Consider the following 57,671-nt stretch of genomic DNA (forward strand, 5'->3'; position numbering starts at 1 on the left):
TATATTTCTCGCTTAAACGCTTATCGTCCTAACGAGGACGCCGAAGGCGTTTGTACTTGTGTTTAATAATAGTTTGCCCCAAGCCATCCAGTCAATATTTAAAATTAAGCTATTCCCTATTCAAAATGATACGCAGGACATTTCTATACTCACTTCTCTTATCGTATACTGAACTTAGGATGGAATAAAGGATGCAACGTTCGCAACAAAGGAGGTCTGGCGTAGATGGATAACGCGGTGGAATATAGCACAATGTTGGAACATGCATTTATGAGGTCCCCAGAGGGAATAGCCGCACTGTCTTTATACGATGGTAAGGGCAAGTGGCTGAAGGTCAATCCGGCTTTTTGCAATTTACTTGGCTTAACGGAAGCTGAGTTTCTTGCTGGGGCTATTTTTGCAGAAATGGAAAATAGACAGACGTCTTCGAAAGAGCTTTCCTATAGATTGGTGATGGACGAGCTTCAGAATTCTCCAGCAGGGAGCTGGAAGAAGGAAGAATGCTTTCGCAAAGGGGATCACCTGGTATGGCTTTCCCTGACATTCTCAGGATTTGGAACAGTAGGACAAGCCCCTTCGTGTATTATTGTGTACGCCGAAGATATTACAGAACGAATGATTGCAGATCAACAAATGGCAGTTCAACGAGATCTAGAGGAACAGATCTATCAAAGTGAACGTAATTATAGATTGATGTCCGAGAATTCGCTGGATTTAATCTCGCGTCATGCAGTTGAAGAGCGTAAACAGTTTGAATTCAAGCTTCAGGAGAATGAACAGCGCTATAAATCTTTATTTGAATATAATCCCTCTGCTGTGTACTCAATGAATTTGCAAGGAGATTATTTAACGGCCAATGCGAATCTGGAGAAGCTGACCGGGTATTCGCTGGAAGAACTGATCGGAATGTACTTTGGTCCCGTTGTGCATGAGAAGGATATGGAGAAGACACTGTATCATTTTAACTTAGCCGCTAAGGGATATCCCCAAAGCTATGAACTGACGCTTATTCATAAAGACGGTCATTTTGTAGAGATCAATACCACTAATATTCCGATCATTGTAGACGATCAAGTGGTTGGTGTATATGGTATTTCCCGTGACATTACGGAACGTATAAGATATACAGAACAAATTGAGAAGCTAAGCAATGAGTACACCCTGATATTAAATGCAGTCTCGGAGGGTATTTTTGGGCTCGATATGGAGGAGAAGGTGACTTTCATTAACCCTGCAGGTTTGCATATGCTCGGCTATGAACATGATGAGATCATGGGCCATTCTTATCTGGATCATATGCAGCAGACAGCACTTGATGGGATCCACTACAGGCCCGAGGAGTCCCCGCTTATCAAGGCTATTAGGTCAGGGGGATCTTATCAGAGCAAGGATGCAGTCTTATGGCGTAAAGATGGCACGAGCTTTCTTGCAGAGTACCAGGTAACGCCTCTTTTTGATAAAGGTGAACCTAAGGGTGTTGTAGTCGTGTTCAGAGATATTACGGATGAGAAGGAGATCATTCGTGCCAAGGAATCTGCGGAGAAAGCGGACCAAGCTAAATCAGAGTTTCTAGCCATTATGAGCCATGAAATTCGTACGCCTATGAATGGCATTGTGGGGATGACTGATCTGCTTGCAGAGACGGAACTAGATGAAGAACAACGTGAGTACACCAATATTATTAAGGAGAGTAGTAGCTCTCTTCTATATATTTTGAATGAAATTCTTGATTACAGTAAAATTGAAGCCGGAAAAATGATGATCGTACATGAGCCCGTGTATCTTCAAGAGGTACTGGACAGTGTAACGGATTTGTTTATGGCTAAGGCTTTGGAAAAAAATCTTGAGCTGTCTTACAGCATGGCACAAGGGGTTCCTACGTGCATTATGGGAGATGCAGGCCGATTACGTCAGGTATTGGTTAATCTGGTCAGCAATGCGATTAAATTTACTGACCGAGGCAATGTCTGTATTTATGTGGAGCAGAAATTGTCCGTGGTTTCAAAGAAATCGACTTTGAAGTTTAATGTCAGAGACACGGGGATAGGTATTCCTTTAGAAAAGCAGCATCAGTTGTTTCAATCATTTTACCAGCTGCACTCCTCGTTTAACCGTAAGTATGCCGGGACGGGGTTAGGCCTAGCCATTTGCAAGAAGCTTGTCGAGCTGATGGGCGGAGCCATTGCGGTGGAGAGTAGTGAAGGAAACGGCTCTAATTTCTATTTTACGCTACAGATTAATCCTGAAAGTAAATATGAGGGCGATGAGGTAGATATTACTCTGGCAGAGCAGAAGCCCGCACAAGAAATGGAATCACAATCTAATTCAGAGGGATCTATGGATGTTGGTGGAAATGTGATTTTACTTCCGGAAGGCTCTGCCCTTTCAGCTTCTAAGCCAAACTCTTCAAAGGGAGAAACATCCTGATGAAGCATAGAAACTCCAGTCTCAGTAACAAACTATCAGTAGATCCATACACACAGTGGGAGGCTGGGGTTTCATCCCCGTCTTCTGCATGTGGACCAGCGACCCTGGCAGCTTTAACGGAGTATTGGAATACCCGGCTAGGAATGGGCTTTATTCGTGGCAAAGGTCATTTTCACTCTAAAGCAGCTCATATTAATTACATATACAGTCATCACGGAGGTACCCCTTTAGGCATGAGTGTACGTCGGTTTGTAAAGGGAATCACAGCTTATATCCACTCCTCAATCTCGCCAAAAGGGGGACATAAGCTATCTATCTCTACATTTAACGATTTCGATATGTATAAAGTGGAGATTGATGCAGGTCGGCCAGTAGCTGTTAAATTTGATAAATGGTTTAATTTTCGGTGGAGAGGGAATTTTGCTTACGATTACCACTGGGTATTAGGAATAGGATATGAAGTACCTGATAACGGGGATTGTCCAATCCTCATCGTTCAGGATAATGGTGTGAGGTATAGGGATGGAAGGATTGCTCTCTGTAAAGAACGCCGCATCCCATATTATGCAAATAAAGACATCATCACAATGGTGGGAATGAATATCTTAGAAACGCCAAGTTAGTCGTGATTTAGCTATGTAATTACCCTGGAAAAATGATCTGGTTATTTTGAGTCCAAACGTTTGCACAAATTTGAGGATCATACTATAATCCAGTTAATAACTGGAAAAGGGGATAGGTGCTTTGTCCGTACAAAAGGAAATGAAGGAACCGATTTTTTATGGTGATCCTGCGACTACTAGAGGGATTTCCGTATTTGCTCAGGAGTTTGATCAGTTGTTTAGTTATGACGGGGATGATCTCGGACTTACATATTCATCGGCCTCTTCATCATTTTGCTTGTGGGCTCCTACGGCTCAGGAGGCAGAGCTAGTAATTTATGATTCATGGCAGGGAGCTGCGGAGTCCGAATATGCTATGATCCGCGATATTCGGGGAACGTGGAGAGCTACGGTTGACGGTGATTTAGATGGCAAGTTCTATACCTACCGAGTTCGTCTAGGTGAACAGTGGAATGAAGCAGCTGATCCTTACGCACGGGCTGTTGGCGTGAATGGGGACAGAGGCGCTATTCTAGATTTGCGCAAGACGGACCCTGAGCGGTGGACAGAAGATAAGCCGTCGTTTGAGGATCCTGTAGACGCCATTATTTATGAGCTTCATTTGCGTGACTTATCCATTCATCCAGCAAGCGGAATGGCTCATAAGGGTCAATATCTCGCTTTGGCGGAAGAAGGAACCCGCGGACCAGAGGGCATTCTCACCGGACTCGATCATATCGCAGATCTCGGTGTAACCCACGTGCAGCTATTGCCTATTTATGATTATTCTACAGAGAGTGTAGATGAGACGAAGCTGGATGAGCCGCATTTTAACTGGGGTTATGATCCGAAGAACTACAATGCTCCTGAAGGCTCCTATGCTACGGATCCTTATGTGCCCGGACTACGTATTCAAGAACTAAAAACAATGATTCAAGCGCTTCATGATCGTGGACTCCGCGTCATTATGGATGTAGTTTACAACCATGTGTACGACGGATACCGCGTGAATTTCACTAAACTGGTTCCTGGCTATTATTTGCGTTATAAACAAGATGGAAGCCTGTCGAATGGCTCAGGCTGCGGAAATGACGTGGCTACAGAACGTATGATGATGTCCCGCTTCATTGTGGACTCCGTGGTCTATTGGGCTAAAGAATACCATATCGACGGCTTCCGCTTCGATTTGATGGGCTTGATGGATGTCGATACAATGCGGGAAACTCGGCGGCGTCTGGATGGAATAGATCCGTCCATCATGACGATCGGTGAAGGCTGGATGATGGGGACTGAGCTACCGGTGGAACGGCTCGCTCATCAGAAGAATGCTTCCCTTATGCCGGGAATCGGACATTTTAATGATGATTTCAGGGATGCTATTAAAGGAAATATCTTTTTGTATGATCAGCCGGGCTTCATCAGTGGAATGATGGGTCTGGAGCCTGCGATCAAAGCAGGGGTTGCGGGAGGAATTGACTTCAGCCCAGGAATTAAGCAATTTGCCGTGGAGCCTCAGCAAAACGTTAATTATGTAGAGTGTCATGATAATCATACCTTATGGGATAAGATCGTATTGTCCACCGAGGGTGAGACGGTTACGCAGCGCCGTTCCATGCATAGACTGGCTTCTGCGATAGTGTTCATGAGTCAGGGGATTCCTTTTATCCATGCAGGGCAGGAGTTTATGCGTACGAAGGACGGGGTGGAGAACAGCTATAAATCTTCGGTCGAAATCAATCGTATGGACTGGGAATTGTGCGCCGCGCATCAGGAAGATGTGGCGTATATGAAACAGTTAATCGCACTGCGTAAAGCTCACCCGGCCTTCCGCATGCGAACAGCAGCTGACATTCGGAACCATTTGGTTTTTGAAAAAGCACCCGCAAGTGCAGTAGCTTACACGCTACGTGGTCATGCTGGAGAAGATGCAGCGAAGCATATTTATGTTCTTTTTAATGCGAATGCTGAACACACTACTGTGGTTCTGCCGCAGCTTGGAGCATGGAAGACCATCTTCGGGGCTGATCTTACGCAGGAGCTGACTGGAAATAAGCTAACTGTAAATGGGATTGGGACAGTAGTCCTGACGGCGTAATAAATAGTCTTTTACAAGATCATTATTGAAAAGCATGCAGAGTAACGTACTTTAATCAGGTACATTACACTGTGTGCTTTTTTATTTTTCTATTTCCTTAATTGATTGTTTCATTTTACATAAAAAGGTGACATTACTCATTTTCGATGATGATATTGGATGTTAATATGAAGACATTTACTTTGGTGCTTTAGAGTGGTATAGGCTTGCAGCAGACAAACATAGAAAGTACCTTTCTTTTTTAGCGGTTCAGAAAGTATATATTTGTGGGGTATTTAGAGAGGATGAGAGAGATGGGGAAAGCAACCGGATTTTTGGAATTTGAACGGCAGACGCCTTCGGAGTGTGAGACGCTGGAGCGAATTAAGAATTGGGATGAATTCTCGATCCCTATGGATGAAGAGAAGCTGCGCGAGCAAGGCGCACGTTGTATGGACTGTGGTACGCCATTTTGTCATGTAGGGCGTCTGTTATCTGGTATGGCTTCCGGCTGCCCTCTACACAACTTGATTCCTGAATGGAATGATATGGTTTATCGTGGAAACTGGGAGGTTGCACTGCAACGTCTGCATAAGACCAATAACTTCCCTGAATTTACTGGACGTGTATGTCCGGCACCTTGTGAAGGTTCTTGTACAGTAGGGATGAACGGCCAGCCTGTAACGATAAAGTCGATTGAAAAGTCGATTGTAGATAGAGGTTTTGAAGAAGGTTGGATTGTTCCTGAGCCACCGCTTATTCGCACAGGTAAAAAGGTAGCCGTAGTGGGCTCGGGTCCAGCAGGTCTTGCCTGTGCAGCTCAGCTTAACAAGGCGGGGCATTCGGTGACCGTGTATGAACGGGCAGATCGGATTGGCGGTTTGTTGACGTATGGTATTCCGAACATGAAGCTGGATAAGAAAACGGTTCAGCGCCGGGTAGACCTGCTGAAGGCTGAAGGCATTACATTCGTAACTCGTACAGAGATTGGGAGAGATATCTCGGCGACACAACTCAAGGCGGAGCACGATGCTGTTGTCTTGTGTGGCGGGTCTACGCAGGCACGAGAGCTTCCTATAGAGGGTCGTGAGCTGCGGGGCATTCATCAGGCGATGGAGTTTCTGACACTGAATACTAAGAGCTTACTGGATTCAGAGCTTGCTGATGGTGAATACATGTCTGCGGCAGGTAGGGATGTAGTTGTAATCGGTGGCGGGGATACTGGCACAGACTGTGTAGCTACGTCGATCCGCCACGGTTGCCGTAGTGTGATCCAGCTTGAGATAATGCCACAGGCTCCACTGACCCGTCAGCCTAGTAATCCATGGCCGGAATGGCCAAAGGTTCTTAAGGTGGACTATGGTCAAAAAGAGGCAGCTTCACTGTATAAGGAAGATCCACGTCGTTATCTGGTTTCGACGAAACGTTTTGTTGGTGACGATGGTGGATATGTGCAGGAGCTGCATACCGTGCGAATTGAGTGGAATCGTAATGAACAGGGAAGGATAGTTCCGGTTGAAGTACCAGGCAGTGAAGAAGTTCTAACGGCACAGCTGGTACTACTCGCATTAGGATTCACAGGGCCCGAGGAGACTGTGCTAGGTGAGCTTGGGGTGGCACGTGATGAGCGCGGAAATGCCAAGGCGGAGTTCGGAGCACAAGCGACCAATGTAGAAGGAATATTCACAGCAGGTGATATGCGCCGCGGACAAAGCCTTGTAGTTTGGGCCATTGATGAGGGGCGTCAGACAGCCCGCGAAGTGGACCGATTCTTGATGGGATCATCGAACTTGCCGTAAGAATAGAGGCATATAGGGCAGGGCGTTCCTTTTGGAGGAACGTCCGCTTTTGCGTTGTTTGCCTGTTCAAGGTTAAAATTGAAACCTAAGCACAAGATCTATTTAAGTCGAAAAGGAGAATACATGATGAAGCTAATGTTTATTTCCGATATTCACGGTTCTTTATTCTGGTTAGAACGGGCTTTGGAAAAGGTAGAGGAAGAACAGCCAGACAGTCTTGTAATCGTAGGAGACTTTTTATATCACGGTCCCAGAAATCCACTGCCGAAGGGTTATGACCCGCAGGGAGTTGCTAATAAACTGAATGAATATAACAAAAAGAAGCCTATTACGGCAGTACGTGGTAACTGCGATGCGGAGGTAGATCAGATGCTGCTGCAGTTTCCGATGATGGGGGATTATGTGATGCTCCTGCATGAAGGCAGACGAATCTATGTTACACACGGTCATGGCTTTAGTATTGAGAATTTACCGGCACTATCTGAGAAGGATATCTTTATTCAGGGGCATACCCATCTTCCGGTTGCGGATGTAAAAGAGGGCGTATACGTGCTGAATCCTGGTTCGATATCGCTGCCTAAGGAGAATCATCCGAATTCCTATGGTATTCTTGAGGGTGGAGAATTCATCGTTAAGGATTTTGAGGGCGATGTGGTAAAAAGGATTACACTATAAGCTCAGTCAGATCCCATATGACCCGAATTCCTTCCAACATTATTAGTGTTCCAGGGAATTGAGCACTAGAACATATTATTGTATGATGAGGTAGGAGTTTTAGGGCAGGGCTGGCTCCAAATATAATAGTAAAGGTAGTTAACACATGAATCCTAAAGATTTGAACTATACAATGCCACCGGAATGGGGCAAGCATGAACGTACTTTTATCTCCTGGCCGGTGCAGGAATCTATGTGTTTCCCGGATAACCACGAGTCGGTATGCCAAGGTTATGCTGACATTATTACAGCTATTGCGGAGTTTGAACCGATTACGGTCATCGTTAACCCGGAGGACGTGGAAAAGGTAGAACGTCTGGTCAGCGGACCGAATGTAACGCTGCTGCCTATAAAGCATAGCGATGCTTGGCTGCGTGATAACGGGCCTACCTTTGTTGTTAATAAAGACGGCGTTCTAGCAGGCGTGAACTGGAAGTTTAATGCCTGGGGCGGTAAATATTCACCTTGGGATCTGGATGATGAGGTAGCTCCACAGATTCTCGAACACACACAAGTGACACGCTTTGATGCGCCGCTTGTGATGGAAGGCGGCTCGATCCATACGGATGGAGAAGGCACCTTGATTACTACAGAAGAATGTCTGCTCAATACGAACCGCAACCCGGATTTGAAGCGCGAGAGAATTGAAGAGTACGTGCGCAATTATACAGGTACAGAAACTATTATCTGGCTTAAGCGTGGTCTAAGTGGTGATGAAACCGATGGTCATGTGGATAATATCGCTTGCTTTGCTGCTCCAGGTAAAGTCATTATTCAGGTCTGTGAGGATCCGCAGGACGAGAATTTTGAGATTACACAGGAGAATCTTCGTATTTTGGAGAATGCCATAGATGCCAAAGGGCGTAAGCTGGAGATTATCAAGATTCAGCAGCCTCCACGGGTGGATCATGACGGCAGCCGTCTGACGCTCAGTTATTTGAACTTCTATTTCGTAAATGGTGGAATTATATTGCCTGTGTTTGGCGGTACAGCGGTGGAAACAGATAAGCTTGCTGAGGAAGTACTGGCTGGTTTGTTCCCGGAACGTAAGATTCGTACCGTTAACGGTATGGCGGTCATCACCGAGGGCGGGAATGTTCACTGCACTACGCAACAGATGCCTGCTCAGCAATAATTGAAGGAAACTAAACGTCCAATGGGACATTTATATATATAAGGAGGACAGATTCTTGAGAAATGTAAAAGTAGCTGCGACGCAAATGAGCTGTTCCAGCAATATTGATGAGAATATCAGCAAAGCCGAAACCTTGGTCAGAGAAGCGGCGGCACAGGGAGCACAAATTATTTTGCTGCAGGAGCTGTTCGAGACACCGTATTTCTGCCAGAAAGAGAAAGCTGATTATTACGCATATGCAACAGAGCTTGAGCATAACAAAGCGATTAATCATTTCACAGCTATAGCCAAGGAACTGCAAGTGGTGCTGCCAATCAGTTTTTATGAGAAAAAGAACTACGCACGTTACAATTCACTAGCTATTATCGACGCCGATGGAACGATATTGGGGAAATACCGCAAGAGCCATATTCCAGATGGCCCAGGGTATGAAGAGAAATTCTACTTCAATCCGGGAGATACTGGCTTTAAAGTATGGAACACTCGCTATGCCAAGATTGGTGTAGGGATTTGCTGGGATCAGTGGTACCCGGAAGCGGCTAGAGTGATGAGCCTGATGGGAGCAGAAATTCTGTTCTATCCAACCGCTATCGGATCAGAACCACAGGATGGATCGATCGACTCTAAGGATCATTGGCAGACTTGTATGCTTGGGCATGCAGCGGCTAACCTTATTCCAGTCATTGCCTCCAACCGTATCGGTGAAGAAATTGATGAAGATTCTAGCATTAATTTCTACGGCTCTTCGTTCATTGCGGGACCGCAAGGCAATAAAATTGTTGAAGCAGGCCGAGACGAGCAAACTGTAATAGTGAGTGAATTTGATCTGGATGCTTTGGAAGTCGGACGGATCGAGTGGGGCGTCTTCCGTGATCGCCGGCCGGATCTGTACAAAATGATTGGTTCTTATGATGGGGACATCATTCTTTAATAGAATTTACAGGTGAATGTGCTAAAGGCATTGCTAGAGAGGATAGAATCTCTGGCAATGCCTTTTTTTGGTGTTTCAACTTTCTGTCAAAAGAGCTGTAAAAGTCTGGAAAAGTAGAATATTGCTATTTTATCAGGTATATTAGAAGAGTAAACCGTGATTCAGGGATCTACTATGAAAATTCTGTCGGATACGTGGGGAGGAGGCTCTGGGATATCTTTTGTTATCATAATCTTACGGTGATAGAAGGAGAATACGATGAGCACATTTAAAAGCTGGTTGAACACAACCAAAAACGGACTAACAGATCAAGTGAAGAAATTCAAAAATAAAGATTTCATGAATGCGGTAGTTGCGGGTTGCGCCTTAGTTGCTGCTGCCGACGGTAAGATAGAAGAAGCTGAAAAGAACAAAATGGCCGGCTATATGAATATGAGCAATGAGCTAAAGGTGTTTGACATGAGAGACGTCATTACCCAGTTCAACTTTTATGTAAGTAACTTTGAGTTCTCACCAGAAATCGGTAAGCAGGAAGCACTGAAAGCCATCGGTAAGTTTACTGGCAAACCAGATGTAGGACGTGTAATTGTGGGTGTGTGCTCAGCTATTGGATCAGCTGATGGTGATTTTGATGACAATGAAAAAGCAGTTGTGCGGCATATTTGCGGTGTCTTGGGATTAAACCCTAGTGAATTCAGTTTATAAATGATGTAATACCCTATACATGAGTTCGGATGAAACGTATTTAGTTCTTTAGCGTATCACTCATATAACATCCAAAAGCTAGACTACTAGATGGTGATTCTTTTTAGAGAATGGAGGTACGTAAAGTTGGCTGGAATTAATCTGGTAAAAGGTCAGAAGATTGATCTCACAAAAGGTAATGCAGGCTTATCTAACGTAATTGTAGGTTTAGGCTGGGATCCGGCTGCGCCGGCTCGAGGATTCTTCGGTGTGAAGAAACAGGCCAACGTGGACTGTGATGCCTCAGCATTGATGCTTAATGAGAATGGTAAGTTAGTTAAGAAGGGGAACCTGATTTGCTTCCATAATAAGCAAAGTCCTTGTAACTCTGTTATTCACTCTGGAGACAATCTCACGGGTGATGGAGACGGAGACGATGAACAAATCATGGTCAACCTGAATGCTATTCCTTCTGATGTGCACAAGGTTCTTGTAGTGGTGAATATTTATGATGCCACAAATCGTAAACAGGATTTTGGTCTGATCAAATCAGCGTATATCCGTGTTATGAATGCTGTAGGCAATAATGAACTAATCCGCTTTAACCTATCTGATAATTACAATGGCTACACGGCACTGATTTGTGGGGAGCTGTACCGACAAGGTGGAGAATGGAAATTCTCCGCAATTGGTGAAGGTAGTCACGCGGCACATATCAATCAACTGGCAGAACGCTACGTATAATCCAAATAAAAGAAAAGAGGAATGTTATCATGGCAATTAATCTATCTAAAGGTCAAAAGATCGATTTAACAAAAACAAATCCGGGTCTATCCAAAATCACAGTAGGTCTTGGTTGGGACACTAATAAATATGATGGCGGTAAAGATTTCGATTTGGACGTTTCTGTATTCTTGACTAACGCGAACAGCAAAGTTGAAAAAGAAACGAACTTCATTTACTTCAATAATAAACAGAATGAGAATGGTTCAGTTGTTCATACAGGTGATAACCGTACGGGTGACGGCGATGGTGATGATGAGCAGGTTCAAGTGGATCTTCTGAGTATCCCAGCAGATGTGGAAAAGGTAGCTTTCACTATTACGATTTATGAAGCTGACGCAAGAAGCCAAAACTTCGGACAAGTTTCCCGTTCTTATGTACGTATTGTAAATGATTTAAACAATGAGGAGCTCATTCGTTTCGATTTGGGTGAAGACTTCTCTATTGAAACTGGTGTTGTTGTTGGTGAGCTATACCGTCATGGTGCAGAGTGGAAGTTCAATGCCATCGGTAGCGGCTACAAAGACGGCTTGAGCGGTTTGACTCGCGATTACGGCCTGCAATAAGCCTTGTAGTATAGAGCTTAGAGTTACACAGTGAACTGAATCTACTCAATGAAAGAAGGTTATGTCCGTGACGATCAGTCTCTCCAAAGGACAGCGAATTGATCTTACCAAGACTAATCCAGGTCTGACAAAGGTAGTAGTTGGATTGGGCTGGGACACTAATAAATATAGTGGAGGTCAAGAATTTGACCTCGATGCTTCAGCATTTCTGCTTCATGAAGACGGCAAGGCTAAAGGTACAGATGATTTTGTATTCTATAACAATCCAAATGGTGGTGCGAGTTCTGTAATCTACACTGGAGATAACCGTACAGGTGAAGGTGACGGAGATGACGAGCAAATCATCGTTGATTTCACCAAAATCCCTGCCCATATTCAGCGTATTGGGATAACAGTAACCATTTATGATTACGAATCTCGTGCACAGAACTTTGGACAAGTCTCCAATGCTTTTGTACGAGTTGTGGATGCTTCGTCGGATCGGGAAGTACTTCGTTTCGACCTGGGTGAAGAATTCTCAACAGAGACAGCCGTTGTATTCTGTGAATTCTACCGCAATGGTGCGGATTGGAAGTTCCAGGCTATTGGTAGTGGTTTTGGCGGCGGTCTTAGCGCATTGTGTAGAAATTATGGGCTGGACGCGCAATAGCATCTTCCGGGCGGGGTCATCACCGATCCTGCCCTTTTTTTAATTCTTTATGGATTCCCTCACAAAGGACATGGAAGGGATCTCGAAGGATAAACTCCACTATGTGGGGTTATTTAAAAATATAAGCAAGTTAAGGTTCATACGATACTATATATCTTATATTTCTCGCTTAAACGCTTGTCGTCCTTATAAGGACATCGAAGGCGTTTATGCTTGCTCCATTTATAAAGGTGGTGTAAGAATGGGTATTACAGTTGTTAAAGGACAAAAGGTCGATTTAACTAAAGGCAATCCTGGACTTGATTCTCTTATCGTAGAGATTGGCTGGCAATCGCCATCTTCACTTGAGATTGATACTTCTGCTTTTCTGCTTGGAGCGCAAGGTAAAGTAAGCAAAGATGAGGATTTGATATTTTATAATAATCCGTCTACACCTTATATCAGATATAAGGAAATGCCTACATCAGACAGCCTCAAGCAATTTGACGTGGAACTAAACAAAATTCCTTCTGATGTGATGAAACTCGCGTTTACACTTACCATTTATGATGGCGAGAAGCGAGGTCAAAGTTTTAGGCAGGTAAATCAGGCCTATTTTCGGATTCTGAATCAAGTAACAGGTGCGGAGCTTCTCCGATGTGATCTTGAAAATCATTTCTCCGTGGAAACGGCTATTGTGGTAGGAGAATTATATAGATATAACGGTGAATGGAAATTCAGCGCCATTGCCGCGGGTTTTGCTGGTGGTCTACAGGAACTGTGTAAGAACTTTGGATTAGAAACGAACGATGAACCAGCAGCGGCACCAATACCAGTGCCTAAGCCTGCTGCTCCACCGCAGCCAGAGCTTAAACGTCAATCAGCGCCGGTAGCGGAGCCTAAGATTCAGATTCCACCTCCTCCTGCAGCTGCGCCTTCAGCTGTAACACCCCCTCCGGTCAATCTCAACCTGAAGAAGATCGAACTGAAGAAAAAAGGTGATTCGATCAACCTGAAGAAATCAGCTGGTGGTTTGGGTGAATTGCTAATTAACCTCAACTGGAATCAGAAGCAGGGTGGAGGGCTATTTAATCGTAAAAATGGTGTGGATTTAGATCTTGCTTGTCTATATGAGTTGAAGAATGGCAGCAAGGGAGTAGTTCAGGCGCTGGGCAATGCTTTTGGCTCATTGAACCAACCTCCTTATGTCATGCTTGATGGAGATGACCGGACAGGCTCTGTAACAACCGGTGAGAATCTGCGGATTAACGGCAGCAAAATTGCTGATATTGAACGGATTCTAATTTTTTCTTTTATTTATAAAGGCGTTACCAATTGGTCAGAAGCTGACGGTGTTGTCACGATTACCCAGAGTGGCGGCCCCGATATTATTGTCAATTTGGACGAGCATAACAACCGCAAAGGCATGTGTGCTATCGCGTTATTTCGGAATGTGAATAACGAGACATTCAGTGTTGAACGGCTGGTCCAATATTACAGTGGTCATCGGGAGATTGATGAGGCATATGGCTGGGGACTGCGCTGGGTTGCTGGCAGTAAATAGACGATTTTTTCGGAGGCGCAAGTGTAATGGATTGGTTCGCTGATTTTTTTAGGAATATTAGTGAGAACTACGGTCATTTCTTCTCATGGAGCGATGTGGTAGGTACGCTCTCAGACCCGGTTAGCTGGGGCATTATTGGTAGTTTAGTTCTGCTAGAGGGACTGCTCTCTGCAGATAATGCGCTTGTTCTCGCCGTCATGGTTAAGCATTTACCTAAGGAACAACAGAAGAAGGCGCTCTTTTACGGTATTATAGGCGCTTATGTATTCAGGTTTTTGGCTATCGGTCTAGGGACATTTCTTATTAAATTTATGTTGGTTAAGGTTCTTGGTGCAGCCTATCTCTTTTATATCGCCTATGGCGGGTTATTTAAGGGCGGTGGCGATGAGAAGATCGAGAATAAGGGGTTCTCTTTTTGGAAGACGGTTTTCCTTGTTGAATTAATGGATATTGCTTTCAGCATTGATAGTGTTATTGCTGCATTTGGTGTTAGTAACCAGGTTTGGGTGCTCTTTATGGGCGGAATCATAGGCGTTCTGATGATGCGGGGAGTAGCGCAATTATTCTTGAAGCTTATTGATAAAATTCCGGAACTTGAGCGTGCCGCCTTTGCGCTTATTGCCATTATTGCTGGTAAAATGCTCGCGGGCGCTTTTGGGTACGAAATGCCACATGTATTATTCTTTTCAATCATTATTCTTGTATTCGGTGGTACGATCCTTTACAGCGTACTGCGTAAGAAAAAAGAAGCCCATAGAAATGCTTGATTTCAAAGCTAGTTGAACACTGCTGCTTTCAGGTAATCGTATATGTTTATAGCGTAGGCCTTCACTTATATATGAGAGAACCGGATAGGGTATAGCTGGTTCTGCCACTCTCTATAGGAGAGGCCTGCGCTTGTTTTGCTTGGCTTCGCAAAACTATAAGGGGGAACCATCTTGAGATACTTCGATTACCTGACGAAAGAACAAGAAATAGCCTTATTTTATAATCCGCCGATTTCATTTAACCATAATACTACGAGTAAAGATTTGCTGGCTCATGCTGTTGGAGCTGCCCTTTATATGCCAGCAACTCGTGCTAGTGTTCCCGAAGACATTTTGAAGCTCAAAAGTGCAGGACTTGTAACCGTTATTATTGATCTGGAGGATGCGATCGGAGATAACGAGGTTGACCATGCAGAGGAGTCTCTCATTCAGCATCTTATTTTTCTCGCCGCATATGAGGAGAACGAGCCAAGCGGGAGTGATAGTCTTCCGCTCCTCTTCATCCGAGTTCGTAACCCGGAGCAGCTACGGCAGCTGATTTTTCGGTTAGGGTCTTTGGTTACGATGTTAACAGGGTTTGTTTTCCCTAAGTTTTCGGTCGACAACGGAATCCAATATTTCGAGGTGATAGCCGATTACAATAGAACGCGCAGTTACTCAGACCCAGTGCTTTATGGCATGCCAATTCTGGAAAGTGCGCCTATTATTTACCGGGAGAGCCGGGTAGATAGTCTTTTATCTATTCGTAATTTGCTAGGCAATTACCGCGAATATGTGTTGAACGTTAGAATTGGAGCAACAGACTTCTCAAGTTTATTCGGACTGCGCCGTAGTCCTGATATTAGTATTTATGATCTTACCCCTATTCGAGACTGCATATCGGATATTATTAATATTTTTGGCAGAGTGGAAGAAGGGTATGTAATTTCCGGACCAGTCTGGGAATATTTTGCGAATAAAGGGCATCGGGTGCTCAGACCACAGCTACGGCAGACTCCATTTGAGGACACCTATGGTAAAAACGGCCGCGACATGCGAAATAGTTACATTTCTAGCAGCATGGATGGGCTTATTCGTGAAGTGATTTTAGATAAAGAAAATGGGATCTTGGGCAAGACGATTATACATCCCTCACATCTCAGACCTGTTCAGGCCATGTACACGGTAATGCACGAGGAATATGTTGACGCCTGCAGTATCGTAGAGAGTAACGATGGTAGCCTAGGAGTCTTCAAGAGTCAATATTCTAATAAGATGAACGAGATTAAGCCGCATTTGAACTGGGCAAAACGGATTTTACTACGATCACAAATATACGGGGTGTTACATGAACAACAGCATTTTGTCGGATTATTACCCGAAAACGAATTTACACACGTATAACATAGTCGAGAACCTGCAGGTTATGGTTACCGAAACATCTAATCCCTTTCATTTGCCTGTGGATACTTTATTCTCCATGGCAGCCCGGATTAATAAGAAACGCTCCTTTTTGTTCGTCAGCAAGGTACTTGGTAAACATATCCCTGTTAATCCGTACACCTCTCTGCTAAGTGGTGCTGCATTAGCGCTGCTGTTATATCAGGAGATGAACGGTAATTCTGCGGATAATGATAGGATGGAAGATTTATTAGATAAAGCTGTACACGGACTGATACATCCTGAGTCTGCCAAGGAAGCCTATGAGCATTTATTAGCTGCACGATTAGTTCTTCCTAGGCCTGTTGTCTTTATTGGCTTTGCTGAGACTGCAACTGCACTGGGTCACAGTGTGTACAACATGTTTGCTGATGCAGCATCATATATTCATACTACCCGTGAACATATCATCGATTTGGAGTCCATTGTTAGCTTTGAAGAAGAGCATTCACATGCGGTTGACCATCTATGTTACGCCTTGAATATTAAGCTATTATCAGGGACTGAGCCGATTATTTTGGTGGATGATGAGATTACAACAGGGAATACAGCCATTAATACGATCCGTGATATTCAGTCCAAATTCCCTCGGGAGGAATACGTAGTCGTTTCTATTTTGGATTGGAGGAGCGGTAATAATCTTCATACCTATAGCGAATTAGAACAGGAACTGGGGATTCGGATTAAGTCCTTGTGTTTGCTTCAAGGCAGTATTGAAGTAAAAGGCACGCCTTTGCTAAATGCTGGGAATGACAAAGATTTGTTATCGTCTTCAGTGGAATCCGAAGTAGTGACCACTTATGTAGTGGACGGTTTAGAACGTCTGCAGGCAACATCCGTAGATTCATATGGTGACACCAACTCGTCTCCTTATGTGAAATACAGCGGACGTTTCGGACTGGAGTCGCTGAATAATGATGATCTTGATGTAGGGGTAACCCGGATAGCCGCTCAGCTAAGAGAACTACGAGGGGGGAATTCTAAGACTCTAGTGATGGGTGTAGGTGAATTTATGTACCTTCCTATGCGGATAGCGGCTGAGATGGGGGAAGGCATTTCGTATCAGTCCTCTACTCGCAGTCCAATCCACCCTGAACGTCGACCAGATTACGGAGTGCATAGTGCTGCCGCATATCCTTCAGCTAGCGATCCGGAAATTACAAACTTTATTTATAATGTGGATTCTGATCAGTATGATGAAATATTCGTGCTGATTGAGCGTGATGTACCGCATGAACGAATGAAACCCATGCTTGATATACTGAAGACACTTGCCCGCCATAAAGTGCATCTTATTGTACTGACTCCTGAAGGAAGAAGTGGAGGGCCTCCAGTATGAAGGGAACAAGTAATCATAAAGTCATGGACAAAAAAATAGCAGAACCAGTTCCGCTAGGTAGCTATCCATCGTCAGATATTACGTTTCTGCTCAAGGATCTTAGTGACATTTCGCTGGAGCTGGCGACGGAGGAAAGGGAGGAAGCTATTCAATCGGGTGTCCATTATTCTGAGATGTTGCCCGTTGAATATCAGCCTACCGAGCAGTATGTCGACCTGTTTCATGAGACGCTGCAGCAATCGGCTAAGAAGGTAGCTTTAGCTGTTGCCATTGTTTCTGAGATGATTGTCTCAAGAAGAGGACTAAGTACGGTGCTTGTCTCTTTAGCTAGAGCAGGAACACCCGTTGGTATACTGATTAAGCGTTATATAACTGAGAGATACGAGGTAGACTTGCCGCATTATAGTATTTCTATTATTCGAGGAAAAGGTATAGATGAGAATGCGATACTCTACATTCTGCAGAAGCATGGACTTGATGCTGATTTGCAGTTTGTGGATGGGTGGACAGGAAAAGGGGCTATCCGTGGGGTGCTGATTGATTCTTGCAATACCTTCTATGAGAAGTATGGTATTCGCTTAAATGATGATCTTGCCGTATTGGCTGACCCTGGAAGCTGCGCAGGTATGTTTGGGACTAGAGAAGACTATCTCATTCCTAGCGCCTGCTTAAACTCTACCGTTTCTGGGCTGATGAGCCGAACGGTGTTACACGCTGATCTCATTGGTCCTGAGGAATTTCATGGTTCAAAGTTTTATAAGGAGTGGCTGAATGCGGACGAGTCCAATGTATTTATTGATACGATTTGCCCGTATTTTCCTTCCGTAGTAGAAGAAGCGAAGAATATTGCTGAACAGATGTTGGAGCATCCGCCAGAAATTACTTGGCAGGGTCTTCGTGATATTCAGAGTATTCAGGAGACTTTCGGAATAGATAACATTAATCTGATAAAGCCGGGAGTCGGCGAAACAACCCGCGTATTACTACGTAGAGTACCTTGGAAAATTCTTGTCGATACTATGGATAATCCGAATCTAAAGCATATTCTTCTCTTAGCGAAGGACCGGGGCGTTCCTGTTGAGATCTTTCCTGGGATGACGTACTCCTGCTGCGGAATAATTAAACCGCTGAAGGGGGAGACAGAATGATATATGCTAGTGATCTAGATCGTACTTTGATCTATTCTTTAGGTGCAATAGGTGTGCCGGAGAATACTCCAGGTCTAATTCCGGCGGAAATTATCGAGGGAAAGACGAGATCCTATATTTCGCAGCATGCATTAAATCAGCTGATGGATCTGAACACACGGATTATTTTCATCCCGGTTACTACGCGTACGATACAACAATATAAGCGTATTAATCTGTTTCAAGAAACAGTAATACCGGACTATGCGGTTACAAGCAATGGGGGGAATATCTTAATCGGTGGTGTTGTCGATAAGGAATGGAGAGAATCAATCGGTAGCTTGGTAGCTCGTCACTCTGCTGGGGCTGAAGAGGTTAGATCATATATCAAGGCGGTTGTACGTGAGGATTGGATCATTAGTGAGAATTATTGTGATGATCTATTCTATTCCTTCATGGTTTATCGGGATCAGTTACCTTTAGATGAAATCACTAATCTATCAGATCGGCTCTATAATCTTGGCTGGAGGGTTTCTTTACAAGGCCGCAAGCTGTACGCTGTGCCGGCTGCCGTGAACAAAAGCGACGCTATACTCCATTTGCGGCGCACCGTTCGTTCTGAACCTATGGTAGCCTCCGGGGACTCACTGCTAGATAAGAGTCTGCTTGAGAGTGCCGACTATGCTATTGCTCCTTGCCATGGTGAAATATTTGCAGAGCAACAGAGTGGTCTTGTAAAATCAAGATATCCATTTACGAAAGAATCAGGCGTATTTGCTGGAGATGAGATTTTGCAGTATGTAAATATGATCTATAATAATCTAACTGCATTGGGAGTGGGGCCACTATGAAAAAGGTAAATATTTATTTCAATCGTTGGTTTTCCGTGGCTTACCATTATATGAATCTCCTTCGCAATAACGAGGATGGTATACCGGTTCAAATCTTTGCAACACACCCGGATATCCGCCATATGTCGCTACAAGGTGCTGACTTTGCTGAAACCGAGCCGGCGCTGAAGGGAATAGAATATGTTCAGTTTTGCGTTGATTTCTGTCGGCGTAATGAGATCGATGTCTTTATTCCACGGTTGCATATGCTTGATATTGCTCTCCATGTGGCAATGTTTGATGCGATTGGTACTAAGGTTCTGGTCTGTAGAGATCTTGATCTGCTGGAGTCCATTATGGACAAAGGTAAATTTTACGAGAATGTTAGTGAGCAGGGCATCATGAGTATCCCGGATTATCATGTAGTTAGTACAGCGGAGCAGTTTAAAGACGCTTACACGGACCTTGTTGCCAAGGGACATCGTGTTTGCTTTAAACCTACTGAAACAGAAGGCGGGTTAGGCTTCCGAATTATCGACAATACCCGCGATCCGCTTCAAGAGCTTTTTGGGTATGTAACTCCATTGATTACGTTTGAGGATGCCTATCATATTCTTGCAAGCAAAGAGAGCTTCCCTGATTTGATGGTGATGGAATTACTGGAGGGTTACGAGTATAGTATAGATTGTCTGGCAGATGAGAACGGTAAGCTATTAGTGGCTGTGCCACGTCGAAAAGTGGGCGGTCGTCTGCGATTGATGGAGCATATTCCTGAACTGGAGGAGATTGCAGCTAGAGTTGCAGAAGTTTACAAGATCCCCTTCAATTTCAATATTCAAATGAAATACAATGGAGATATTCCAAAGTTGTTGGAAATTAACCCACGAATGTCCGGTGGACTGCATATGTCATGTCTGTCAGGGATTAACTTTCCTTATTTAGCCGTCAAAAGCGCACTCGGTGGCGAGGTTCAGCCTATGAATTTTGAAGGTGATGTATTGGCTAGCCATCTGGAGCAACCGATGATTATGAAAATAAACGGCCAATCTGTCATTCCGGATGCCGTGAATTGAGCGTTCATAAAGTCGCTCACAAGAGGTGAGAACAATTCAGTTTAAATCGAAAGTGTTGCTTTACGCCGGTATCGGTTATGTTGTTGCTGTATTAACGAGCTCTTTTCTGCCCGAATTCATCTCTCTGCTGTTGCCTTTAGCGGGTGCGGGGATAGGTGCTCTGGTAACGAGAAGTCCAAGAACCAATCTCCCAGCGGAGGTGTTGCCAGCAGGCCCTGTGACGACACCTATTGCTAAGGCACCCGCTGAGAGTGCTCCTCAATTAAGCACCACGACAAATGATACCACATCAGGTAATCACAGCTATGACAGTAGAACTGAGAGCGCGGTGAAGATTGGACCGGAGTTCGCTCCGGTTGTGGAGTATCTTAGTATTCTGGAAGATATGATTATCTCAGAAGGGCAGAAGGATACGCTGGACAATGAAATTGTCGAGAAATCATTGGCGCTCTTCGCGAGGCTTCAACGTGTAATTCCACTGCTGCAGGAGCTGAATAACGGCGAGATTAATCATACGGTCCGCAGATTGATTCTGAAGGATTTGAATGGTGTAATCAATCCGTTCTTACGGCTAGGCGGTGAAGCAAAGACGAAGAATCGGAGAATGCTGCTGAACGGTCTAAGAGATGTCGACTCCAAAATATCGGATATCGCGTCCACGATCGAACATAAAGACCTGATGGAACTTCAGACGAAGGCGGAACTGATTCATCAGCGGTACAGCAGTTCCGAACTATAGGAGGGAATCCCATGTCCACGCAGTTGATCCAATTAAAAAAAGAAGATGAACAAAAGGTAGTCGAGGAAGCGGCACAATTAATTGAGAAGGTATCCCAAACGGATACGGTTACACTGGATTCCTTGATGGATGATATCGGCAAGCTTGGGGTTAAGACGCAGGAAAAAGCAGGACAAACCTTGAAGCTGCTGGATCGCCCAGTGAATGACCTGATGTCTGGTAAGCGCGTTGAAGTGCCTAATATGATTATGAAGCTGCGGAATGAGTGTGAGAATCTGCAGCAAAGTAAGAATGTGAGCTTCTTTGGCAAGATGCTGCGCAAGAGTCCAATGAAGAACTATGTGTATAAATATCAGTCGGTTCGTACGAACATTGATGCCATAGTTACAGGGCTTCGCGATGGTAGAGATACCCTCGAAGAGAGCATTGTGAATATGCGTCAGCTGAAACGTACCTCTATGGAAGAGATCTATAACCTACAGACCAAAATTGCTTTCGGCACTAAGTTGAAAGAATTGTTCGAGGTAGAGATCGCGAAGCCAGAGAATGAGTACCGTAAAGCTTATCTGGAGCGCGGATTGCGTAAAGTGATGGTTCGAATTCAGTCGATGACAGAAATGATTCTGCTGTACAATCAAGCGATTGCTGCTACAGACATCATTAATGATAATAATGACAAGCTGATTGATTCCGTGAATAACGCAATTGATAAGACCTCTAATCTGATAACGGTGTCGGCAATGATTGCGATGTCTTTAGCGGATCAGGAGAACGTCATCAATGCTGTAGAAGCGACGAATAAGACGATTGAAGATCAATTTAAAGAAAATGCACGTCTGCTGCGTACCACTACAGAGAAAACAACCGAGTTGCTGTCTAAGCCTTCTATGTCTATGGAAGCTGTGAATCAAGCGATTGGTGATCTGCTTAGCGCACTAGATACTTCAGAACAGTCCAACCGTCGTATTATTGAGAGCTGTCAAGATTATACGTCTAAAATGACGGCAATCAATACTCAGCTGGGTAATCGTTTAGGACTAAATGAGGCGGACAAGCCTCAGGCACTGAAGCAAGGAGAGGCTGAGAGTCAACTGAGCAGTTTCTTGAACTAATTGTTTCTGACAATAATAAAAATACAGAGAATAGATTGAGATGCCTGTTGAATTCATTCAACAGGCTTTTTTTAACGCCGATACTCAATCATAAAGCCCTATCTTCACACATAAGTTGTCACAAGACTACATGTGGAGGAAGTGAGGATAGGCATATGATCTTAGGGTGCTTGATACTCGTGCTTATCATCGTAGCCAGCAGTGAAAGAGCAGAGGCGATTGCAAAAATGAATGAGGACACTTAGAATTTTTACCATGATTTGGTTCAAGTAATTTCCAGCGGGTTATTGGGTATAATAACGCAAGATTGCACGATTAGCCCATAACTAGCTGGAAAACCCAAATCCCTAAGGAGGTCACATGGAGAACGAGGCGCTGCTACAGGTTGAACAATTAGCACTTAAGAAACAGAAGATCTATCGGCAAAGTATATTGCGCTATATTGCCAGAGCCATGCTGGCCAGTATGTTTATCGGGTTCGGCGTAATTGTAGCATTCAAGACAGGCAACTACTTCTATATGGAGCATTCACCGTTTGCGTATCCAATGGCTGCGATTACTTTTGGAGCAGCGATCATCCTAATCTCATACGGTGGAGGGGACTTATTTACCGGAGATACTTTCTATTACACGTACACGGCTTTGAGACGCAAAATGAAATGGTCCGAGGTTGTACGCATGTGGGTCATGAGTTATATAGGTAACATTCTTGGTGCTGCTGCATTTGCACTGTTGATTTTTTTAACAGGGCTGTTTTACAGTTCTGATGTAAATGGTTTTTTACTATATGTGGTTGAGCATAAAATGGAGGCTCCGGCAGGGCAGCTTTTTTTCCGCGCTATCCTCTGTAACTGGCTTGTTTGTATGGCTTTTTTCATCCCAATGAATATCAAAGGCGATGGGGCCAAAATGTTCGCAATGGTCTTATTCGTATTCTGTTTTTTCATCTCCGGTTATGAGCATAGTATTGCCAATATGTGTACTTTTGCAATTGCATTAGTCCTTGACCATCCCGGAACGGTTTCGTGGGGCGGTGTGGTGCATAATCTTGTGCCCGTTACAATCGGAAATCTAATTGGCGGCGGGGTTCTGATGGGGGTTATGTATTATTATGTGAACAAACCTTTTTTGGATGATCCGAAACATTAAGAAGAAATAATGTGAATCCGCAACTTCGCTCTTTAAAAGAGCGGAGTTTTTTGTGCTGTAAGATATTTCTTCATCTTTGGGATATTTTGATTTTTTAGGGTTGAAAAGGATTAGGGGGAAAGAAGTAGAATACATATTAGTATTGCAAAATTGAAGAATCATACAGAATGGGGTAAGGCTTTGGAAAAGACAACAGGGATACTGACGGATGAGACTATCATTAAGGCTTCCAATCAGCATTGCATTGATCAAGGAATAGATCCAGAGCAGCCTCCTATTTTTCCAAAATGTTATGCTGCAGATGAATTGGGGTCACAACTCCATGTATATAGTGAAGTGATTGAGGTTATTGATTTTTTTGTAAACAAGTTCCTTTCTTCAGTAAAAGGTAATCCGATCCTTGTTACGATATCGGATGATGCAGGTTATCTATTGGCGTTCAAAGGGGATCCGACGATTATTGATCTCGTAGGGCAGGTTGGCATCAAAGAAGGTGTGCAACTAAACAAAGAAGTGGGTACAAACTCAATTGCATTGTGTCTGGAACATCAGCGGCCTTTTCAGTTGAAGGGACAAGATCATTATCATCAAATTCTTCATCGTTTAGTGTGCTGTACGGCTCCTTTTTATAAAGAGGATGGGCTTGAAATATTGGGGACGATATCATTTATGGCGGATATTGATGTGGCGCATCCCCACTTATTGCCTTTGCTCTGTACCATGGCTGACTCTATCGAACGCGAGATTTTGCTGCGTAGGGGGAATGCTGAGCTTCAGCTTTTAAATCGAATCCTATTGGATACCAATTACTTGGGTGTTATTATAACGGATGAACTTGGAACGGTCGTCAATATAAATGAGAACTGCTTAACCATGCTTCATTTGGATGGTGAGCATCAAGCATCTGTTATCGGTGCCAGTGTCTTCGAAATTCGGAATGTGGGCTCTTATTTTCAACATGTCATTCTTCAGCAAGAGGCATGTGCTGGGCTGGAAGTGATTCAGGAGAGCAACGGTTTATTTGAGCATTATATGCTGGATGTGCTTCCGGTTTACGATTCGAATGCATGTTTAGCTCGTGTGATAGGGAGTCTTCGTAATATCACAGAGATGAAAAAAACGGAAGAAGTGTTGCGCAATACAGAGAAGCTAGTGGTCGCTGGACAACTAGCCATGAGTATCGCACATGAGATTCGTAATCCGCTAACTACAGTCAAAGGAATGCTTCAACTAGCCAATAAAGATTCGCAACTGCTACATTATGATCTTATCATGTCAGAAGTAGAAAGAATGAACCTCATTGTGAGCGAGTTCCTCATACTAGGTAAACCGCAGGCCGCGCATTATAGGGTAGAACAATGTAGCACGATTCTGCAGGAAGTGCTCAGCATTTTTGCGATTCAAGTGGAGATGAATAATATATCATTGAAAACACAATTCCATTGTGATGCGAATATCTTGTGTGACCGTAATCAGATTAAGCAGGTCTTCCTAAACATCCTAAGAAACTCAATGGAAGCCTTGCCCTTTGGCGGAAGCATTACAGTTGCCCTAGATGTGGAGAATGGATTCCAGACGATTACCTTCAAAGATAACGGAGAGGGTATGAACAAGGAAGTGCTGGATAAATTAGGGCAGCCTTTTCACACAACCAGAGGTGACGGTAATGGACTGGGAATCATGATTGTTAAAAAAATAGTGTCTGCACATAGAGGACGCGTGGCCATAGCAAGTGAAGAGGGCGTAGGTACAGCCGTTACGATTTATCTGCCAATAAAATAAAGGGCTTATCTTGGCTATTTCTTCGTCGTGCGAGCAGTAATTCATAATAAAAGACTCTTCCGCCTATGCAGGCTGGAAGAGTCTTTTATTTGGAGAAAGTCTACCACTTGGATCCGCCTGATGAATTTCGGCCGGACTTCCCTCCGCCGCCCCAAGAAGATCCGCCGGAGGATTTGCCACCGCTGCCGCCTCCACCCCAGGAGGAGCCTCCGGACGAGCGTCCTCCACCGAATCCACCTGATGAAGGTGGGCCAGAGGACATTCGTTTGCGAGCCTGTGCGCGACGTTGTTGTTCTCTCAGCATAGCTAATTGAGCTAGTCGCTCTTCTTCTTCCTTCTGACGAACGAGTCGGTTCGCTTCATTCACAAAGGAATTGATCTGTGAATCATAAGAACGGCCAAGGGATTCCAGTTCCTCAAGATTGTAAGGCCGGGATGCCAAACGATGTTCCAGTGCACTGTATTCCGGCAGTAAGGATAGCTCGAAGCGAATTCTAGAAGATAACCCTCTGCTATGCAGAATACGCTGGGTTGTTTCCACCCGGCTTTGCCCTTCGGAAAAGAGGCGAGTGACCTTATCCAGTCTTTCATGAAGTGCATTTAGACTTTCTGAGACACCATCGAACTGCTTTGCAGCTTCATCTTGGAGGGATAGCAACTGTTCTAGCGCATTGTGGGCCTTATCATATTCGCCGCGCTCATCACTGGTCCAATTCTCAATCTGCGCCACTTCACTAGCACCTTCCCGAAGGCGTGTGCTCCACGCTGAAAGGATGTTCTCCACAGTTGATACATGTTGTTCTTCAAAATACATACGTGCTTCGGTAATCCGGCTTTGCAGTCCGTCTCGCCGCTGTTTTAATTGGCTCCACTGGGTACGGAATAACTCTAAATCTCTGCGGTTATTCTGCCGAAGAAGTGCTTGTTGTTCTGTCATAGCAACAGCCTCATCCAGGAGAAGGTCAAGAGTAGCGCCTATCTTGCGCACCTCATCCATATCTCCAACACGCAGCGGCGCTTCAAGCGTTAGCGATTCTGCGCGGGCCTGCTCCAGACGGTCAAATGGTTTTACCTTCATGTTGTGGAGTGAACTCTGCTCGATGATGTTTGTGATTTTGGCACGGGTTGCAGCTAAAACCGTAGGGAACTTATTTAGCTTATCATCGTAGAGATCGACATCCTTCAGGTCTTGTTCAATCTTTTCTTGGCGATCTTGTGCATCCTCGGTAATTTCTTGTGCGGCGATAGGGTCAAAAAGCTCCAATTGATCTGCCTTAGAGGTCTCCTCGGCAAGCTCCTTGAGCTCTTCTACAATTTCTTGAAGTGCATAGCCAGTTTCTTTAACCGCACCCTGCAGCTGCTCTTCAAGCTCTGGTGCATCCTCTTTCAGCTCTGTAATTCGCTGTTTAACATTGCGATCAGCTTCACTGATGACAGCAATGTTCTTCTCTTCTTCCTCGAGCGCTGCGCGGAAGGAGGCCTCTGTCTGCTGTAATTGTTCCACGGCTGCCTTAAGGGCAGTCAAATGATAAAAGGGTGGCTGTACACCTTGCCCATCACTTTGCAGTGAAGAGATTTCAACAAGCTTTGCAGAGAGCCGTTTTGAAATGCCTTCTACCAGTACCTCGGTTTTTCCCTGAACGATCCCTTGAAATGGCTTTAATGACTCCAATGCTCGATTTGCCTGTACTAGCAAATCGGATAATTGCTCTTGTTGTGCGTTTAGCTGTTTGCGTCGACGTAGACCTGTGACCACTATGAATAGCACAAGTAGTATTAGTCCGATTCCGATTAGAATGGCGACAATAGTAAACATGGAGCTATTGGAGCGGCTTCCGGTACTGACCGAGGTCCCTGGTTTACCGGAGGTTCCGTTCCCTGAACCGCTATTCGTACTGCCAACTGCACTACCACTTCCTGCATTTCCTCCAGTATTTCCGGTACTCTCCCCGATGGAATGGACCGCTTTAATTAGAGCCTTTGTCCCTCCAGCGAAGTCACCTTCTCTGGCATAAGGGATGAAATAAGTATTAACTAGCGCTGTAATGGCAGCACTTCCTGATTTTCCTCCCTGATTTTGGGACCAGGCATTTAACGAGGTTTGAAAGCCCGGATTGTTAAAATTTAGTTCAATGGACTGGTCGCCAGCGGAGATCAGCAAGAGAATATCGCGTGTGGATAATCCCCAAGAGGTGTAAGTATCCTCGGCGTACTTATCGGCCGGAGTGCCGTTTAGGGAATCTACGGTGAGTACATGCATAGTAATCAGATCTCCAGTGGCAGCAGCAGAAATGGACGTCGCTTCTGCGGAACTGAACATTCCAGCTTTATCGGTTACTAATCCCTGCTCAGCAGGGATTTCGGCGGCGTATGCACCGGGTATCCATAACACGCTGATCAATAAGAATAAAGCTATATACTTTTTCAAGCTGACACGCTCCAATCTGAAGGACTTTGTATTCAGTATATTATGCTGATAATTATACTATATCATTAACCCTCAAGTGACCCGGGGATACCTATTCTTACATAGCTGCCAATCATACAAGCAAAAAAAGCCGCATTCCCTAAAAGGAATGCGGCGAATATTCAGAAAGGTTATCTTGTCGGCAGACAGAGAATGTATTGCAATCTGGATTTAATTTCTTTTTGCCATTTTAAATCTCCAACTTTAACGGCAAGATTGAGCAGATCCAGATAATCGTCAACCTGTAGTGTTGTTCGGGTAGAGGTAACGTTCATGGGTGATCAGTCTCCTTTTAACTTAAATATAGTAAAGTGAAATCAATAACTTATTTAATAATGATAATCATTATCAACTTGTATCATTATTGCTATTATCCACATTTTCCATCTAAAAAGCAATATAAAAATGTAGCATCCGTAATTTTATATAATTTACAAAGGGAAGGGTTCATTGATGGGATTTGCGTATATTATGTGACGAGGAAAGAAAAAGCAGGGGTATTGCCATATTTTGTCGAATAACATTTAGGATATTACTGTAAATTCAGTAAAAAGGGGGAACGAGCGATGAAGCAGTGCAGACTGTTGCTTCTGATTAGCATTTTATTTATGCTCTTACCTCCTACTGCCCTTCACGCCGAAAGAAAGGAGATCGAATATCAAGTAGAGCTGGAATATCCACCTTATAAATATATAAAAGATGGGTACATGACCGGTTTTGATATTGAATTGAGTAATATGATCTTTGAGAAGCAGGATTTCGATGTCCACTACAGTACAGGGAAGTGGCCTGATGTGTATAATCGGCTCGTTCAGGGTGATATCGAAACAGCGGGTCTAATGGCAGTAACGGAAGGACGAAAACAAGAGTTGTTATTTTCAGATCCTGTTTTCAAAAGCTATATTTCCATCTACGCAAGGCGAGGGCTTAAGGGTAAGATCGATTTAAATAAGCTTGGAGGTTATAAGATAGGTCTAGGAAACGGGCAGTATTCTGAAACAGTACTGAACGGCAAATTGGGAATTAATGATTACGTAGAATTTGCTACGATTCCTGAAGCCTTGGAGGCTTTAGAAAAAGGGGAGATCGACCTTCTATTTGAGAATCAGGAGGTGGTCGATTATCTGCTCGTTGAACAGGGGAAGACAGACAGTATTATTAAGGAAATGAATGATCTTTATCCCAGGGATGTAGCTTTTGCAATCAATAAGTCTGCACCGGAGTTAGTTTCTTATGTTAACGAGAGATTGGGGGAATTGAAGCATTCAGGTGCTTTTGAAGAGTTGTACCAGAACTATTTTTTCGTTCATTCTGATTATTATAAAGGCATGATCCACAAAAGATGGGTTTACGGAGCAATCCTTCTATTTTGTCTTCTTATCCTGGGTGGAGTCCTGCTTAAAATGAATATTAATCGTTTACGGCGTGCTGTTTATTCAGAGCATCAATTTTTTGAAGATGTTATAGAGCATAGTGGCATGGTAGTTTGGGCGGTGCAGGCAGATAAAAAGGTAGTGCGGTTTAATAAATTCGCTGAACAGATGACGGGTTTAAGTGAAAAAGAGGTACTGGGTGTAAATATTGAGGATATCGCAGGTCTGGAAGGCAACACGGCTATAATCCGGGATCTACTGAAGCAGGCAATACGTCTCGAATATGTCAGCAACGTAGAAATTAAGCTCCCAGACCAGTCATCTGAAGCGCGATATTTCTCATTCCGGACAGCCTTATTAAAAGGACTTGATAAGCAAGCAGCCGATATCTTTGTCCTTGTAGGTGTGGATATCGATAATCGTAAACAAAATGAGCTGAGGCTACAGCTAAGTTATAGGGAATTGGAAGCTACATATGAAGAGCTCTCAGCGACAGAGATCGATCTACAGGAGCAATTTAATAAGCTACAAATCAGTGAAAGGCGTATTCGGCTCTCCACAGAAGGTTCTGGTGCGTATATGTGGGAGTTTGATTTGGAGGCGAGACACTTTAATTTATCGGATCGATGGTATGAACTCATGGGTTACACGAAGGATGAAATCAATTCGTTTGAAGATGGAGTGCTTAGTATTGTTCATCCGGAAGACCTTGCTACAACCCTCAAGCTTAAACAAGATCACCTGAAGGGTGTCACACCTATTTTCGAAACGGAGTTCCGCATGATTACCAAAGATAATCAAATCGTGTGGTTTGAGGTTAGGGGTAAGGCTACCGTTAATCCAAAGGATAAAGTTCTGTTATTCATGGGCTCTTTGATTGATATCAGCGAGCGGAAGCAAGCGGAGCTTAAACTGAGCAACAGCTACCAAGAGCTTGGGGCGACCTATGAGCAGCTCGCGACTACTCAACAGGAGCTTCTAGTACAATACAATATGCTTCTAGACAATCAGAAACATATGCATCGTCTGGCTTATGTGGATGCGCTTAGTAACTTACCTAACCGTTTATGTCTGCTGGAGACCATGGAGAAGTATCTAAAGCATCCGGGAGGGAAATTTGCACTGCTGTTTCTGGATTCAGATAATTTTAAATACATCAACGATACCCTAGGTCATAAATCCGGGGATGTACTCATCCGGAAGGCAAGTGAGAGATTGCAGTCACTGATGCGGGAAGGAGATATGCTCTCACGGCTAGGTGGAGATGAATTTGTTATTTTTATTAAAGATACAGAGGATCGTGAGGCTGTATTGCGTCTGGCAGAGCGTATAATGAGAGCGTTCAGGCAGTCCTTTTTAATAGGAGAGAGTAATCTGTACGTCTCGCTAAGCATCGGAATTTCCTTTTATCCAGAGGATGGAGAGACGGCCGAGCAAATTTTGAGTAATGCGGATGTGGCGATGTACCGTGCTAAAGAGGATGGCAAAGGAACTTATGTAGTCTATGACAAATCGATGCATACAGCGTTTAATGAACGAATGAATATAGAGAAACATTTGCGCAGTGCTATGAACAATAATGAATTTGAACTGAACTATCAGCCCCAGATGGATATCGAATCCGGATTCATCTCTGGCTTTGAAGCTTTAATTCGTTGGAACAGCCCATCTCTCGGTTCTGTATCTCCACTTTCTTTTATAAAAATTGCTGAGGATTCCAGACTGATCATCGATATTGGTGAATGGGTGCTTCGCGAATCTTGCATCTTTATGAAAGGTATTCAAGATCGTACTGGTGTTCCTTATAAAATATCGGTCAACATTTCGATTATTCAGCTATTCCAGAACGATTTTATCGAGAGGGTACAGGATAGTCTGGCAGTAAGTGGCCTAAATCCAAGCTGCCTTGAATTGGAAATCACCGAGTCTATTTTTATGAAATCATTTGAGAGTATTCTGGGTAAGCTGCAGTTTCTAAAGTCTAAGGGCATTAGTATCGCCTTGGATGATTTCGGAACGGGTTATTCATCACTTAGCTATTTGCAGCAATTGCCGATTTCAACGCTCAAGATGGATAAAACCTTTATTGATTCGCTTTCAGAAAAAGCTGACAGCCAGTCTTTTGTGCAGTCCATTATACAGTTGGGGCATAATATGGGACTGAAAGTTGTAGCAGAGGGTGTAGAAGAGGTCATTCAGATGGATGTGCTCAAGCAATTAGGCTGCGACAAGATCCAAGGCTACCTGATTAGCAGACCTGTGCCAAAGCAGGCAGTCGAAGAGCTTTTAGAAACACAGAGGCGCTATGGGATACAGCAGTCAGATTCAAGCAGATGAACACAAAAACGCTTACCGTCCATTAGGGACGCCGAAGGCGTTTTTGCTTGTGTTCGGCCTTTAGCTGATTACGATTTTGTTCTTCCCGGTGTTCTTAGCCTCATAAAGTGCATCGTCTGCTTTCTGAAATGTAGAGTTTTTGGAATCTGTACCTATAAAATCGTGCATACCGATACTGACGGTTACGTTTTTGTCGTTCATTTCCGCAAAGGGGGTATCGGAGATGGACGTTAGAATATGCTTCATAATCTCATGAGAATGATCAAGGGTCTTAGAAGTCAGAATGACGACAAATTCTTCCCCGCCAAAGCGAGCCGCGAAATCATCAGGACCGACATGCTCGAGGAGGATCGCTGCAACCTTTTGCAATACGATATCTCCAACGGAGTGCCCATAGGAATCATTTACTTTTTTGAAGTTGTCGATGTCCATGACGGCTAGCTGCATAGGAAATGGATTACTCTGCTGATGATCGATCAGCCATCCTAAGTATTCATGAAACGTCTTATGATTATAAAGGTCCGTCAGAGGATCGATCTTGGATATCCGGTCCATGATTATATTCTGAATGCGTAACTCCTGTTCTGACTTTACGGAGTTCTCCAGGGATCGCATCAAATCACGCCCGCGACCGATAACTGCAAAGCCTGCTAAAGCAGTAGCAGCAAAAATAAGAACAATAATGATAGTTTGGGTGATAGGGACATACCCGTGATTAGATGCCTTGATGAATAAAATGATCGTGTACAGTAGACAAACTGCAGAAGAGGCTATCATGTAACTAGACTTCATATAGATCATGGATACAAGCAGCGGCAGCAGCATAATTAATGACTTAACATACAGTTCATCATTGAGATTGATGATAATAAGAAGCGCAAATAAATGGCTCGCTACTGTAATAGCTAGCTCGGACCATTGGGGTTTCCATCTATAGATAAATTCCAGAATAATGATCAAAGTCAATATGACGGAATCAGGAATCAGCGACTGAGTAATAAACTCTCCTCTGGTTAGGGTATCCGAATGTTGGCCCCATAAGCATTGAGAAACAAACATATGAATACTTAAATCCACAATCAGGATGATCCAGAATGCATTGAGCAGCACGCGATTCCAATGGGTCTGACGAGGAGTTTGAGATGTAGTATGCATAATGTGTTCCTCTTTTCCAGTGGCAATTTGCTTATATATTCGACAATAATTACGGATTCCCTCTCGACCAATTATCTCCAAATATATTCGTATATTACGGTAACGTTGGTATAGGTCCTCCATAAATATGGATTTGCGTGTGGAAGGACTGATCGAAAAGGAATAGTATAGAAAGTATTTCCTTTAATTAACTCTGCTGATATAATGTTAGAATACATAACATCAATCGAGTGGAGTGGGAATAATGATGCAGATTCGTCGAAGCCAGATTTTTGTAGTCGTCCTGTTGCTCCTTGTCAGTGTTTACAGTTTGTTGATAGACATGTTCTGGATTCATAAGCTGGTAATCATCCTGCTTATGGCTTCTCTAGGCTGGGTCCTGCTAAATTTGTCCCGCTACGTTTATCGTAAAGAAGTACTGCTGAAGGAAGCTAATAGTAAGGTGGAGCTGCTTGGCAATGAGATTGTAGTTACTTCGGACCGACTGCATGGTGCACTCGAAGAAATCAGCCGTCATACAGAAAAGCTGCAGCGGACAGCTGATTATTCACATGAATATGAAATGGATTTGCGGATTCGCAGTAACGAAGCTAAAGCTAACATTGAAGGTGCTTATCGGACAATGGGCGGAGTAGCATCCGTTACCACACATATCGAAGAGTTGACGGAGAGACTGGGGTCAAATATGCAATATGCCCGTCAAGGAATGACAACCATGGTAGATTCCTTGAGCATCGCAGATGCTGTGATGAAGGATTTACAGATGCAGAGCGGGGACATGTTAGCTAAGTTTACTATCTTGAGTAATCATATTGCGATGGTAGAAGAGATCAATACGCTTATTAACGGAATTGTGGATGAGACCTCGCTGCTAGCACTTAATGCTTCCATAGAAGCGGCCCGGGCCGGGGAACAGGGCCGCGGATTTGCGGTGGTGGCCAGCCGGATTCGGCAGCTGGCTGATCAAAGCAAGAGCTCGGTCGACCGTTCCTCTGGCATCTTGCTCGACATTAATAACGGAGTACAGCAGGTGCTGGAATCCGTTACGAAAGAGCAAGATTCAGTGGAACGTGGGGTGAACGAGGTCGGCACGGTGAAGCTTCGACTCGATGATATTGCTTCGAGAGTCGATGAGGTAGGCAGCGCAGTAACGGAAACCATCGATGCTGCCGCGAAGCAGGGCAAGCTGATAGTTGAAGTGACGACGGAGCTGAGTGGGGCAGTGGCTATCGTGAATGAGACGATTGCCAATGTGGATCTTACGCTGGAACAGGTGACACGGCAGCGAAGCCAGATCGGGCAGCTGAACGAAGTCAGCGCCAATCTGTTAGCCGAGTCGCAATCGTTGCAGCAGTCGGTTACCGGCATTGCGGGTCGAGAAGAAATCGAGATGAGCCAATATGCAGCCCGGCTTCAAGAAATGCAGAGTCTCTTGGAGACAATTTCAGCTAAAGAAGAACTGTACGACCCAGATACTGAAGTTCATCAAGGTGTTTTGACCTCTTACATTAAAAAAAATCCGGATGTACAAGCCATTTGGTCCAATCGGACGGATGGGACCTTTATCTATTCCGAGCCAGCGGCTGGCCTCTTGAATGCCAAGCGGCGTGATTGGTGGAATGGGGCCATAAATGAAGGTGAATATGTCTCGAAGCCTTATGTATCTGCGATTACGAAGCGTTCTTGTGTTACATTATCCAGAGCGATTAAGAATCGTCAGGGAGATGTCGTTGGTGTAGTAGGTATCGATTTGGCGGTGTAATAAAACCAGAAAAGCAAGCCCTGCTATATTAGGGGCTTGCTTTTTGTTATTTTAGGTAGCGCTGATCTGCAACTGTTTCCACGTCGCCTGCCAGTTCTTTTTAATAACGCGTTGTTCATAAATAGGGAGTAAGCTCGGGTTTTCAGTAAAATGTGGGGTAGGTCGTAATACTACATGAATAACATCGTAAATTCCGTGTGGAGCGACTAGGAGGATTTTCCCTGATGGATCTAGGGAGAGTCCAAGCGCTGTAGCGGTTTCCGGAAACTTGGATATCGCATCAACAGCTGATGTATACGGTGGAAGTTGATTGACGGTATGCATTCTTGCTTCATTTTTAACAGACCAGGGAATAGCAGGATTCAGGCTTCGTAGTCTCGCCTCCCAATCCTTCTCCACCTCCTCTTGAAGATTGCTGTCGTCATAATAAATAACATCAACATCTGGCAAAGGTGTCCGTTCTTCGAAGCCGTGAAGGGTGTCCCAAATTTTTGCACGCACAAAGCCGGCGCAAACCCACCAGTCAGGTAAATGCAGCGATCTAGCATTCTCTAATATATCCATCATCCAGGGATCATTTTGTACAAGCTGTATGATATCTGCCTCATGTTCTAATTTTTGCAAACCGCCCACCTCCGTATATGTATGCTTTTATTCTGTTCCTATCATACAACAAGAGTTTCAATAGAGGTATTAAAGGATAGGCTGAATGGACAGAGGCATGAACTATCTTTATAATAAGTCGACATCTAGTCCTTTGGAGGCGGAGACCGTGCAATATACGTTTACGATATTACTGCAATTATTCGAAAGAGCTGCACTACTGCTGATGTGTCTATTCGTGCTGACTCGTCTGCCGCGGTTTAAAGAGATTTTTCAAAAAGGAACCTACGCCCCGCAGGAGCTTGCCATAGCGACGACGATCTTCAGTTTATTCGCTATCTTTGGTACCTATAGTGGGATTAATGTGGAAGGCTCGCTTGTGAATGTGCGAATTATCGCCATCGTGTCTGGTGGGATTTTGTTCGGGCCATGGGTAGGACTCATAACAGGCATCATCTCAGGGGTTCACCGTTTTCTAATTGATATTGGAGGGGTAACCTCTCTTCCTTGTCTGATTACGAGTATTACCGCAGGGATTGTGTCAGGAGTAATATACCGCCGCACTTCAGGTGAACGTCGCTGGATGGCCGGTATTTTGGCCGGGATGGCCTGTGAAGCCCTGACGATGCTACTCATTCTAGTGATGGCCGAACCGTCGTCGCTGGGTGTGGATATCGTGTCCAAAATTGCTTTTCCGATGATTATGAGCCAGATTAGTGTTGGTCTGATTGTCATGCTAGTGCAGAGTGTGGAAGGTGAAAAGGAACGGATTGCAGCGAAGCAGTCCAAGCTGGCACTGGATATTGCCAATAAGACCTTGCCATATTTTCGCAATATTAATCCCGAGTCGCTTCGTACCATCTGCCAAATTATCAAAGAAGATATCGGTGCAGACGCTGTAGCTATTTCGGATACAAGACTCATTCTCGCTTACGTTGGTGTTGGAGAAGAGGATTATACTACGACCAATGAAATTATAAGCGAAGAAACGAAAGTGACGTTGTCCAGTGGTGAAATTACGATCCGTAACGACGATAGTGATTATGTGAATCCGGAGATTAAATCGCTGATTATTATTCCATTGAAGGAAAAAGGTGAAGTGACGGGAGCGCTCAAAATCTATTACACCAGAGCCCACAAGATCACTTATTCTTTACAAGCTATGGCTGTAGGTTTGTCGCAAATGATCTCTACGCTAATGGAAGTATCGCGGGTTGAGGGCATTAAAGAAATGGCGAACAAAGCGGAGCTAAAGGCGCTGCAGACAAGCATTAACCCACACTTTCTGTTCAATGCGCTGAACGCGATTGCGTCCTCGATTCGGATTAATCCGGATAAGGCGCGTGAGTTGATCGTGAATCTGTCCGGTTATATGAGATACAATCTGGAGCTGACGGATGAATTTATCGACATTAAACGAGAGCTACAGCAGGTCCAGCAATACGTTGAGATTGAAAAGGCGCGCTTCGGAAGCCGTCTTAACGTGCTTTATGATATTGATGAGGTTCAAGTTCGGATTCCGAGTCTGATTATTCAGCCGCTTGTAGAGAATGCGATCATCCATGGCATACTGAAGGTAAGAGGGAAGGGAACGGTAACGATCTCTGTAAAAGATCAAGGCGATCATGTGCGGGTTGGCATTCGGGATACCGGAGCTGGCATCAGCGAAGATACCATAGAGAAGGTCTATGCTGGCGATATGCCGGAGAATAAAATCGGACTATTTAATGTACATCAACGGGTCAAGCTGATCTATGGGACAGGACTTACCATTCAGAGATTGGATAAAGGGACGGACATCTTTTTTGATGTCAAAAAGGAGGGGCTATGAGAGCGATCATCGTAGAGGATGAAGAGCTGGCAAGACAGGAGCTGGCTTATTTAATTGAGACACACAGCGGGATCGATATTGCCGCACAATTTGAAGATGGGCTGGATGCACTCAAATTTTTACAGGTTGAGACGGTAGATGTGATCTTTCTGGACATTAACATTCCCTCGATAGACGGAGTGCTGCTGGCTCAGAATATTAGCAGATTCTCGGTAAAACCTTATATAGTGTTTATTACTGCGTATAAGGAGCATGCCGCTGAGGCATTTGAGATTGAAGCGTTTGACTATATTCTTAAACCCTACAGTGAGGTTCGCATTAAAGCTATGCTGCACAAGCTAGAGGGGGCATTCGTTGCTCGCGGAAGACAGGGGGAAGAGGAACGTAATCCCGTCAGTGATAAGGTGAATCTGTGGAAAAACGAAAAGATTATCGTAGTGAATGCCGACGATATTTATTACGCCTCCGCACAAGAGAAAAGTACGAGCGTAATAACTAAAGGTGAGGAATATAGTATGGCGCTCAGCATCAGCGATTTTTATAATCGCCTGCCGGAGGATCGTTTTTTTCGCTGCCATCGTTCCTATATCGTTAACCTGTCCAAAATCAAGGAAATCATCCCTTGGTTCAACAATACGTACTTGCTGCGTTTGCATGATTTGGAGTTTGAGGTGCCCGTAAGTCGCAGTAAGGTAAAAGAATTCAGGCAGATCATGCGCTTATAAATGCAGTTCATTCTTCATTTGCGTCATTTCATGCCAGATTTCTCTCAACATCCGCTGGTTTAGCTACAATAAAGAGGCGATAGAAGCTCTTGTAGCACATCACGAGAGAGAAAGAAGGAATAGACCATGACTTCGACGAAAGACAACAAAAACGCAAAACGGTGGCTTATCGTATTAGGAACCGTAATTATGCAGATGGGTCTAGGTACCATTTATACATGGAGCTTGTTCAATGCACATCTGGTAACAAAATTCGGATGGGAGCTTAACGCTGTTTCGATTACGTTTTCGATCACGAGCTTTGCACTCGCTTTTGCGACTTTGTTCGCAGGGAAATTGCAGGATCGTTTTGGTCTTCGCCGGTTAACTGCCACCGCAGGGATTGTGCTTGGTCTAGGATTGATTCTTAGCTCTCAGGCGAATTCGCTGCTGATGTTCTATATATTGGCTGGGGTAATCGTTGGTTTTGCAGACGGAACAGCTTATATCACTTCATTATCTAACTTAATTAAATGGTTTCCGAATAATAAAGGCTTAATCTCCGGTGTGTCCGTGGGTGCTTACGGAACGGGGAGCTTGATATTTAAATATATCAATGGTAGTTTGATCGACTCGGTGGGTGTATCTAATACGTTTATGTATTGGGGCATGATTGTTATGGTGATGATTGTAATCGGTTCCTTACTTGTCAGAGAAGCTCCAGTACAAACGGCATCACTGGGTGCAACATCAGCTTCGACTATCGCTAAACCGAAGGACTACACGGTAAAAGAAATGCTACGTACAAAAGAAGCTTATCTGTTATTCATCATTTTCTTTACCGCTTGTATGTGTGGTCTGTATTTGATCGGTATTGTTAAAGACATCGGGGTGCAGCTGGCTGGACTTGATGTACAGACGGCAGCTAATGCCGTAGCGATGATTGCAATTTTTAATACAGCAGGGCGTTTAATCTTGGGTGCCTTGTCTGACAAAATGAGCCGTTTGAAGCTGGTAGGTGCTTCGCTTGCAGTAACGGCAGCCGCTATGCTGACCCTTAGCTATGCGACGCTGAATTTCGGACTGTTCTTCACTTGTGTAGCAGCCATTGCATTCTGTTTCGGGGGTAACATTACAGTGTTCCCGGCGATTGTCAGTGACTTCTTTGGTCTTAAAAATCACAGTAAGAACTATGGAATCGTATATCAAGGTTTCGGTATTGGAGCCCTTTCCGGTTCGTTCATCGCCGTCTTCCTGGGCGGGTTTAAACCTACTTTCGTGATCTTTGGTCTCTTGTGTCTGCTGGCCTGCATCATCGCGATTTCGCTAAAACCGCCAGTGGAGAAAGCGGAAGAGAAGAAGGCGCTTCGGCTCAAAGCTACAGAACGGACGGCTTAAGGATATTTATAAAAGACGTACAACTGACAACAGTTGTACGTTTTTTTATTGGTTAGAAGTGTGTTCAGTACGTGGAGTGTGCCCCCAAAAATACCTGTGGAGTCTAAGAGCTATACAGACTGCATAGCTCTTATTAGCCTCTAAATGTGTATAATTGGAGTGAATTTGAGCAAATGGCTGCATTTGAGTCCGACTGTAGCCGGAAACTGCATATTTTTCTGAAATAAGGTTTCCTCGGTCTGTTAAACATTCTATATCACGCTGGAATTACTTCTGTGCAACAAAGGTTTATACTGATTTGCTCCGATTTTGGTGTACATAGGCACTTTTTTCTAGGCTCAAGTGTTATAGAAGATATAAAGGGTAAGGAGGTGCTTACATCGCCACAGGATTTGTTAGACCCCAAGGAATTGGAAGAGTGCATAGCTAGTGTGCAAAAAGGCAATACCGACCAATATGCTTTTATTGTCCAAGCTTTTCAAATGCCGATCTATCGCTATTGTTATCGTTTGTTAGAGAACAAGCAGGATGCGGAGGACGCAGTTCAGGATATTTTGGTAAAGGGCTATCAATCTATCCATCAATACAAATTGCAAATGCATTACTCGGCATGGCTTTATCGTATCGCGTATCATCATTGTTTAAACCTGCTGCGCAGACGCCGTTTGCAAAAGCGGGTCATGAGTATCTTCAAGCCTGATTTTATGTCTGCAAGTCCTGAACAAGAGCTGGATGATCGGTTGTTTAATCCCTCATTGTCAGCCGCATTAACACAGTTATCGCTGGAAGAGAGGAATATGCTTATTTTGCGGGTCTTTGAAGAGAAGACTTATGCAGAGATAGGCGAAATTCTTGGGGTCAGTCCGAATGCACTGACGAAGAGAATGAACCGGATCAAGCGGAAGGTGCAGGAAGCTATAAAATTGGAGGAGGAGATCAAATGGAACGAACCACAATCAGCGATGAATACCAAGATATAATCTATGCCTCGGCCGGCAATGAACTTCTGGGTAAAATCGATGTAGAAGAGAAGGTCATGGGTCGTATCCATGGCATATCCTCTCGAAAGCGGGCTTTTTCGCTGCGGATGATGAATAAAACAACGGCAATTGCCAGTATGTTAGCATTGTTCCTGCTGATCTCTGTGACAGCCTATGCTGCATCGGAATATATCCAGATCCGCAATAGTGAAGGCGTAGTGAAGGTCCAGCATGTTGCCCCGAATGAATCGGCAGGAGTAGCCTCCTATGATAAATATGCGCAGCAAGCCGATACATTTGCTAAACCGGGTGAGCTGATTGCATATTTGATGAACAACAAAGCAGGTGCAGAAGGCATGGCGACAGAATTGCAATTTAAGTATAAAGAGCAGCGGATAGGCGTATACTCTGATTTCTTAAAGGAAATCAAACGGACAGAGGCACCGATGCTTCCTGCAATGGCATCAGGGTATGCTTTTAAATATGGGGTTATATACCCTAATTATCCGACAACGGATGCAGATAAGAAAAGTTCTCGATACCAGGAGACATTACAAGATCTTACAGCCCAGGTGAACAAAGAGAAGGGGAGCCATAATATATTTATGAAGGCTATTCCATGGTCGGAACCAGGCTGGATCAGTGCAATTTATTCGAAGAATAATGCTTTTATAAGTATCTCTGCCACGATCATGCATGGCGGGAAAGTGTTCGTGGAGCAAGAACCTGAGAATCAAGCGGATAAGATTGTAGTAGCAGGTACGGAGGTTGTTTATAACAAAGTAGTAAAGAAAGAGGTCAGTTACGACTATCTGAATTGGTATAACGAGAAGCAGGATGCGTATTATACGCTCACTAGCTACGGAGATAAGATTTTGACCAAGGAGCAATTTCTTCAGGTGGCTAGTGAGCTGCTGAAGTAGATTCTTGTAGTTTTGTAGTTGCATGCGCTAAGTTAGTTGTACTATATACAATTAAAGTTAACTAATACCTTTATATAAGCTCTGTAGTTGTATTTAATACAGCTATTGATGCTTAGATTAGTGGAAATAAACGTTTTTGCGGATTTTAGTTGTAGAGAATGCAATGAAGGAAGAGGATATGGGAGATCAGAAATAAATAAGTGTACAAAATGCAGTTAGATCATATGCAAGGTAGGTAGCATTGCTGACAGCGCCGGGCTTTCTAAACTAAGGATTCATGATTCACCCTGTACTTATGAAATACTTCATCTCAAAAGTTGATTCAGATATAAAAGAAGGTATCCCTAATGCGAAGCTTTAGGGATACCTTCTTTATATTCTTAAGTCGAAAGATCGATCAGGGTTAGCCTTCCAGCAGCAGTGCTTCTGGATCTTCCAGCAATTCCTTCACTTTAACAAGGAAGCTAACCGCTTCAGAGCCGTCAACGATCCGGTGATCGTAGGAAAGGGCGATGTACATCATTGGGCGGTTAACGGTTCTTTCTTCGTCCAGCGCGATTGGGCGCAATTGAATCTTATGCATCCCTAGAATACCCACTTGAGGGGTATTCAGAATCGGGGTGGATAACAGGGAACCGAATACACCACCGTTTGTGATGGTGAACGTTCCGCCTTGTAGCTCGGAGAGGCTGAGTGTATTGGCGCGTGCTTTGGAAGCGAGATCGCCAATTTGGCGTTCGATTTCCGGGAAGCTTAGGCGATCCGCGTCACGGACAACCGGAACCACCAGACCTTCCTTAGCTGCAACTGCAATGCCGATGTCGTAGAACTTCTTAACGACCAGATCTTCACCGTCGATCTCAGCGTTCAGCAGTGGATAGGTCTTCAGCGCTCCGATCACAGCTTTGGTGAAGAAGGACATGAAGCCTAGTCCAACTTCATGCTTCTCTTTAAACGCATCCTTTCGGCGCTTACGGATGTCGAGGATCGCGGTCATATCCACCTCGTTGAAGGTGGTCAGCATGGCGGCAGTTTGCTGCGCTTCAACTAAGCGGCTGGCAATCGTGAGCCGTCTGCGCGACATGCGCTTGCGCTCCACGTGCTTGCCATCGTCCGGCGCGGCTTTGCTCGCTGCCGGCTTCGCTGGCTCCGGCTTGGCTTGCGCCGCCGGAGCTACCGGTGCAGCGGCCTGTGGCGCTGCTGCACCATGGCCCGACACATCGGCCTGACCAATCCGGCCGATAGGATCACGGGCGCTAACATCGCCGAGGTCGATGCCGCGCTCCCGTGCCAGCTTGCGTGCGCCCGGCGATGCCAGTGCAGCGGGGCTTTCGCCACCCGCTACAGCGACTTCGGGCGCTGCTACAGGTGCGGCTGCTGCGCTGCCGCTTGCCGGTGCCGCTTCAGGCGCTTTGCTCTCAGCGGCCTGCGGTGTACTGCCGCTAGCGGCTCCAATGATGCCGATGGCTTCGCCCACGGCTACGTTCTCGCCCGCTTGACGCAGGATGGAGGAGATGACACCCTCCACCTCCGCACTAATTTCCAAATTGACTTTATCCGTCTCTAACTCAGCAAGCACATCACCTTGACCTACCGTGTCGCCTTCTTTAACCAGCCATTTGTAGATGGTTCCTTCGGATATAGATTCTCCCAGATCGGGTACTAAGATTTCTGACACAGGCCGTTACCTCCCCAAACATAATGGTTTACGCTATTGTGATACCATCCTCTTAAGAGGATGGTACAGCTGTTTGTACTTGTGAATTTGCTTTTAGGGCCTCTGAAACAATTCTACGCTGTTCAAAGCTATGAACATCTGCATAACCACTCGCAGGACTGGAACGTTCAGGACGTCCGATATATCTTACGCTAGTGTTGTTCGGTGCGATGGCGCGTAACCGAGGTTCGGTATAACTCCATCCGCCCATATTCTTCGGCTCTTCTTGCACCCAGACAATTTCCTGAAGGGATGTGAAGGAGCTTAAGTGAGCACTCAGTTCAACTTCTGGGAACGGGTAGAGTTGCTCCAAGCGTAGTACATGTAGCCATGACCAATCTTTGTCTGAAGCAGCCTCTAGCTCTGTTTGGATGTCGATAGCTACTTTACCGCTGCAGACTACTAGACGTTTGACCTCACCTGGTTTCTGGCCTAGCAGGGGCTCTGCTAACACAGGCTGGAATTGTCCGGAGGCGAGCTCAGTACCGGCAGATGTGCTGCGCGAATTACGAATGAGACTCTTCGGCGTCATAATCACCAGTGGTTTAGCGTCTTCCTGTCCACATAAAGCAGCTTGGCGCCGCAAGACATGGAAATATTGAGAAGCGGTGGTCAAGTTGGCAACGGTCCAGTTCTCTTCCGCGGATAACTGCAGGAAGCGTTCTAATCTACCACTGGAATGCTCGGGTCCCTGTCCCTCGTAACCATGCGGTAACATGACGACGAGGTTGCTGCGCTGCGTCCATTTCGCACGTCCGGCGGCAATGAACTGATCAAATATAACCTGACCTGCATTGGCGAAGTCGCCATATTGTGCTTCCCAGATGACGAAAGTTTCTGGTGCGAACACATTATATCCATACTCAAAACCTAGCACAGAAGCTTCAGATAGCGGACTGTTATATACGCCAAAGGAAGCACGGGAATTACTTAGCTGATGAAGCGGAGAGAATAATTCTCCAGTTTTGCTGTCGTGCAGTACTAGATGGCGGTGTGCAAAGGTGCCGCGCTGTGCATCCTGACCGCTAAGTCGAATTGGCGTTCCATCCTTCAGGATGGTAGCGAAGGCGAGAGACTCGGCGAGTGCCCAGTCGACCTTTTCACCCTCATTCAATGCATCCTTGCGACGCTGCAGAATACGTTCCAGTTTCGGATAGACTTGGAATCCATCAGGTACGGTCAGTAGCTCACGATTAATCTCTTGCAGACTGGAGATCGGTACGGCTGTTGTCCCTGCCGCTGAGCGCTCTGTTTGAAGAGGAACGAAGGCTTTTGGTTCTTTTTTCTTGTGATTGCCTTCCTTCATACTATCGTATGCACGTTGCAATACGCCTTCTGTTTCAATGTGCATCTTTTGTACATCTTCAGCTGTAAGGATTTTCTCACGCTGTAGCCGCTCCGCATACACCTTGTAAACGGTTGGATGATTACGCACCTTGCCGTACACGATAGGTTGCGTAGTTTCAGGATCATCCATTTCGTTATGTCCATGACGACGATAACCGATGAGATCAATAACGAAATCCTTTTTGAATTGATTGCGATATGCGCTAGCTAAACGAACAGCTGATATACAGGCATCGGGATCATCAGCGTTGACATGGATAATTGGAATTTCATATCCTTTTGCGATGTCACTCGCATAATGCGTTGAACGGGAGTCTTCACTTTCTGTCGTAAAGCCGATCCGGTTATTAACAATGATATGGATCGTCCCGCCATTCTGATAACCTTGAAGTTTGCCAATATTAAGTGTTTCTGCAACAATTCCTTCACCTGGAAAAGCAGCGTCGCCATGCATTAGCACCGCTATAGCTTTACTGGTATCAATCTTCGGCAATCCGGCTGTGCTCCGATCTTCTTGAGCAGCACGAGTGAAGCCTTCCACGACAGGATTGACGAATTCCAAGTGACTTGGGTTATTCGCTAGTGTTATTCTTGTGCGTACGGTTTCTCCTTCGCGAACAGCGCGGTCTGCACCGAGATGGTATTTCACATCACCCGTCCAGCCATAGTTAATGCCTGTAGAGCCTTCGGAAGGGAAAAGCTCCTTGTTTGGAGAATGATGAAACTCTGAAAATATAATATCATAAGGTTTGCCCAAAATATGTGCAAGAACGTTGAGGCGACCACGATGCGCCATGCCCATCAGAATATGCTCTGCACCGTCATGCGCAGCAGCGCGTACGATTTCATCGAGCATCGGTACGAGAGCGTCATTGCCTTCCAAGCTGAAACGCTTCTGACCCACAAAGGTTTTGTGGAGGAAGGTTTCGAATTGCTCGACTTGGATCAGGCGGTTTAGCAGCTCTTTACGTTCTGTATTATTTAAAGGCGCTGGTGAGCTTGTGGATTCTGCCTGTCTGTTCAACCATTTCAGTTCTTGTTCTTCATGCACATGCCCGAATTCATAGGCGATCGTCTTGGTGTAAGCCTGACGCATACGCTGAACTGCATCCCATCCGGTATGCACATCATTCGGGGCATTCTCCCAAATGAGCGTGGCAGGTAGTGCGATCAGATCCTCACGAGTCAGCTCATAGGTTTCGAGTTCGAGATATTTAGCCATGGGATTGTGATCACGCTCAAGCGGATCAATATCAGCGGCCATATGGCCATATATACGAATATTAGCGATTAGCTTGGAAGCTCTTACTGCCTTTCTAAGCCATTCGGTGTCTCCCGAAATGCGAGGCTGTGGAGCCGGTTCGCTGTCCGGTGTTAGGGGTGGGGGACCCGAATTTGTAAAAAGCTCGCGATAATTATTCTCTACGGTGGATGGATCTTTCACAAACTGTTCATATCTTTCTTGAATGTAGCCTAAATTGGGTCCGTAATACTTACTCCAAATGGATTCGTTATAGGGCTCTTTGGCTGCCATGAATACATCCTCCTTAACGGATGAACTCCATACGTGACATTTTGTGTCAACGCTTACTGGAGCTGTGATGATTGCGGTTTCATTTCTCATCTTATTGTGCTACTTTCCACACGTGTAATCAATTCATTCTTTCGTCCAATACGTTCGCAAAATGGTATGGGTTAGCTTGTTCTAATGAAAAGAACGCTGTTTCTTCTCATTACCCATTCCTAAGGCCCACTAAAATGATTCTAATATCCTTATTTTTAACTAATAGGGAAGGAAGCATCATTATATTGTCTTAATTAATTTTATGAATAGGACGAGTATCGTGTTAATAGGACAAGATATCACAGAAAAGAGCTTCTATTTTTTGTTTTTTAATGGAAAAACTAATCAGAAATCGACACACTTTTCCACTTTAGTATAGTATAATGTTATTGCAGTTAGCGTTTTTCATCCTTTTTGAAGTAGATCCTTTCGTGTAAAGGGTCCAGTAAAAGGTAAACCTGCCGAAAGACAGGGGCACAAAGTCGCGGGTCTAAGGTAGAAATACTATGACAGCCGGATTGCCTGGGGACGTAAAATCTTAGGAGGAGATTTTTTGGACAAGTCCAACCAGGGAAGCAACAGAGAACAGCAGGTTATTGATGTAGACGTAGAGTGGGTACATTTATTATTAGCAGCTAAGAAGGCTGGCATAAAGGCAGATGAAATTCGTCGATTCTTTCAGGAGAAGACTGTGCAAGCCGTGCAGTAATACATTAGAGCGTTATATACCGAAAAAGGGCATGGCGATAAATCGCTGTGCCCTTTTTCTATAAGTTGTACACGATACATGGTTAGAATATAAAACGCCTTCGCCATCCATGTTAGGAGGGCGAAGGCGTTTATGTTTGATAGTATGAGTAGAAGAGGATCTTATTAGATCAGATGAAGGATTAGTCCTTCTGATCCAGGCGCCATTTCTGGTAGTCCAGAAACTCCTTGAATTCGCGTTTGCTTATGCCTGAGGCCATAGCTTCCTGCACCAATCGGAACCATTCCGAATCTAAAGGCGATTCCTCAGCATCATTAGGCTCTCCATAGAGCAAAGCATGGATGGATACCTGAAGCGCATCGGCGATCTTTTCGATAAACTGGATGGAAGGATTGGATTGGATGTTTCTCTCCACATTGCTAAGATACGATTTAGCAACATCCGCTCTGTCCGCAAGCTCAGATAGGGAGAATCCCTTTTCTAGGCGGAGATGCTGGATACGTTGGCCCATATTTTGTGCCACTATGCTGACGCCCCTCCGTATTTTTTGTTATTAGTATAGCAAATATCGATAAATTCGACAAAGTTTATTGTAAAGAGAAGAGCAGCATCTACTTATCCGCTTTCCGGAATAAGAATCTGCTGCTCTTCGAATGGAAGACTTATTAGATTAGTAGTCAGTTCCTTTGCCTTGTTTAGCAAAGAAATCCCAAGTTAGTGTTAATGAATCCTTTTGGAAATAGTTTTGATCTTGGCCATCATCAACAAATTCAAATTGGACTGCGAATGTATCATTAGTACCGGCTTTAATTCCAGCTGCTTCACTGAGTAAAAACTTTCTTTCTACGATATCAGGGGACAAAGCTTTCAAATCGGCTAGTGTTGTTTCATAAACTACTTTATCGGCTTGAAATATATTACTCTTATCAAGATTTGTTAAGAATTTAACTTTAATGGATTTACCTAAATCAACACCGTTGTTGTTACCGCCCACATCATTAACGGAGTAGCTTGTCTTAAGAAGAACAGATCCGATATCGAGGGAACCGTCATTTTTTAATTTGAAGGTTTTAAATACAGTATCACCTGGCTTCAGGTTTGCGATATTTACGATAACAGAAGGGTCGGAGTTCAAATCGAGTGTACCTGCAGCGAATGTAGAAGTGTTTTGTGCAGTGTCACTAAAGTAAGCGAAGGTTCCTCCACCAATCAATGATAAACCCAGTGCTGCAGATGCTACGCCAAGACCCAATGTTTTTTTGATACCCATAATTAAAATTCCTCCTCGGTTTTTGTGGTTTTTTTATAAAATTTATATATTGTAACTTCCGGTTCGTAAGCGGAAGCGGACAATCAACGGATTACTGTATTTCAGTTGGGGGTGGAGAGGTGGGCAGTATAGCAGCATTTTTCTTTTCGAGTGCAGCTACAGCCTTCCATGATGAGTACAGGGCATAGAGCAGGAGCATCAAGCCTGGTACGATCATGAGCACGACACTTCCAGCTTTGGAAACTGCGAAATTCATAGCGTAACCTACGTAAGGTACGGTAACCCCGGTATACTCAGCTACAACATTCGTTGAACTGGTAGGGTTCATATCAGGCGCATCATTGTTATCGCCTTTCGTACGATACATGGCTTCACCAGTAGCGTTGTTCATTGTTGCTTCCACAACACGGTGAGTAATGAGCAGGTTTTCTTCATTTCTAAAGGTGATAACATCGCCTTTTTTGAAGCGATTCATATCTCCTCCGGGTTTTAAAGCGACAATCGATCCGGTGTGAATTCCTGGTTCCATCGAACCTGAGAGTACGGATTTGATCTGGTATCCGAAGAAGGCAGGTTCACCGCCGGAGGCCTTTGATAAAACTACAGCTACCACCAGCAGGATAAAGATGACAAGCATGATGCTCGATAATGTATTGTTGATCATTTTTTTAATCCGCATATTATTCTCCACCTTTGTCTTGTTGAGGGGCCGCAGGAGCTGGTGTTGCTGCCGGTGGGGAAGAGGTTGTATCTTCCGCCTTTGGCGTCTCCTGAGGAACCTTTTGCTGTGGTACATCTTGTGGAATCGTTGGCTCTTCACCAACTCCCGGAACGACTGGGTTAGTGGCTGGGGCTTCAGGTTGTTCTTTATTTATGTTTTCTGGAGCTGCTTCACCTGTCGGTGGAGTCACTTCCGTTTTTGTTTTCTCTTCTGCTTTCGCTTTGTCCTCGGCTTCTTGCTTTTCCTTCTTCTCCAGGGCCAAACGCTCTTCTTCTTTCTTCGCTTGTTCCAGCGCCTCTAATCGGGCTTTCTCAAGGGCTTCCAATTGTTGTTCACGGGCTTGACTGATCAATTGGAGCTGACTCTGAAGATTGCTGATTCCTGAAGTAGCGGATTCTTTAAGGTCATTCATTTCAGTGTTGAGATTCTCATAAGTGGAGGTCAGTTCGCTAGAGATATTGCCGGCCGGCTGACTAAAAGGAATCAGGAAAGGCAACGGCTGCTGAAACGCCTCATTGCGTAACTCGGGTTGTCCATATACATCACTGGTCACTACCGAAGCAAATGGAAGGCCGATGTCGTGTATGGAGTTTAGGTACTGGATAACTCCCTTTAATGAAGCATTTAGAGATTCAGAGATTACCCCACTTTGATTTAGGCTGCTTTGCAGCTCTCTGAAGAATGGTTCATCCTTGATTTCTAGACAGTTTGAATCTAGAGAGGTCATATATCCTCCAATCTGGAATAGGACGGCTGCTGCTGCGTTCAGCTCACCATTGATTTCGTTCCAAATTTGGCTGTTGGTGGCCAGTTGCTCATTCACGCCATTGATTTGAGATTGAAGTGCGGAGATTTGTGTGGAAATCTCTTGCGCTGCGACATCAAGCTCATCCAGCGTCATGCCTTCTATTCCCGAAACGTCTGAGAGACTGCCTGAAGGGGTATAGCTTTGCAGAGATCCTTTTAAAGCAGTAGCTCTTTCGATATGATCTTTGAGTTCTGTTAGAAGCCCCTTGATCGAGTTTGGAAATACTTCGCAAAAGCTAATGGTGCTAGTGGTTTGCGCAGTAGCTCCAAAACCACCATAGGTACTACCCACTTGCTGCGAGGTAGTCAGAAACAAGACGGAGACAGCCATTCCTGATTGCAGAACACGTAATCCGATTTGCTTCTTTCGTTTAGGCCTTCTTTTTGCTGATCTGGGTCTCAGAGGAATACCTCCCCTCAATGTCTTGAGTTTCTTTGGTTCGTTATTATTGTTCTTTATTAAGAACAACTTCTGTAATGAATAATACATGGAATAATTTGAAAAGAAAACTGTCAATAAGTCTCATTTGTACTCTATAAAGAACGATAATGTTAATTTATCTCTATTTATCTCGGTTTATCGCTTGATATCTATTTTTATTCGCAATAAAGAACGATATAAGAGGCGACTGCATTAAAAATAGCCTAATCGCGCGTGAAGCGCGATTAGGCTATTAAGAATTCTTGCGAGTTTTAATTGTGGGTTCAGTTAGGGAAGACGAGTACCACGTGAACTAACATATAGGTCATACCATTCTTTTCGAGTAAGCTCCAGCTTGTCCGCATCGGCGCAGGCAGCGATGCGCTGCGGATTCACAGTCCCAATCACAGGCTGAATAGCTGCCGGATGTGTCATTAGCCAGGATAGCACTATGGCTTCGGGTGTTGTTCCTTTTTTATCTGCAATTTGTTTAACCATGGCGGCTGTCTGGACGATATTCTCTGGCTGATCCTCTAATGAACGTCCGCTAAATATGCCTTGTGCGAGTGGGCCCCAAGCTTGAAGCTGAATGTTCTCCATTCGGCAATGTTCAAGGGTTCCTTCGGGAAAGGTAATATCCTTCCAAGGTTCACGGTTTACACTGATTCCAGCATCGACCCAGCTGAGCTTGGCTAGGCTCATGTGTAGCTGGTTTACGATAAAAGGTTCATCGCAATAGGCTTGCAGCATTTTGATCTGCGCTGCACTCATATTGGAGACGCCGAAATGACGAACCTTACCAGCTGTCTTCAATTGATGTAATGCGGAGGCCACTTCCTCCGGATCCATTAAAGGATCAGGTCGATGCAGCAGCAGAATATCAATATATTCCGTTCCTAGTCGTGATAATATTCCATCCACACTGCTTAGAATATGCTGGCTTGAGAAATCAAAGACATTAGAACTGTCTCCAGGCTCCATTAGCTTAATACCGCACTTTGATTGGATAATGATTTCTTCGCGGAGTCCTGGGCGTTCTTTAAAGATCTGACCGAATACCTTCTCGGCTTTACCACGGGTATAAATATCTGCGTGATCAAACATATTGATACCAATAGATTGTGCAGCGTCGACGGCTGCATGTCCTTGCTTAACATTCTCGGTGGTAATCGGTTCATGATCCCAGCCCCCACCAAATCCCATACAACCTAGAGCAATACGGCTGGCTGGTATACCGCGCTTGTTTAAAGGCAGCGTTCTCAACAATGTGATTCCTCCCAGGGAAATATGATTGCGTACACGTACATATTGTACACGCTTAGATTCTAGTATGGTATTTATTGTCTCTGGAAAAGCAAAAAAAGAGTAGAGGCCCTAAGGACTCTACTCTGTATTAAGTGGTGTTCCAATGTCATTCAACTTGCGTGCTACAACATCATCATAGAGACGTTGCAGCCATTTTAGTTCAATAAGGGTGTGTTCATAGGTGCCGTACATGAGATGAAGGGCGGAACGAGGAACAATAGGAATATGTTCTTCATATACCTGATAAGCCAGATTCACCTGATGTTCGGTTTCCCGAATACGTTCTTCGAGCAGCTTCTCCACCTTGTTTTGATCAACATGACGGGACATGGCTAGAGCCATATACATCGGATGATAGAAGGGCTCGTTCTTTTTAATTTGCTGTAGAATTAACTGCTCGAATAAATTTTTACCTTGCTCAGTAATACCGTAAATGGTTTTGTCTGGGCGATCACTGCTGCTAATCACTTCTAAAGCTTCGATATAACCATCTTGTGCAAGTTTATCGACAGCGTAGTAGAGAGACCCAAGCTGGAGCTTTGTAATCCGGTCCATGGAGCGCTCTTTCATGACTAGTGTAATTTCATAGGGATGCATATTTCGTTCAAGCAATAGTCCGAGAATAGCCAATTTCATCGACATATAATTACCTTTTACCCTCGGACGCCTGAGCAGTTTTACTCGGGATGGTGAGGCGGTCTTTCGGCATCAGCAGCACAAAGACTAAACCAAGGACGGCAGGAATCATGGCCCACATAAAGGTATGTGCGATTGAAGAGGACAGTGCACTAGATATTTTCTCCAAAATTTCAGGTGGAATCTTGGCTCTTGCTTCAGGTGTCAGGGCTGCCCGTGGATCGCCGAAGGCTGCTGACTGCTCACTTCCGCCAAAAGCTTCGCTAATGCTGCTAGTGAAGTTGTTACGCTGAATAATACCGAAGATCGTAATCCCCAGCGTCATCCCAAGCGAGCGCATAAAGGTACTTGTTGAAGTTGCCGAACCGCGTTGGCGCATATCGAAATTATGGATAGCTGCCATGCTTAGCACGGAGAAGGAGAAGCCCACGCCGAATCCAGTTAAGGCCATGAATACATTAAGCATGAGACGGGAGGTATCTGGTGATAAAGTGCTTAGACTGTAGACACCTGCTACAAAACAGACAGCGGATAGGATCATAATGTTGCGGAAGCTGGTTTTGGTTGTAAGTAGCCCACCGGTCTGACTGCCCACGACCGTACCGATCATCATCGGCATGAGGATCAGTCCAGAGTTCGTAGCGGAGCCGCCAAATACGCCCTGTACAAAGATAGGAATGTAGATGGTGGCTACGATAAAGGCAGAGCCATAGAACAAGGCTGTCACACTGCTTGTTGCAAACAACCGTTTACTGAACATCGCGAACGAGATAACAGGTTCAGCCGCCACTCTCTCAATGAGGATGAATGCCAGCAAGAGTACAGCGAAGCCGGCGAATAAGCCGAGAATGACACTGGAATCCCAAGCGTATTGATTGCCTCCCAGTTCTAGCGCAAACATTAGGCAGATAATGGCGCCGACGAGAGTGAAGGCTCCGCCCCAGTCGATGCGCTGTTTAGCGTGAGAGATCGATTCTTTGTACGAAGTTGCGATCAGAAACAGTGCAATAACTCCGAGCGGCAGGTTAATGTAGAATACCCATTGCCAGCCTACATAGTCGGTAATATATGCACCTAATAATGGTCCGAGTACACTGGAGATTCCGAAGACGGCACCGAATAGGCCAGTCAGCTTTCCTCTTTTTTCAGGCGGGTAAATGTCGAAAACGATAGTGAAGGCGATAGGCATTAGTGCACCGCCGCCGATCCCTTGAATAGCCCGGTAAATACTGAGTTGTGTAATACTGGTTGCAGTACCGCACAGTGCTGAGCCAATCAGGAATACAATCAGTCCGAACATGAAGAAACGTTTACGTCCATACATATCCGAGAGCTTGCCGAAGATTGGGGTCCCAGCCATTACCATGACCATATAGGCCGAAGTGACCCATACGATTTTGTCCAGACCGCCAAGGTCGGAAACAATGGTTCCCATAGCTGAAGCTACAATGGTATTGTCCATCGCGGACATCAGAATACCGAGCAGCAGGCCGATAACTACGAGTTTAAGATTACTTTCTTTAGTATGCATGCTTCGCAGGCTCCTTTTTCTAATAGTGATAAATCCGTTCAAAAAATGTTCATAGGTTAGAAGCAAAATTTATTATATTCAAATTTGAATAGGGTAGCAATAGTTTTTTTAAAATATAAGAAGTATAAGTTTCACACCATACTATATGTCTTATATTTCTGCTTAAACGCTAACCGTCCTTATATAGATACCGAAGGCGTTTATGCTTGAAAAAATGGGATTTAGGGGATAGGAAATAAAGAACATCTCTTGACATACCCTACGGGGGTATATTATATTATTGGCAAGGAGGCTGATCCTTATGTCTACTAGTAAGCAAGAACAAACTGAGAAATCCTGTGAAGCTGACTGTCATTCTTCAGTATCTGGAGAACGAATGAGTCATCATTCGACAGATTTCAAAAATGGTTTGAATACTCGCCTCAACCGGATTGAAGGCCAGATCCGCGGGATAAAGGGTATGATAGAGCGGGATACTTATTGTGACGATGTGCTCAATCAGCTCGCAGCGGTTCAAGCGGCACTAAACGGTGTTGGTAAGATGCTGCTGGAAGGGCATATGAAGAGTTGTATTGTTGAACGAATCGAAGCCGGTGAACATGAGGTTATCGATGAGCTGCTAATCACGGTTAACAAATTAATGAAATAATAAGCTAATGCTTCTTAAGCATAGCTTCATAACATTTACTGGAGGTAATAATAATGTCGAACGCTACATTAAATGTCGAAGGAATGTCTTGTGGTCACTGTGTCAACTCTGTAGAGAAGGCTGTAGGTAATCTTGGAGCTACTGCTAAAGTTGATCTTGCAGCTAAAAAAGTTTCCGTTGAGTATGATGAGAACAAGGTGAGCCTTGGAGCTATTAAAGAAGCTATTGAAGAGCAAGGGTATGATGTAGTTTAATTTGAAGCACAGTAATAAGGCTTGGAGCTGTTATGGGGATGCCATAAGCTCCAATGCCTTTTCTTTTTATAGAAATTATCATACTCTATAGGGGTATGAGGAGGCTTTGGAATCATGGATAAGTTAAAAATAACAGCTTCACCCAATGAACAGCAAGCGACCGTACAGATTACAGGCATGACCTGTTCTGCTTGTGCAGCTCGAATTGAGAAAGGTTTGTCCCGGATGGAGGGTGTTTCTCGCGCAAATGTAAATTTGGCCTTGGAACAAGCCACTGTCGGATTTGATCCTTCTGTATCAGGGTTACCACAAATTGAAGATAAAATCCGCGCTCTTGGTTATGATACCGTCAAAGAGACCGCGGATTTTGATATATCAGGCATGACCTGCGCTGCATGCTCGGCGCGGATCGAAAAAGTGTTGAGTCGTACGCCGGGGATCGCAGCAGTGAATGTGAATTTAGCGCTGGAAACGGCACATGTAGAATATACTCCCGGTAATATTCGTCCAAGAGAGATCATGGAGAAGGTAAGCAATATCGGATATAAAGCTACACTTAAAGAAGACCGCAAGGATCATGTGGACCGTCGTGTACAGGAAATTCAGCATAAGAAGTGGAAGTGGATCATTTCTGCTATTCTTTCTTTCCCGTTGTTATGGGCGATGGCAGGTCATTTCTCATTCACAAGCTGGATTCCAACACCGGAGATATTTATGAATCCTTGGTTTCAGCTTGTTCTGGCGACCCCCGTACAGTTTATCATCGGCTGGCAGTTCTACGTAGGCGCGTATAAAGCACTTCGTAACGGGAGTGCCAATATGGATGTGTTGGTCGTACTGGGGACATCAGCAGCGTATTTCTACAGTCTTTATCTGACGATTGATTCATTAAGTATGAAGGGAATGAATCATACCACCCAAATGTATTATGAGACGAGTGCTGTACTCATCACGCTCATCCTCGTCGGTAAATGGTTCGAGGCGCTAGCCAAAGGTCGTTCCTCTGACGCCATTAAGAGCTTAATGGGGCTTCAGGCAAAGACGGCTCTCGTGATCCGTGATGGCAAAGAAATGAATATCTCGACAGATGAAGTGATTCCTGGCGATATTGTATTGGTGAAGCCCGGAACAAAGGTGCCGGTGGATGGCGAGGTAGTAGAGGGTTCCTCTTCTGTGGACGAGTCTATGTTGACCGGAGAAAGTATTCCTGTAGAGAAAAAAACCGGAGATACCGTTATCGGTGCTACATTAAATAAGAATGGGATCTTAAGAATTAAAGCTAACAAAGTAGGAAGAGACACTGCACTCGCTCAAATCATTAGAGTAGTGGAGGAGGCCCAAGGCTCCAAAGCGCCTATCCAGCGGATCGCGGATGTCATCTCAGGTATTTTTGTACCGATTGTTGTAGGCATTGCGATGATCACTTTCTTGGTCTGGTACTTCTGGGCAGCACCTGGTCAATTTGCCGATGCCCTTGAAAAAGCTATTGCGGTGCTCGTAATCGCTTGTCCATGTGCGTTAGGTCTTGCAACGCCGACCTCCATTATGGCGGGATCGGGCCGCGCTGCGGAGCTTGGTATTCTGTTCAAGGGTGGTGAGCATTTAGAAGGCGCACAAGGGGTTAAGATCGTTGTTTTGGATAAGACAGGTACGGTTACAAATGGTAAGCCCGTGCTGACTGATATCGTGACTACCACTGGAATTGCCGCTTATGGTAAAGAAAGCGCCGAGAATCGTTTATTAGCTTTAACTGCGGCAGCTGAGAAATTATCAGAACATCCGCTTGCGGAAGCCATCGTAGCAGGAGCTGCTGACAGAGAATTGATCTTACCCGCCGCTGAACAGTTTGATAATGTACCTGGACGGGGAATTATGGCTGTTGTCTCCGATCAACAAGTTAGGGTGGGTACACGGCGTATGATGGAAGATCATCAATTGGACATCACAGAGTGGACCCCAGTCATGAAGAGACTGGAAGAGGCAGGAAAGACAGCTATGCTTGTAGCGGTGGGCGATGAGATTGCCGGGATTGTCGCTGTTGCCGATACGATTAAACCAACCTCAAAAGCAGCTGTAGCTGCGCTTCATGCGATGGGCATAGAGGTCATTATGATTACAGGTGACAATAAAATCACCGCAGAAGCTATTGCGAAGCAAGCAGGTATTCGAAAAGTGTTAGCAGAGGTTCTGCCGGAAGGCAAAGCGGAGGAAGTTCGTAAGCTGCAGCGGAATGGGACAAAGGTAGCTATGGTTGGAGATGGCATCAATGATGCTCCTGCACTGGCTACTGCAGATACGGGCATGGCGATCGGTACAGGTACGGATGTAGCAATGGAGGCTGCAGATATTACACTGATGCGGGGAGATCTGAAGAGCATACCCGATGCCATTATGATGAGCCGTAAAACGATGAGTAATATTAAGCAGAATTTGTTCTGGGCACTTGCATACAATACAATAGGTATACCGATTGCTGCACTCGGATTTCTAGCTCCATGGCTAGCTGGAGCTGCGATGGCATTCAGTTCTGTGTCCGTCGTTTTGAATGCACTTCGTTTGCAGCGGGTAAAGCTGTAAGAGAAACCTAACTATGTAAGGAGTGGGCGCTGTGCAAGAAAACAACGAGACAATATCTCTATTAATGAACCATGCATCTGTCCGCAAGTATCAGGATAAGCCAGTAAGTGAAGAGCTGCTTGCAGCTATTATTGAAGCAGGCCAAATGGCTTCGACTTCCAGCAGTGTACAAGCCTATAGTGTCATTGCAGTGACTGACCCGGCTCTAAAAGCAGAGCTTGCCGGATTAGCGGGTAATCAGGCTTATATCCAACAATGCCCAGTCTTTTTGATCTGGTGCGCGGATTTATATCGGCTGCGTGAGGTCACAAAACCTCATTTACAGGGAGAGACATCGTATGAAGATTCTGCGGAGAACCTTATTGTAGCTACCGTTGATGTTGCGCTTGCTGCTCAGAATGCTGCTGTAGCTGCGGAATCACTCGGGCTCGGGATTGTTTATATCGGCGGAATCCGTAACCGGATCGGGGAGGTTTCTGATTTGCTTGGACTGCCTGAGCTGGTTTACCCGATATTTGGAATGTGTGTGGGCTATCCTGATGGAGCTACAAGCCTGCGTCCGCGTCTGCCATTAGAGGCTGTTCTACATCGCAATCGCTACAATGCCGAAACGACAGTGGAGCAGGTCAAGACTTACGATAAAATCTCTTCAGACTATATGCGTGAGCGGACTCATGGTGCCAAGGATACACCTTGGTCTGTGATTATGGCAGAACGGTTGGCACAGCCAGCGCGAATGCATATGAAGGAATTCCTTCTCGGAAAAGGATTTTTCAAGAGGTAGTCTAGTATTTCGCTTAAAGAGGCTGCCCTATTCGTAGTTAAAACTATGGATAGGACAACCTCTTTTTTTTTGTGAAGGTGACAGTTGTCATCTTAAAGAAATGACAGTCCATACTAATGTCTGGTCTCCTTTTTCCATATGATTGAAATAGATCAAACGCATTCGGAATCGGAGGGGTTACGAAATGGACAATGTTATTGAGATGAATGGAGTTAGCAAATTATATAAGGATAAGAAAGCAGTAGATAATATCAGCTTCAACATTGCCAAGGGTTCGATTACAGCTATTCTTGGACCAAACGGAGCAGGCAAAACAACAGCATTGGGAATGTTATTGGGGCTATTAGAACCCACTGAAGGTACAGTGAAAATATTTGGACAACATCCAAAAGATAAAATCGTACGTGAAAAGACCGGCGCGATGCTGCAAGAGGTAAGTGTGATGGATCGGCTGAAGGTTCGGGAGATCATTGCTCTGATCCGTAGCTATTATCCACAGCCGATGGATATGGAGTTTCTAATTAAAGCTACAGGGCTTGCGCCAGCGGATCTGAATAGATACGCTGAGAAGCTCTCGGGCGGTCAAAAACGTAGTCTAGGCT

The 57,671-nt window shown here is 44.7% G+C and carries 48 protein-coding genes and 1 riboswitch (1 of these 49 running past the window's edge); of the genes, 35 read left to right on the forward strand and 13 right to left on the reverse strand.

Going from position 1 to position 57,671, the window contains the following annotated elements:
- The first annotated feature begins 225 nt into the window (after positions 1-225).
- From CA600_RS07530 to CA600_RS07635, 22 genes are all read left to right on the forward strand, one after another.
- Positions 226-2,427, forward strand: a complete 2,202-nt coding sequence (locus tag CA600_RS07530; RefSeq protein WP_094869628.1) for a PAS domain-containing hybrid sensor histidine kinase/response regulator — start codon at positions 226-228, stop codon at positions 2,425-2,427.
- On the forward strand, positions 2,427-3,050 hold the full coding sequence (locus CA600_RS07535) for a C39 family peptidase (protein WP_094869629.1): 624 nt from the start codon (positions 2,427-2,429) through the stop codon (positions 3,048-3,050). Before CA600_RS07530 ends, CA600_RS07535 begins: the two co-directional genes overlap by 1 nt.
- 121 nt (positions 3,051-3,171) lie before the next feature.
- Positions 3,172-5,124: a type I pullulanase gene (gene pulA, locus CA600_RS07540; RefSeq protein ID WP_094869630.1), complete on the forward strand. Its 1,953-nt coding sequence runs from the start codon at positions 3,172-3,174 to the stop codon at positions 5,122-5,124.
- A gap of 293 nt (positions 5,125-5,417) precedes the next feature.
- Entirely contained in the window at positions 5,418-6,902 is a 1,485-nt protein-coding gene (locus CA600_RS07545) for a glutamate synthase subunit beta (protein WP_094869631.1), read from the forward strand.
- Positions 6,903-7,028: 126 nt separating this feature from the next.
- Entirely contained in the window at positions 7,029-7,577 is a 549-nt protein-coding gene (gene yfcE / locus CA600_RS07550) for a phosphodiesterase (RefSeq protein ID WP_094869632.1), read from the forward strand.
- A gap of 145 nt (positions 7,578-7,722) precedes the next feature.
- Positions 7,723-8,751, forward strand: coding sequence for an agmatine deiminase family protein (locus CA600_RS07555; protein WP_094869633.1), 1,029 nt, complete (start codon positions 7,723-7,725; stop codon positions 8,749-8,751).
- 55 nt (positions 8,752-8,806) lie between these two features.
- Complete coding sequence (gene aguB, locus CA600_RS07560) at positions 8,807-9,682, forward strand: N-carbamoylputrescine amidase (protein WP_094869634.1); 876 nt, start codon at positions 8,807-8,809, stop codon at positions 9,680-9,682.
- Positions 9,683-9,940: 258 nt separating this feature from the next.
- Positions 9,941-10,387 carry a tellurite resistance TerB family protein gene (locus CA600_RS07565; RefSeq protein ID WP_094869635.1) on the forward strand — a complete coding sequence of 149 codons (447 nt, stop codon included), beginning with the start codon at positions 9,941-9,943 and terminating at the stop codon, positions 10,385-10,387.
- 126 nt (positions 10,388-10,513) lie between these two features.
- Entirely contained in the window at positions 10,514-11,110 is a 597-nt protein-coding gene (locus CA600_RS07570; RefSeq protein ID WP_094869636.1) for a TerD family protein, read from the forward strand.
- Between the two features lie 29 nt (positions 11,111-11,139).
- Positions 11,140-11,715, forward strand: a complete 576-nt coding sequence (locus CA600_RS07575; RefSeq protein WP_094869637.1) for a TerD family protein — start codon at positions 11,140-11,142, stop codon at positions 11,713-11,715.
- Positions 11,716-11,782: 67 nt separating this feature from the next.
- Positions 11,783-12,364: a TerD family protein gene (locus CA600_RS07580; RefSeq protein ID WP_094869638.1), complete on the forward strand. Its 582-nt coding sequence runs from the start codon at positions 11,783-11,785 to the stop codon at positions 12,362-12,364.
- Positions 12,365-12,605: 241 nt separating this feature from the next.
- Positions 12,606-13,907, forward strand: coding sequence for a TerD family protein (locus CA600_RS07585; protein ID WP_094869639.1), 1,302 nt, complete (start codon positions 12,606-12,608; stop codon positions 13,905-13,907).
- Between the two features lie 26 nt (positions 13,908-13,933).
- Positions 13,934-14,674, forward strand: a complete 741-nt coding sequence (locus CA600_RS07590; protein WP_094869640.1) for a TerC family protein — start codon at positions 13,934-13,936, stop codon at positions 14,672-14,674.
- A 171-nt stretch (positions 14,675-14,845) separates the two neighbouring features.
- Positions 14,846-16,057, forward strand: coding sequence for an HpcH/HpaI aldolase/citrate lyase family protein (locus CA600_RS07595; RefSeq protein WP_256989778.1), 1,212 nt, complete (start codon positions 14,846-14,848; stop codon positions 16,055-16,057).
- A complete protein-coding gene (locus CA600_RS07600; protein ID WP_094869641.1) occupies positions 16,002-17,432 on the forward strand; it encodes a phosphoribosyltransferase family protein in 1,431 nt (476 codons plus the stop codon). The genes CA600_RS07595 and CA600_RS07600 overlap by 56 nt, the downstream gene beginning before the upstream one ends.
- Positions 17,429-18,580 carry a cysteine protease StiP family protein gene (locus tag CA600_RS07605; protein ID WP_094869642.1) on the forward strand — a complete coding sequence of 384 codons (1,152 nt, stop codon included), beginning with the start codon at positions 17,429-17,431 and terminating at the stop codon, positions 18,578-18,580. The genes CA600_RS07600 and CA600_RS07605 overlap by 4 nt, the downstream gene beginning before the upstream one ends.
- Positions 18,577-19,410 carry an HAD family hydrolase gene (locus tag CA600_RS07610; protein ID WP_094869643.1) on the forward strand — a complete coding sequence of 278 codons (834 nt, stop codon included), beginning with the start codon at positions 18,577-18,579 and terminating at the stop codon, positions 19,408-19,410. Before CA600_RS07605 ends, CA600_RS07610 begins: the two co-directional genes overlap by 4 nt.
- Positions 19,407-20,462: an ATP-grasp domain-containing protein gene (locus CA600_RS07615; protein WP_094869644.1), complete on the forward strand. Its 1,056-nt coding sequence runs from the start codon at positions 19,407-19,409 to the stop codon at positions 20,460-20,462. Before CA600_RS07610 ends, CA600_RS07615 begins: the two co-directional genes overlap by 4 nt.
- A 34-nt stretch (positions 20,463-20,496) precedes the next feature.
- Positions 20,497-21,201, forward strand: a complete 705-nt coding sequence (locus CA600_RS07620; RefSeq protein ID WP_094869705.1) for a hypothetical protein — start codon at positions 20,497-20,499, stop codon at positions 21,199-21,201.
- Between the two features lie 11 nt (positions 21,202-21,212).
- Positions 21,213-22,313: a toxic anion resistance protein gene (locus CA600_RS07625; protein WP_042184271.1), complete on the forward strand. Its 1,101-nt coding sequence runs from the start codon at positions 21,213-21,215 to the stop codon at positions 22,311-22,313.
- Positions 22,314-22,673: 360 nt separating this feature from the next.
- On the forward strand, positions 22,674-23,462 hold the full coding sequence (locus CA600_RS07630) for a formate/nitrite transporter family protein (protein ID WP_094869645.1): 789 nt from the start codon (positions 22,674-22,676) through the stop codon (positions 23,460-23,462).
- A gap of 180 nt (positions 23,463-23,642) precedes the next feature.
- The gene (locus CA600_RS07635) at positions 23,643-25,244 is read left to right on the forward strand and encodes an ATP-binding protein (RefSeq protein WP_094869706.1); all 1,602 of its coding nucleotides are present in this window, start codon (positions 23,643-23,645) and stop codon (positions 25,242-25,244) included.
- Between the two features lie 100 nt (positions 25,245-25,344).
- On the opposite strand, the gene CA600_RS07640 is transcribed toward CA600_RS07635, so the two are convergent.
- Positions 25,345-27,672: a TPM domain-containing protein gene (locus tag CA600_RS07640; protein ID WP_094869646.1), complete on the reverse strand. Its 2,328-nt coding sequence runs from the start codon at positions 27,670-27,672 to the stop codon at positions 25,345-25,347.
- A gap of 170 nt (positions 27,673-27,842) precedes the next feature.
- Positions 27,843-27,986: a hypothetical protein gene (locus CA600_RS31155; protein ID WP_167348483.1), complete on the reverse strand. Its 144-nt coding sequence runs from the start codon at positions 27,984-27,986 to the stop codon at positions 27,843-27,845.
- 291 nt (positions 27,987-28,277) lie between these two features.
- On the opposite strand from CA600_RS31155, the gene CA600_RS07645 reads away from it, so the two are divergent.
- Positions 28,278-31,421 carry an EAL domain-containing protein gene (locus CA600_RS07645; protein WP_094869647.1) on the forward strand — a complete coding sequence of 1,048 codons (3,144 nt, stop codon included), beginning with the start codon at positions 28,278-28,280 and terminating at the stop codon, positions 31,419-31,421.
- A gap of 60 nt (positions 31,422-31,481) precedes the next feature.
- On the opposite strand, the gene CA600_RS07650 is transcribed toward CA600_RS07645, so the two are convergent.
- A complete protein-coding gene (locus CA600_RS07650; protein WP_179281563.1) occupies positions 31,482-32,576 on the reverse strand; it encodes a GGDEF domain-containing protein in 1,095 nt (364 codons plus the stop codon).
- 244 nt (positions 32,577-32,820) lie between these two features.
- Between CA600_RS07650 and CA600_RS07655 the strand changes: the two genes are divergently transcribed.
- Positions 32,821-34,338 carry a methyl-accepting chemotaxis protein gene (locus CA600_RS07655; protein WP_094869649.1) on the forward strand — a complete coding sequence of 506 codons (1,518 nt, stop codon included), beginning with the start codon at positions 32,821-32,823 and terminating at the stop codon, positions 34,336-34,338.
- A 51-nt stretch (positions 34,339-34,389) separates the two neighbouring features.
- On the opposite strand, the gene CA600_RS07660 is transcribed toward CA600_RS07655, so the two are convergent.
- Positions 34,390-34,905, reverse strand: a complete 516-nt coding sequence (locus CA600_RS07660; protein ID WP_094869707.1) for a nucleotidyltransferase family protein — start codon at positions 34,903-34,905, stop codon at positions 34,390-34,392.
- Positions 34,906-35,167: 262 nt separating this feature from the next.
- Here CA600_RS07660 and CA600_RS07665 point away from each other — a divergent pair, with 262 nt between their 5' ends.
- The 5 genes from CA600_RS07665 (at position 35,168) to CA600_RS07685 (ending at position 40,777) form a co-directional block, all read left to right on the forward strand.
- Positions 35,168-36,772, forward strand: a complete 1,605-nt coding sequence (locus CA600_RS07665; RefSeq protein WP_306440389.1) for a sensor histidine kinase — start codon at positions 35,168-35,170, stop codon at positions 36,770-36,772.
- Positions 36,769-37,497: a LytR/AlgR family response regulator transcription factor gene (locus CA600_RS07670; protein ID WP_094869650.1), complete on the forward strand. Its 729-nt coding sequence runs from the start codon at positions 36,769-36,771 to the stop codon at positions 37,495-37,497. The genes CA600_RS07665 and CA600_RS07670 overlap by 4 nt, the downstream gene beginning before the upstream one ends.
- 126 nt (positions 37,498-37,623) lie before the next feature.
- Positions 37,624-38,874, forward strand: coding sequence for an L-lactate MFS transporter (locus tag CA600_RS07675; protein ID WP_094869651.1), 1,251 nt, complete (start codon positions 37,624-37,626; stop codon positions 38,872-38,874).
- Between the two features lie 371 nt (positions 38,875-39,245).
- On the forward strand, positions 39,246-39,854 hold the full coding sequence (locus tag CA600_RS07680) for an RNA polymerase sigma factor (protein WP_094869652.1): 609 nt from the start codon (positions 39,246-39,248) through the stop codon (positions 39,852-39,854).
- Positions 39,815-40,777, forward strand: coding sequence for a hypothetical protein (locus CA600_RS07685; RefSeq protein WP_094869653.1), 963 nt, complete (start codon positions 39,815-39,817; stop codon positions 40,775-40,777). The genes CA600_RS07680 and CA600_RS07685 overlap by 40 nt, the downstream gene beginning before the upstream one ends.
- Positions 40,778-41,180: 403 nt before the next feature.
- Here the strand turns inward: CA600_RS07685 and odhB are convergent, their stop codons facing one another.
- Both odhB and CA600_RS07695 read right to left on the reverse strand, forming a co-directional pair.
- On the reverse strand, positions 41,181-42,455 hold the full coding sequence (gene odhB, locus CA600_RS07690) for a 2-oxoglutarate dehydrogenase complex dihydrolipoyllysine-residue succinyltransferase (protein ID WP_094869654.1): 1,275 nt from the start codon (positions 42,453-42,455) through the stop codon (positions 41,181-41,183).
- Between the two features lie 52 nt (positions 42,456-42,507).
- Complete coding sequence (locus CA600_RS07695; RefSeq protein ID WP_094869655.1) at positions 42,508-45,375, reverse strand: 2-oxoglutarate dehydrogenase E1 component; 2,868 nt, start codon at positions 45,373-45,375, stop codon at positions 42,508-42,510.
- A 471-nt stretch (positions 45,376-45,846) separates the two neighbouring features.
- Positions 45,847-45,931, forward strand: a riboswitch (cyclic di-GMP riboswitch).
- A gap of 27 nt (positions 45,932-45,958) precedes the next feature.
- On the opposite strand from CA600_RS07695, the gene CA600_RS07700 reads away from it, so the two are divergent.
- Positions 45,959-46,114 (forward strand): anti-repressor SinI family protein, encoded by a 156-nt coding sequence (locus CA600_RS07700; protein ID WP_143812120.1) that lies wholly within the window; start codon positions 45,959-45,961, stop codon positions 46,112-46,114.
- Positions 46,115-46,295: 181 nt separating this feature from the next.
- Here CA600_RS07700 and CA600_RS07705 read toward each other — a convergent pair whose 3' ends face one another.
- The 7 genes from CA600_RS07705 to CA600_RS07735 form a co-directional block, all read right to left on the reverse strand.
- Complete coding sequence (locus tag CA600_RS07705; RefSeq protein ID WP_256989782.1) at positions 46,296-46,625, reverse strand: helix-turn-helix domain-containing protein; 330 nt, start codon at positions 46,623-46,625, stop codon at positions 46,296-46,298.
- A gap of 159 nt (positions 46,626-46,784) precedes the next feature.
- A complete protein-coding gene (locus CA600_RS07710) occupies positions 46,785-47,384 on the reverse strand; it encodes a TasA family protein (RefSeq protein ID WP_094869657.1) in 600 nt (199 codons plus the stop codon).
- Between the two features lie 91 nt (positions 47,385-47,475).
- On the reverse strand, positions 47,476-48,063 hold the full coding sequence (sipW, locus tag CA600_RS07715; protein ID WP_094869658.1) for a signal peptidase I SipW: 588 nt from the start codon (positions 48,061-48,063) through the stop codon (positions 47,476-47,478).
- 1 nt (position 48,064) lies between these two features.
- Entirely contained in the window at positions 48,065-49,333 is a 1,269-nt protein-coding gene (locus CA600_RS07720; protein ID WP_179281564.1) for a hypothetical protein, read from the reverse strand.
- 288 nt (positions 49,334-49,621) lie between these two features.
- Positions 49,622-50,599, reverse strand: coding sequence for an aldo/keto reductase (locus CA600_RS07725; protein ID WP_256989779.1), 978 nt, complete (start codon positions 50,597-50,599; stop codon positions 49,622-49,624).
- Between the two features lie 117 nt (positions 50,600-50,716).
- Positions 50,717-51,280: a PadR family transcriptional regulator gene (locus CA600_RS07730; protein ID WP_042184294.1), complete on the reverse strand. Its 564-nt coding sequence runs from the start codon at positions 51,278-51,280 to the stop codon at positions 50,717-50,719.
- 4 nt (positions 51,281-51,284) lie between these two features.
- Positions 51,285-52,805 (reverse strand): MDR family MFS transporter, encoded by a 1,521-nt coding sequence (locus CA600_RS07735; RefSeq protein ID WP_094869660.1) that lies wholly within the window; start codon positions 52,803-52,805, stop codon positions 51,285-51,287.
- A gap of 376 nt (positions 52,806-53,181) precedes the next feature.
- Here CA600_RS07735 and CA600_RS07740 point away from each other — a divergent pair, with 376 nt between their 5' ends.
- The 5 genes from CA600_RS07740 to CA600_RS07760 all read left to right on the forward strand — a co-directional run.
- A complete protein-coding gene (locus tag CA600_RS07740) occupies positions 53,182-53,454 on the forward strand; it encodes a metal-sensitive transcriptional regulator (protein WP_256989783.1) in 273 nt (90 codons plus the stop codon).
- 53 nt (positions 53,455-53,507) lie between these two features.
- On the forward strand, positions 53,508-53,708 hold the full coding sequence (gene copZ, locus CA600_RS07745) for a copper chaperone CopZ (protein WP_042184300.1): 201 nt from the start codon (positions 53,508-53,510) through the stop codon (positions 53,706-53,708).
- 114 nt (positions 53,709-53,822) lie between these two features.
- On the forward strand, positions 53,823-56,285 hold the full coding sequence (locus CA600_RS07750; RefSeq protein ID WP_094869662.1) for a heavy metal translocating P-type ATPase: 2,463 nt from the start codon (positions 53,823-53,825) through the stop codon (positions 56,283-56,285).
- A 31-nt stretch (positions 56,286-56,316) separates the two neighbouring features.
- Positions 56,317-57,069, forward strand: a complete 753-nt coding sequence (gene nfsA, locus CA600_RS07755) for an oxygen-insensitive NADPH nitroreductase (RefSeq protein WP_094869663.1) — start codon at positions 56,317-56,319, stop codon at positions 57,067-57,069.
- A 184-nt stretch (positions 57,070-57,253) separates the two neighbouring features.
- On the forward strand, positions 57,254-57,671 hold the 5' end (the start) of the coding sequence (locus CA600_RS07760) for an ABC transporter ATP-binding protein (protein ID WP_094869664.1). The gene runs 491 nt beyond the window's last position; the window shows 418 of its 909 coding nt (coding positions 1-418); the start codon lies at positions 57,254-57,256; its stop codon lies beyond the right edge, outside the window.

The organism is Paenibacillus sp. VTT E-133280, assembly GCF_002264385.1.
GTDB classification, from domain to species: Bacteria; Bacillota; Bacilli; order Paenibacillales; family Paenibacillaceae; genus Paenibacillus_AQ; species Paenibacillus_AQ nitricinens.

What these genes read in the sequence shown, in the direction of transcription:
- CA600_RS07730 (WP_042184294.1), bottom strand. Translation starts at nt 51,280, where the DNA reads ATGTCGATGAAATTGGCTATTCTCGGACTATTGCTTGAACGAAATATG.
- CA600_RS07670 (WP_094869650.1), top strand. Translation starts at nt 36,769, where the DNA reads ATGAGAGCGATCATCGTAGAGGATGAAGAGCTGGCAAGACAGGAGCTG.
- CA600_RS07710 (WP_094869657.1), bottom strand. Translation starts at nt 47,384, where the DNA reads ATGGGTATCAAAAAAACATTGGGTCTTGGCGTAGCATCTGCAGCACTG.
- CA600_RS07565 (WP_094869635.1), top strand. Translation starts at nt 9,941, where the DNA reads ATGAGCACATTTAAAAGCTGGTTGAACACAACCAAAAACGGACTAACA.
- CA600_RS07705 (WP_256989782.1), bottom strand. Translation starts at nt 46,625, where the DNA reads ATGGGCCAACGTATCCAGCATCTCCGCCTAGAAAAGGGATTCTCCCTA.
- CA600_RS31155 (WP_167348483.1), bottom strand. Translation starts at nt 27,986, where the DNA reads ATGAACGTTACCTCTACCCGAACAACACTACAGGTTGACGATTATCTG.
- CA600_RS07685 (WP_094869653.1), top strand. Translation starts at nt 39,815, where the DNA reads ATGGAACGAACCACAATCAGCGATGAATACCAAGATATAATCTATGCC.
- CA600_RS07615 (WP_094869644.1), top strand. Translation starts at nt 19,407, where the DNA reads ATGAAAAAGGTAAATATTTATTTCAATCGTTGGTTTTCCGTGGCTTAC.
- CA600_RS07740 (WP_256989783.1), top strand. Translation starts at nt 53,182, where the DNA reads ATGAGTCATCATTCGACAGATTTCAAAAATGGTTTGAATACTCGCCTC.
- yfcE (WP_094869632.1), top strand. Translation starts at nt 7,029, where the DNA reads ATGAAGCTAATGTTTATTTCCGATATTCACGGTTCTTTATTCTGGTTA.
- CA600_RS07590 (WP_094869640.1), top strand. Translation starts at nt 13,934, where the DNA reads ATGGATTGGTTCGCTGATTTTTTTAGGAATATTAGTGAGAACTACGGT.
- CA600_RS07600 (WP_094869641.1), top strand. Translation starts at nt 16,002, where the DNA reads ATGAACAACAGCATTTTGTCGGATTATTACCCGAAAACGAATTTACAC.
- CA600_RS07585 (WP_094869639.1), top strand. Translation starts at nt 12,606, where the DNA reads ATGGGTATTACAGTTGTTAAAGGACAAAAGGTCGATTTAACTAAAGGC.
- CA600_RS07535 (WP_094869629.1), top strand. Translation starts at nt 2,427, where the DNA reads ATGAAGCATAGAAACTCCAGTCTCAGTAACAAACTATCAGTAGATCCA.
- CA600_RS07735 (WP_094869660.1), bottom strand. Translation starts at nt 52,805, where the DNA reads ATGCATACTAAAGAAAGTAATCTTAAACTCGTAGTTATCGGCCTGCTG.
- sipW (WP_094869658.1), bottom strand. Translation starts at nt 48,063, where the DNA reads ATGCGGATTAAAAAAATGATCAACAATACATTATCGAGCATCATGCTT.
- CA600_RS07530 (WP_094869628.1), top strand. Translation starts at nt 226, where the DNA reads ATGGATAACGCGGTGGAATATAGCACAATGTTGGAACATGCATTTATG.
- CA600_RS07575 (WP_094869637.1), top strand. Translation starts at nt 11,140, where the DNA reads ATGGCAATTAATCTATCTAAAGGTCAAAAGATCGATTTAACAAAAACA.
- copZ (WP_042184300.1), top strand. Translation starts at nt 53,508, where the DNA reads ATGTCGAACGCTACATTAAATGTCGAAGGAATGTCTTGTGGTCACTGT.
- CA600_RS07655 (WP_094869649.1), top strand. Translation starts at nt 32,821, where the DNA reads ATGATGCAGATTCGTCGAAGCCAGATTTTTGTAGTCGTCCTGTTGCTC.
- CA600_RS07660 (WP_094869707.1), bottom strand. Translation starts at nt 34,905, where the DNA reads ATGATGGATATATTAGAGAATGCTAGATCGCTGCATTTACCTGACTGG.
- CA600_RS07630 (WP_094869645.1), top strand. Translation starts at nt 22,674, where the DNA reads ATGGAGAACGAGGCGCTGCTACAGGTTGAACAATTAGCACTTAAGAAA.
- CA600_RS07650 (WP_179281563.1), bottom strand. Translation starts at nt 32,576, where the DNA reads ATGCATACTACATCTCAAACTCCTCGTCAGACCCATTGGAATCGCGTG.
- CA600_RS07610 (WP_094869643.1), top strand. Translation starts at nt 18,577, where the DNA reads ATGATATATGCTAGTGATCTAGATCGTACTTTGATCTATTCTTTAGGT.
- CA600_RS07675 (WP_094869651.1), top strand. Translation starts at nt 37,624, where the DNA reads ATGACTTCGACGAAAGACAACAAAAACGCAAAACGGTGGCTTATCGTA.
- CA600_RS07605 (WP_094869642.1), top strand. Translation starts at nt 17,429, where the DNA reads ATGAAGGGAACAAGTAATCATAAAGTCATGGACAAAAAAATAGCAGAA.
- CA600_RS07625 (WP_042184271.1), top strand. Translation starts at nt 21,213, where the DNA reads ATGTCCACGCAGTTGATCCAATTAAAAAAAGAAGATGAACAAAAGGTA.
- CA600_RS07555 (WP_094869633.1), top strand. Translation starts at nt 7,723, where the DNA reads ATGAATCCTAAAGATTTGAACTATACAATGCCACCGGAATGGGGCAAG.
- CA600_RS07665 (WP_306440389.1), top strand. Translation starts at nt 35,168, where the DNA reads ATGTGTCTATTCGTGCTGACTCGTCTGCCGCGGTTTAAAGAGATTTTT.
- CA600_RS07545 (WP_094869631.1), top strand. Translation starts at nt 5,418, where the DNA reads ATGGGGAAAGCAACCGGATTTTTGGAATTTGAACGGCAGACGCCTTCG.
- CA600_RS07695 (WP_094869655.1), bottom strand. Translation starts at nt 45,375, where the DNA reads ATGGCAGCCAAAGAGCCCTATAACGAATCCATTTGGAGTAAGTATTAC.
- CA600_RS07645 (WP_094869647.1), top strand. Translation starts at nt 28,278, where the DNA reads ATGAAGCAGTGCAGACTGTTGCTTCTGATTAGCATTTTATTTATGCTC.
- CA600_RS07750 (WP_094869662.1), top strand. Translation starts at nt 53,823, where the DNA reads ATGGATAAGTTAAAAATAACAGCTTCACCCAATGAACAGCAAGCGACC.